Source organism: Pseudomonas sp. CVAP#3, assembly GCF_018986375.1.
Lineage (GTDB): Bacteria > Pseudomonadota > Gammaproteobacteria > Pseudomonadales > Pseudomonadaceae > Aquipseudomonas > Aquipseudomonas helvetica.
Map to the genome: position 1 here is coordinate 57,672 of NZ_JAHMSC010000001.1, position 57,671 is coordinate 115,342.

The 57,671-nt window shown below is 58.7% G+C and carries 52 protein-coding genes and 3 pseudogenes (1 of these 55 only partly in view); 30 read left to right on the top strand and 25 right to left on the bottom strand.

The window, feature by feature from the left end:
* The 4 genes from tssF to KRR23_RS00265 form a co-directional block, all read left to right on the top strand.
* Positions 1 to 108: the 3' end of a type VI secretion system baseplate subunit TssF gene (gene tssF, locus KRR23_RS00250; protein WP_216740885.1), read on the top strand. Its footprint begins 1,752 nt before the window's first position; only the last 108 of its 1,860 coding nucleotides appear in the window; the start codon falls outside the window, past its left edge; the stop codon is at positions 106 to 108.
* A complete protein-coding gene (tssG, locus tag KRR23_RS00255) occupies positions 72 to 1,124 on the top strand; it encodes a type VI secretion system baseplate subunit TssG (protein WP_054594712.1) in 1,053 nt (350 codons plus the stop codon). The genes tssF and tssG overlap by 37 nt, the downstream gene beginning before the upstream one ends.
* Entirely contained in the window at positions 1,117 to 3,795 is a 2,679-nt protein-coding gene (gene tssH / locus KRR23_RS00260; protein WP_216740886.1) for a type VI secretion system ATPase TssH, read from the top strand. Before tssG ends, tssH begins: the two co-directional genes overlap by 8 nt.
* Positions 3,796 to 3,963: 168 nt before the next feature.
* Entirely contained in the window at positions 3,964 to 5,904 is a 1,941-nt protein-coding gene (locus KRR23_RS00265) for a type VI secretion system tip protein VgrG (RefSeq protein WP_216740887.1), read from the top strand.
* 48 nt (positions 5,905 to 5,952) lie between these two features.
* On the opposite strand, the gene KRR23_RS00270 is transcribed toward KRR23_RS00265, so the two are convergent.
* From KRR23_RS00270 to KRR23_RS00290, 5 genes are all read right to left on the bottom strand, one after another.
* Positions 5,953 to 6,216: a hypothetical protein gene (locus tag KRR23_RS00270; protein WP_216740888.1), complete on the bottom strand. Its 264-nt coding sequence runs from the start codon at positions 6,214 to 6,216 to the stop codon at positions 5,953 to 5,955.
* On the bottom strand, positions 6,213 to 6,545 hold the full coding sequence (locus KRR23_RS00275; protein WP_367880636.1) for a hypothetical protein: 333 nt from the start codon (positions 6,543 to 6,545) through the stop codon (positions 6,213 to 6,215). Before KRR23_RS00275 ends, KRR23_RS00270 begins: the two co-directional genes overlap by 4 nt.
* 196 nt (positions 6,546 to 6,741) lie before the next feature.
* Positions 6,742 to 7,275, bottom strand: coding sequence for a hypothetical protein (locus KRR23_RS00280; RefSeq protein ID WP_216740889.1), 534 nt, complete (start codon positions 7,273 to 7,275; stop codon positions 6,742 to 6,744).
* The gene (locus KRR23_RS00285; RefSeq protein ID WP_216740890.1) at positions 7,272 to 8,567 is read right to left on the bottom strand and encodes a PAAR domain-containing protein; all 1,296 of its coding nucleotides are present in this window, start codon (positions 8,565 to 8,567) and stop codon (positions 7,272 to 7,274) included. Before KRR23_RS00285 ends, KRR23_RS00280 begins: the two co-directional genes overlap by 4 nt.
* A gap of 54 nt (positions 8,568 to 8,621) precedes the next feature.
* Positions 8,622 to 9,056: a DcrB-related protein gene (locus KRR23_RS00290; RefSeq protein ID WP_054594718.1), complete on the bottom strand. Its 435-nt coding sequence runs from the start codon at positions 9,054 to 9,056 to the stop codon at positions 8,622 to 8,624.
* A gap of 250 nt (positions 9,057 to 9,306) precedes the next feature.
* On the opposite strand from KRR23_RS00290, the gene KRR23_RS00295 reads away from it, so the two are divergent.
* From KRR23_RS00295 to KRR23_RS00355, 13 genes and pseudogenes are all read left to right on the top strand, one after another.
* On the top strand, positions 9,307 to 11,244 hold the full coding sequence (locus KRR23_RS00295; RefSeq protein WP_216740891.1) for a type VI secretion system Vgr family protein: 1,938 nt from the start codon (positions 9,307 to 9,309) through the stop codon (positions 11,242 to 11,244).
* An 18-nt stretch (positions 11,245 to 11,262) separates the two neighbouring features.
* On the top strand, positions 11,263 to 11,697 hold the full coding sequence (locus KRR23_RS00300) for a DcrB-related protein (RefSeq protein WP_216740892.1): 435 nt from the start codon (positions 11,263 to 11,265) through the stop codon (positions 11,695 to 11,697).
* A 12-nt stretch (positions 11,698 to 11,709) separates the two neighbouring features.
* Positions 11,710 to 16,101 (top strand): RHS repeat-associated core domain-containing protein, encoded by a 4,392-nt coding sequence (locus KRR23_RS00305; protein WP_216740893.1) that lies wholly within the window; start codon positions 11,710 to 11,712, stop codon positions 16,099 to 16,101.
* 9 nt (positions 16,102 to 16,110) lie between these two features.
* Positions 16,111 to 16,416 carry a hypothetical protein gene (locus tag KRR23_RS00310; RefSeq protein ID WP_216740894.1) on the top strand — a complete coding sequence of 102 codons (306 nt, stop codon included), beginning with the start codon at positions 16,111 to 16,113 and terminating at the stop codon, positions 16,414 to 16,416.
* 431 nt (positions 16,417 to 16,847) lie between these two features.
* Complete coding sequence (locus KRR23_RS00315; protein ID WP_216740895.1) at positions 16,848 to 17,294, top strand: hypothetical protein; 447 nt, start codon at positions 16,848 to 16,850, stop codon at positions 17,292 to 17,294.
* Positions 17,295 to 17,500: 206 nt separating this feature from the next.
* Positions 17,501 to 17,980 (top strand): hypothetical protein, encoded by a 480-nt coding sequence (locus KRR23_RS00320; protein ID WP_216740896.1) that lies wholly within the window; start codon positions 17,501 to 17,503, stop codon positions 17,978 to 17,980.
* Positions 17,943 to 18,278: pseudogene (locus KRR23_RS28945) on the top strand (RHS repeat-associated core domain-containing protein); the annotation flags it as partial. The gene KRR23_RS00320 and the pseudogene KRR23_RS28945, both read left to right, overlap by 38 nt.
* 432 nt (positions 18,279 to 18,710) lie before the next feature.
* Complete coding sequence (locus tag KRR23_RS00330; protein ID WP_216740898.1) at positions 18,711 to 19,034, top strand: 3-hydroxydecyl-ACP dehydratase; 324 nt, start codon at positions 18,711 to 18,713, stop codon at positions 19,032 to 19,034.
* 32 nt (positions 19,035 to 19,066) lie between these two features.
* On the top strand, positions 19,067 to 20,077 hold the full coding sequence (locus KRR23_RS00335) for a hypothetical protein (protein WP_216740899.1): 1,011 nt from the start codon (positions 19,067 to 19,069) through the stop codon (positions 20,075 to 20,077).
* Positions 20,078 to 20,247: 170 nt separating this feature from the next.
* A pseudogene (locus tag KRR23_RS00340) lies at positions 20,248 to 21,357 on the top strand (RHS repeat-associated core domain-containing protein); the annotation flags it as partial.
* 345 nt (positions 21,358 to 21,702) lie between these two features.
* Entirely contained in the window at positions 21,703 to 22,017 is a 315-nt protein-coding gene (locus KRR23_RS00345; protein ID WP_216740900.1) for a hypothetical protein, read from the top strand.
* Positions 22,018 to 22,020: 3 nt separating this feature from the next.
* Positions 22,021 to 22,818: pseudogene (locus KRR23_RS28950) on the top strand (RHS repeat-associated core domain-containing protein); the annotation flags it as partial.
* Between the two features lie 11 nt (positions 22,819 to 22,829).
* Positions 22,830 to 23,441 carry a DUF1629 domain-containing protein gene (locus tag KRR23_RS00355; RefSeq protein ID WP_216740901.1) on the top strand — a complete coding sequence of 204 codons (612 nt, stop codon included), beginning with the start codon at positions 22,830 to 22,832 and terminating at the stop codon, positions 23,439 to 23,441.
* A gap of 120 nt (positions 23,442 to 23,561) precedes the next feature.
* On the opposite strand, the gene KRR23_RS00360 is transcribed toward KRR23_RS00355, so the two are convergent.
* From KRR23_RS00360 to KRR23_RS00370, 3 genes are all read right to left on the bottom strand, one after another.
* On the bottom strand, positions 23,562 to 23,837 hold the full coding sequence (locus tag KRR23_RS00360) for an HU family DNA-binding protein (RefSeq protein ID WP_216740902.1): 276 nt from the start codon (positions 23,835 to 23,837) through the stop codon (positions 23,562 to 23,564).
* Positions 23,838 to 24,025: 188 nt separating this feature from the next.
* Positions 24,026 to 25,174, bottom strand: coding sequence for an NAD(P)/FAD-dependent oxidoreductase (locus KRR23_RS00365; protein WP_216740903.1), 1,149 nt, complete (start codon positions 25,172 to 25,174; stop codon positions 24,026 to 24,028).
* 34 nt (positions 25,175 to 25,208) lie between these two features.
* Positions 25,209 to 25,379, bottom strand: coding sequence for a rubredoxin (locus KRR23_RS00370; protein ID WP_054594751.1), 171 nt, complete (start codon positions 25,377 to 25,379; stop codon positions 25,209 to 25,211).
* A gap of 201 nt (positions 25,380 to 25,580) precedes the next feature.
* Here KRR23_RS00370 and KRR23_RS00375 point away from each other — a divergent pair, with 201 nt between their 5' ends.
* Both KRR23_RS00375 and ubiA read left to right on the top strand, forming a co-directional pair.
* Complete coding sequence (locus KRR23_RS00375; RefSeq protein WP_216740904.1) at positions 25,581 to 26,144, top strand: chorismate lyase; 564 nt, start codon at positions 25,581 to 25,583, stop codon at positions 26,142 to 26,144.
* Positions 26,144 to 27,034 carry a 4-hydroxybenzoate octaprenyltransferase gene (gene ubiA, locus KRR23_RS00380; RefSeq protein ID WP_216740905.1) on the top strand — a complete coding sequence of 297 codons (891 nt, stop codon included), beginning with the start codon at positions 26,144 to 26,146 and terminating at the stop codon, positions 27,032 to 27,034. Before KRR23_RS00375 ends, ubiA begins: the two co-directional genes overlap by 1 nt.
* A 77-nt stretch (positions 27,035 to 27,111) precedes the next feature.
* Here ubiA and KRR23_RS00385 read toward each other — a convergent pair whose 3' ends face one another.
* Positions 27,112 to 27,495: a hypothetical protein gene (locus tag KRR23_RS00385; protein WP_216740906.1), complete on the bottom strand. Its 384-nt coding sequence runs from the start codon at positions 27,493 to 27,495 to the stop codon at positions 27,112 to 27,114.
* A 150-nt stretch (positions 27,496 to 27,645) separates the two neighbouring features.
* Between KRR23_RS00385 and phoB the strand changes: the two genes are divergently transcribed.
* From phoB to KRR23_RS00400, 3 genes are all read left to right on the top strand, one after another.
* The gene (phoB, locus tag KRR23_RS00390; RefSeq protein ID WP_007896474.1) at positions 27,646 to 28,335 is read left to right on the top strand and encodes a phosphate regulon transcriptional regulator PhoB; all 690 of its coding nucleotides are present in this window, start codon (positions 27,646 to 27,648) and stop codon (positions 28,333 to 28,335) included.
* A 45-nt stretch (positions 28,336 to 28,380) separates the two neighbouring features.
* Positions 28,381 to 29,703 (top strand): phosphate regulon sensor histidine kinase PhoR, encoded by a 1,323-nt coding sequence (phoR, locus tag KRR23_RS00395; protein WP_216740907.1) that lies wholly within the window; start codon positions 28,381 to 28,383, stop codon positions 29,701 to 29,703.
* Between the two features lie 124 nt (positions 29,704 to 29,827).
* Entirely contained in the window at positions 29,828 to 31,168 is a 1,341-nt protein-coding gene (locus KRR23_RS00400; protein ID WP_216740908.1) for a hemolysin family protein, read from the top strand.
* A gap of 173 nt (positions 31,169 to 31,341) precedes the next feature.
* On the opposite strand, the gene KRR23_RS00405 is transcribed toward KRR23_RS00400, so the two are convergent.
* From KRR23_RS00405 to KRR23_RS00455, 11 genes are all read right to left on the bottom strand, one after another.
* Positions 31,342 to 32,238, bottom strand: a complete 897-nt coding sequence (locus KRR23_RS00405) for a M23 family metallopeptidase (RefSeq protein ID WP_216740909.1) — start codon at positions 32,236 to 32,238, stop codon at positions 31,342 to 31,344.
* 120 nt (positions 32,239 to 32,358) lie between these two features.
* A complete protein-coding gene (locus KRR23_RS00410; protein WP_216740910.1) occupies positions 32,359 to 32,676 on the bottom strand; it encodes a helix-turn-helix domain-containing protein in 318 nt (105 codons plus the stop codon).
* Positions 32,677 to 32,681: 5 nt separating this feature from the next.
* Positions 32,682 to 33,005, bottom strand: a complete 324-nt coding sequence (locus KRR23_RS00415) for a type II toxin-antitoxin system RelE/ParE family toxin (protein WP_216740911.1) — start codon at positions 33,003 to 33,005, stop codon at positions 32,682 to 32,684.
* Positions 33,006 to 33,258: 253 nt separating this feature from the next.
* Complete coding sequence (locus tag KRR23_RS00420) at positions 33,259 to 33,648, bottom strand: DUF6124 family protein (RefSeq protein WP_216740912.1); 390 nt, start codon at positions 33,646 to 33,648, stop codon at positions 33,259 to 33,261.
* 442 nt (positions 33,649 to 34,090) lie between these two features.
* Positions 34,091 to 35,038 (bottom strand): response regulator, encoded by a 948-nt coding sequence (locus KRR23_RS00425; RefSeq protein ID WP_216740913.1) that lies wholly within the window; start codon positions 35,036 to 35,038, stop codon positions 34,091 to 34,093.
* A gap of 180 nt (positions 35,039 to 35,218) precedes the next feature.
* Positions 35,219 to 35,980, bottom strand: coding sequence for a phosphate signaling complex protein PhoU (phoU, locus tag KRR23_RS00430; protein WP_054594760.1), 762 nt, complete (start codon positions 35,978 to 35,980; stop codon positions 35,219 to 35,221).
* A 74-nt stretch (positions 35,981 to 36,054) separates the two neighbouring features.
* On the bottom strand, positions 36,055 to 36,888 hold the full coding sequence (gene pstB, locus KRR23_RS00435) for a phosphate ABC transporter ATP-binding protein PstB (protein ID WP_216740914.1): 834 nt from the start codon (positions 36,886 to 36,888) through the stop codon (positions 36,055 to 36,057).
* A gap of 83 nt (positions 36,889 to 36,971) precedes the next feature.
* Positions 36,972 to 38,642: a phosphate ABC transporter permease PstA gene (pstA, locus tag KRR23_RS00440; protein ID WP_216740915.1), complete on the bottom strand. Its 1,671-nt coding sequence runs from the start codon at positions 38,640 to 38,642 to the stop codon at positions 36,972 to 36,974.
* 15 nt (positions 38,643 to 38,657) lie between these two features.
* On the bottom strand, positions 38,658 to 40,940 hold the full coding sequence (locus tag KRR23_RS00445; RefSeq protein WP_216740916.1) for an ABC transporter permease subunit: 2,283 nt from the start codon (positions 40,938 to 40,940) through the stop codon (positions 38,658 to 38,660).
* A gap of 216 nt (positions 40,941 to 41,156) precedes the next feature.
* Entirely contained in the window at positions 41,157 to 42,161 is a 1,005-nt protein-coding gene (locus KRR23_RS00450) for a phosphate ABC transporter substrate-binding protein PstS (protein WP_054594764.1), read from the bottom strand.
* 250 nt (positions 42,162 to 42,411) lie between these two features.
* The gene (locus KRR23_RS00455; RefSeq protein WP_216740917.1) at positions 42,412 to 43,710 is read right to left on the bottom strand and encodes an MFS transporter; all 1,299 of its coding nucleotides are present in this window, start codon (positions 43,708 to 43,710) and stop codon (positions 42,412 to 42,414) included.
* Between the two features lie 366 nt (positions 43,711 to 44,076).
* On the opposite strand from KRR23_RS00455, the gene KRR23_RS00460 reads away from it, so the two are divergent.
* Complete coding sequence (locus KRR23_RS00460) at positions 44,077 to 44,481, top strand: acyl-CoA thioesterase (protein WP_019694314.1); 405 nt, start codon at positions 44,077 to 44,079, stop codon at positions 44,479 to 44,481.
* A gap of 57 nt (positions 44,482 to 44,538) precedes the next feature.
* On the top strand, positions 44,539 to 45,438 hold the full coding sequence (locus tag KRR23_RS00465) for a D-hexose-6-phosphate mutarotase (protein WP_216740918.1): 900 nt from the start codon (positions 44,539 to 44,541) through the stop codon (positions 45,436 to 45,438).
* A gap of 173 nt (positions 45,439 to 45,611) precedes the next feature.
* Here the strand turns inward: KRR23_RS00465 and KRR23_RS00470 are convergent, their stop codons facing one another.
* The 5 genes from KRR23_RS00470 to KRR23_RS00490 form a co-directional block, all read right to left on the bottom strand.
* Entirely contained in the window at positions 45,612 to 46,148 is a 537-nt protein-coding gene (locus tag KRR23_RS00470; RefSeq protein WP_216740919.1) for a DUF3299 domain-containing protein, read from the bottom strand.
* 88 nt (positions 46,149 to 46,236) lie between these two features.
* Positions 46,237 to 46,485, bottom strand: a complete 249-nt coding sequence (locus KRR23_RS00475) for a GlsB/YeaQ/YmgE family stress response membrane protein (protein ID WP_216740920.1) — start codon at positions 46,483 to 46,485, stop codon at positions 46,237 to 46,239.
* Between the two features lie 106 nt (positions 46,486 to 46,591).
* On the bottom strand, positions 46,592 to 47,674 hold the full coding sequence (locus KRR23_RS00480) for a 5-(carboxyamino)imidazole ribonucleotide synthase (RefSeq protein ID WP_216740921.1): 1,083 nt from the start codon (positions 47,672 to 47,674) through the stop codon (positions 46,592 to 46,594).
* Positions 47,675 to 47,685: 11 nt separating this feature from the next.
* Complete coding sequence (gene purE, locus KRR23_RS00485) at positions 47,686 to 48,177, bottom strand: 5-(carboxyamino)imidazole ribonucleotide mutase (RefSeq protein ID WP_019694319.1); 492 nt, start codon at positions 48,175 to 48,177, stop codon at positions 47,686 to 47,688.
* Between the two features lie 240 nt (positions 48,178 to 48,417).
* Positions 48,418 to 49,326: a LysR substrate-binding domain-containing protein gene (locus KRR23_RS00490; protein WP_054594768.1), complete on the bottom strand. Its 909-nt coding sequence runs from the start codon at positions 49,324 to 49,326 to the stop codon at positions 48,418 to 48,420.
* A 180-nt stretch (positions 49,327 to 49,506) separates the two neighbouring features.
* Here KRR23_RS00490 and KRR23_RS00495 point away from each other — a divergent pair, with 180 nt between their 5' ends.
* The 6 genes from KRR23_RS00495 (at position 49,507) to KRR23_RS00520 (ending at position 57,577) form a co-directional block, all read left to right on the top strand.
* Positions 49,507 to 50,931, top strand: coding sequence for an aspartate ammonia-lyase (locus KRR23_RS00495; RefSeq protein ID WP_123584417.1), 1,425 nt, complete (start codon positions 49,507 to 49,509; stop codon positions 50,929 to 50,931).
* 472 nt (positions 50,932 to 51,403) lie between these two features.
* On the top strand, positions 51,404 to 52,855 hold the full coding sequence (locus KRR23_RS00500) for a sodium:alanine symporter family protein (RefSeq protein ID WP_216740922.1): 1,452 nt from the start codon (positions 51,404 to 51,406) through the stop codon (positions 52,853 to 52,855).
* Positions 52,856 to 52,952: 97 nt separating this feature from the next.
* A complete protein-coding gene (locus KRR23_RS00505; protein ID WP_216740923.1) occupies positions 52,953 to 53,957 on the top strand; it encodes an asparaginase in 1,005 nt (334 codons plus the stop codon).
* A 191-nt stretch (positions 53,958 to 54,148) separates the two neighbouring features.
* Positions 54,149 to 55,141 (top strand): AraC family transcriptional regulator, encoded by a 993-nt coding sequence (locus KRR23_RS00510; protein ID WP_216740924.1) that lies wholly within the window; start codon positions 54,149 to 54,151, stop codon positions 55,139 to 55,141.
* 276 nt (positions 55,142 to 55,417) lie between these two features.
* Entirely contained in the window at positions 55,418 to 56,449 is a 1,032-nt protein-coding gene (locus KRR23_RS00515; RefSeq protein WP_216740925.1) for a histone deacetylase family protein, read from the top strand.
* Positions 56,450 to 56,461: 12 nt separating this feature from the next.
* Entirely contained in the window at positions 56,462 to 57,577 is a 1,116-nt protein-coding gene (locus tag KRR23_RS00520; protein WP_216740926.1) for a polyamine ABC transporter substrate-binding protein, read from the top strand.
* The last annotated feature ends 94 nt before the right edge of the window (positions 57,578 to 57,671 follow it).

The following is a 57,671-nucleotide window of genomic DNA, read 5'->3' on the forward strand; positions in this document are numbered from 1 at the left end:
GCACGCTACGTGTCGATCAACAGTTTTACCGAGACGGTGATCCGTACCACCGAACGCGGCGAGATCATGCGATGGAAAGCCAAGCCCGGACGCCGTCCGACCCTGTGAGTACCCTGGAGGCGATGCACCAGGAGCCCTGGGAATATGACTTCTTCCAGGCGTTGCGGCGCATCGAGTGCGAATCGCCTGAGCTGCCGCGCCTGGGCCATTCGTTGCGCCTGGCCGATGATCCGCTGCGCCTTGGGCAACAGGCCGATTGCACCTTCGCCCCGGCGACCCTGGCCTCGGTACAGCCGGGTATCGACGGTGCGCCGGCGCGACTGGAACAGTTCTTTTTCGGCCTCGGCGGCCCCAACGGCCCGTTGCCGCTGCACATCACTGAGTATGTGCGCGAACGCCAGCGCAACAACGCCGACAGCACCAGCAAACGCTTCCTGGATGTGTTCCACCATCGCCTGCTGAGCCTGTTTTACCGGGCCTGGGCCGAAGCGCGACCGACGGTCAGCCATGATCGCCCGGACGATGACTACTGGTCGGCACGCCTGGCGGCACTGAGCGGCCGGGGTATGCCGAGCCTGCTCAAACAAGGGCTGATCCCCGACACGGCGAAGCTGCATTACAGCGGTCATCTGTCGGCACAAACCCGCTACCCGGACGGCTTGAAGGCCATTATCAGCGAATACTTCGGCCTGCCGGTAGAGATCGAGGAGTACGTCGGCCAATGGCTGGAGCTGCCGGAACGCAGCCGCGTGGGCGTCAGCGCCCATCAATTGGGCATGGATTTTTGCCTGGGTCGTTACGTCTGGGATCGCCAGCACAAATTCCGCATTCGCCTGGGGCCGCTCAAGCTCGATGACTACATGGGCATGCTGCCCGGCAGCCAACCCTTCAATGAGCTGGTGGCCTGGGTGGCCGAATACCTGGGCCATGAACTGGACTGGGACTTGAACCTGATCCTGGAACAGCCCGAAGTACCGGCGCTGCAACTCAATGGCCGCTTCCGTCTGGGGTTCAATACCTGGCTGGGCCGGCCCGAAACAGATGCCAAGGATTTAATACTGGCCCGGCATTACGCCGAGCAGGCCAACACCTCACAGACCTCAAGGAGCCATGAGCATGGGTGAAATCAGTCGCGCCGCGTTGTTCGGCAAACTCAACAGCGTGGCCTACAAAGCCATCGAAGCCGCCACCGTGTTTTGCAAGTTGCGTGGCAACCCTTATGTGGAGCTGGCCCACTGGTTTCATCAGTTGCTGCAATTGCAGGACTCGGACCTGCACCGCATTATCCGCCAGTTCAATATCGAACCGGCGCGCCTGGCCCGAGATCTGACCGAAGCCCTGGATCGTTTGCCACGGGGCTCGACGTCAATCACTGACTTGTCCTCCCATGTGGAAGAAGCCGTGGAACGTGGCTGGGTCTATGGCAGCCTGATGTTCGGCGAAAGCCAGGTGCGTACCGGTTACCTGGTGCTGGGCATCCTCAAGACGCCGAGCCTGCGCCACGGGCTGCTCGGGCTGTCGGCAGAGTTTGACAAGATCAAGGTCGAGGCCCTGAGCGAGCGGTTCGACGAATACGTCGGCGACTCGCCGGAAAATGCGCTCAGCGCCAGCGATGGTTTCAACGCAGGCAGCGTGCCCGGTGAAGCCAGCGGCGCCATGGCCCCCAGCGCCATGGGCAAGCAGGAAGCGCTCAAGCGTTTTACCGTCGACCTCACCGAGCAGGCCCGCAGCGGCAAGCTTGACCCGATTGTCGGCCGTGACGAAGAGATCCGCCAGCTGGTGGACATCCTTATGCGTCGTCGGCAGAACAACCCGATTCTGACCGGTGAAGCCGGTGTCGGTAAAACCGCGGTGGTCGAAGGCTTTGCCCTGCGCATCGTCGCCGGTGACGTGCCGCCGGCGCTCAAAGACGTGGAATTGCGCAGCCTCGATGTCGGCCTGTTGCAGGCCGGCGCGAGCATGAAAGGTGAATTCGAACAGCGCCTGCGCCAGGTCATCGAAGACGTCCAGGCGTCGCCGAAACCGATCATCCTGTTTATCGACGAAGCCCACACGCTGGTGGGTGCCGGTGGCGCCGCCGGCACCGGGGATGCGGCCAACCTGCTGAAACCGGCGCTGGCCCGGGGCACGTTGCGCACCGTGGCCGCCACGACGTGGGCCGAGTACAAGAAGCACATTGAAAAAGACCCGGCTCTGACCCGTCGCTTCCAGGTGGTGCAAGTGGCCGAGCCGTCGGAAGACAAGGCGTTGCTGATGATGCGCGGCGTGGCCTCGACGATGGAAAAACACCATCAGGTGCAGATCCTCGACGAAGCCCTGGAAGCGTCGGTCAAGCTGTCTCACCGCTACATCCCGGCGCGCCAGTTGCCGGACAAATCCGTGAGCCTGCTGGACACCGCCTGCGCCCGGGTCGCCATCAGCCTGCATGCCGTGCCGGCCGAAGTGGACGACAGCCGTCGCCGCATCGAGGCGTTGGAAACCGAGCTGCAGATCATCGCCCGCGAGCACGCCATCGGCATCGTCATCGGCGCCCGCCAGAGCAACAGCGAAAACCTGCTGGCCGCCGAGCGCGAACGCCTGGTCGAACTCGAAAGCCGCTGGGCCGAAGAGAAGACCCTGGTGGACGAACTGCTCTCCACCCGCGCCATCCTGCGTGAAAGCGTCGGTATCGTGGACAACGATGTCGGGACCGAAGACAGCCACGCCCTGCGCGAGAAACTGGTGGACCTGCAACAGCGTCTCAGCGCCCTGCAAGGCGAAACCCCGTTGATCCTGCCGACTGTGGATTACCAGGCCGTGGCCTCGGTGGTCGCCGACTGGACCGGCATTCCGGTGGGCCGCATGGCCCGTAACGAACTGGAAACAGTGCTCAACCTCGACCAGCACTTGAAGAAACGCATCATCGGCCAGGACCACGCCTTGCAGATGATCGCCAAGCGCATCCAGACCTCCCGCGCCGGCCTCGACAACCCGAGCAAACCGATTGGCGTGTTCATGCTCGCCGGCACCTCCGGCGTGGGCAAGACCGAAACCGCCCTGGCCCTGGCCGAAGCCATGTACGGCGGCGAGCAGAACGTCATCACCATCAACATGAGCGAATTCCAGGAAGCCCACACGGTGTCCACGCTCAAGGGCGCGCCACCGGGCTACATCGGCTATGGCGAAGGCGGCGTGCTGACCGAAGCCGTGCGGCGCAAACCCTACAGCGTGGTGCTGCTGGACGAGGTGGAAAAAGCCCACCCGGACGTGCATGAGATCTTCTTCCAGGTCTTCGACAAAGGCGTGATGGAGGACGGCGAAGGCCGCGTGATCGACTTCAAGAACACCTTGATTCTGCTGACCACCAACGCTGGCACCGAGCTGATTGCCCGGGTCTGCAAAGACCCGCAAAACGTGCCCGAGCCCGAAGAAATCGCCAAGGCCCTGCGCCAGCCGCTGCTGGAGATTTTCCCGCCGGCCTTGCTGGGCCGCCTGGTGACCATTCCGTACTACCCGCTCAGCGACGAGATGCTCAAGGCCATTACCCGCCTGCAACTCAACCGCATCAAGAAGCGCGTGGAGAACACCCACAAAGTGGCGTTCGATTACGACGATGAGGTGATCAACCTGATCGTCTCCCGTTGCACCGAAACCGAAAGTGGTGGGCGGATGATCGACACCATCCTGACCAACAGCCTGCTACCGGACATGAGCCGCGAGTTCCTCACCCGCATGCTCGAAGGCAAGGCGCTGGCAGGGGTGCGGATCAGCGCCCGGGACAACGAATTGCACTACGACTTCAGCGACGCCGCCTGACCTGACCGAAACACGGTCAATGTGGGAGCGGGCTTGCTCGCGAATGCAATCTGTCAGCGACATTGATATTGGCTGACACACCGCCTTCGCGAGCAAGCCCGCTCCCACACTGGACCCGGTTCCGACAGGGATATGCAGCTCGGCTCTATAACGTTTACGGGATTACTGATGCTATTCGAGCAACTCTCACGCCTGGCAAAAATCACCAGCCCCCTGGGGCCAGAGGTGCTGTTGCTCAAAGACATGGGCGGCGGCGAAGAGCTGGGGCGGCTGTTCAACTATGAGTTGCAGCTGCACTCGCTGGACAATGCCATCGACCTCAACCAGTTGCTCGGCAAACCCATGTCCCTGAGCCTGCAACTGGACGGCGGTGGCGAACGTCATTTCCATGGCATCGTTGCCCGCTGCAGCCAGAACGTCGACCAGGGCCAGTTCGCCAGCTACCAGGTCACGCTCCGGCCTTGGCTTTGGCTGCTGACCCGCACCTCCGATTGCCGGATTTTCCAGAACCTGAGCATCCCGCAGATCATCAAGCAGGTGTTTCGCGACCTGGGCTTTTCCGATTTCGAAGACGCCCTGAGCCGGCCCTATCGCGAGTGGGAATACTGCGTGCAGTATCGCGAAACCAGTTTCGACTTTGTCAGCCGCCTGATGGAGCAGGAAGGGATCTACTACTTCTTCCGCCATGAACAGGGTCGTCATGTGTTGGTGTTGGCCGATGCCTACGGCGCTCACACCAGTGCGCCCGGCTACGCTTCGGTGCCCTACTACCCCAGGAATGAGCAGCAGCGCGAACGCGATCACATCCACGATTGGCACCTGGCCCAGGAAGTCCAGCCGGGTTCGCTGGAACTCAACGACTATGATTTCCAGCGCCCCAGCGCGCGTATCGACGTGCGCTCGGCCATGCCCCGTCCGCACACTGCCGGCGATTATCCGCTGTACGACTACCCCGGCACTTATGTGCAAAGCGAAGACGGCGAACATTACGCCCGCACCCGCATCGAAGCCTTGCAGACCCTGCACGAACAGGTCGAGCTGGCCGGCAACGCCCGAGGCCTGGGCTCGGGTCATTTGTTCAGCCTCACCGGCTTCAGCCGCCAGGACCAGAACCGTGAATACCTGATCGTCGGCACCCGCTATTACATTTCCCAGGAAAGCGGGGAAACCGGCGGCGGTGCGCCTTCGGCACAGTTCGAAAGCAGCCTGACCTGCATCGACGCCCAACAAAGCTACCGCCCGCTGCCCAACACCCACCGCCCAATCGTCAAGGGCCCGCAGACCGCGTTGGTGGTGGGCCCCAAAGGCGAGGAAATCTGGACCGATCAGTTTGGCCGGGTGAAGGTGCATTTCTATTGGGACCGGCATGATCAGTCCAACGAAAACAGCTCGTGCTGGATTCGCGTGTCGCAGTCCTGGGCCGGTAAAAACTGGGGCTCGATGCAGATCCCACGAATCGGCCAGGAAGTCATCGTCAGTTTCCTCGAAGGCGACCCGGACCGGCCGATCATCACCGGCCGCGTCTACAACGCCGAACAGACCGTGCCCTACGACTTGCCGGAAAACGCCACCCAGAGCGGCATGAAAAGCCGTTCGAGCAAGGGCGGCACACCGGCGAATTTCAACGAAATCCGCATGGAAGACAAAAAAGGCGCCGAGCAGCTGTACATCCATGCCGAGCGCAATCAGGACATCGTGGTCGAGGTCGATGAAAGCCACGCGGTGGGCCACGACCGCAACAAGAGCATCGGGCATAACGAGACGGTGCGTATCGGTGAAGACCGCCTCCGGGCGGTACAGCGCAACGATGCCTTGCATGTCGGAGGAACCAAGAGCGACAGCGTCAGCACCCAATACCTCATGGAGGCGGGATCGCAAATTCGACTGGTCTGTGGCAAAAGCGTGCTGGAATTCAATGCCAGTGGCGAGATCAACATCTCGGGTACAGCGTTCAATATCTACGCCAGCGGCAATGGCAACATCGACACCGGCGGCCGTTTGGACCTCAACTCCGGAGGCGCAAGCGAAGTGGACCCCAAAGGTAAAGGCCTCAAGGGTGTGATTGATGCGGCGGTAAAAGCATTATTCCCGACAAAAGCCAAACACTGAGTTCACGCAAGGAACAACGCCGACCTCACCGCCCTTGCCTTTCGACGCTCAGATGGCCGTGCCGCGGTTCGTTCCCGGCTGGACAATCAATAGCTCGTCCAGCTCGCGCTTTCTGCAACGCGCCACAAACAGCAGTGCGGCATCCGGATCACGCCTGAACAGTTCAAAGGTTGCACGGTCGATTTCATAGTATTCCTCGTAGTCGGCCATGCCATTGCTGACCGGTATGGAGACGTAGAATCGACCGGCGTCTTGTTCGATGCCCACGGAGAACATATGTTCGCGGTGGACCAGAGCATCTTGAAATTTCACGCGTTCGTCAGCAGGTATTGACCCGGCTGCGTCCACGCGACTCGCAAAAATTGACCGCTCAGCAGTTGCTCGTCACGAAGATATTCGAAAACTTCGGAGGGACACCATTCCTTACCCGCCGAAAAGGCCACCCCTAATGAACGTAGTTCATCGAATACCTTAGCCTTCTGCTTGTCGTCCGCGACGTTCAAAACATAGATATCTTTCTCTGTCGCATGCAAAAACCCGATAGCACGCAGGGGCGAGTCCAGCGCGTTATCAATGATTCGAACACGGATCAAGTCACCGTCCGCTTTTTCCACGAATGCCTTCAGCAGATCATTAATCACTGACAAATACCTCGGTTGACGTGGTAATACCGTCCGCATCCTTGGCAGGAATCGACTCGACAACCATTTCTGGAGCTCCATCCGGCAAGTGCTTGCCTGGCCCCAGGAAATACTGGTTCCCCTCCATCGGATTTCTGGGCACGCGCCCTACGACATCATCGACCTGCCTGATTTTGAATCCATCTTTAAGCGCTCCTCAGAGATTGGCAGGCACGTAGTCCGGTCCTCCAAGCTTGTCCCTGACGTTCAGGGCGGTACGCATCAACGGCTCCCATAAACCGTTCTCGCTGTTCCAAGTGCCACCAGCCCAACGTGTATCCAGGATCAGCGCTGCCTTATTGATCTCAAGCTGCCTTCGAAGGGCTAAGGCCACGGCCCCCATGTCGATTTCGAACAGCTCGGCATAGAGCCCCTCGGGCTGTGCGCGCTTTTTGCTCAGGCAAAATCGGTAATACCAAACCCAGACCGCTGCGACATAAATCGCCCGATTACGATCGGGGTAGGTCGCGAGAATCTTGAGCAAAGCCGCCACGAAGCGTGCGGGGAAGTTGGCGTCGCGGGTCTGCTGCCAGTAACGCAACACCAGTAAATCGAAAGCCACGACGATATTTTGCGGTTCATCGTAGTCGTTTTTGGCTTCTTGAAAGTAGAACGGCTCGCCTACAAGGAATTTATCCAATTCGTCATTGGCCAGGGCAAGCAGCAATACATTGTCTGGATGGGTACTCATTGAATTCTCACTACATCAGGGTTCGCGAGCAGAAAATTGATGTCGTTCTGGTGTGGAATGCCCACCTTATCCAATACCGCCTCGCGCATACCACCCGGATGGGTCAGGCCGCCAGGACGCCATAGCGGGTTCGCTCCCCGCTCGTTACCGCTTGGCATGACCACCTTGGGATTGTTCAGGTCCATCATGTAAATTTCCTTGCCGGTAAAAGAGCCCGGGTCATAGCCTAGGGCAGACTCCAAAAGTGAAAGATCGCCGGTCTTTTTAAATTCGCCGACCACACCGTGCAGGTCTGATTTGGCCATGACGTACTTGGTGTCGCTAAAGGTCGCGTACATGGGGTTGGCAATATCATCCGGGGTAAATAGAAACGCACCGCCTTCATCCTGGAAGACCTTAAGATGCTTGTCGATATAGGAAGCCTCAAGGTACTCAGAGGGATCCGGCCGGCTGGACTTGGGAATCGCAACGATATCGTCTGCCGTGTAACCCGGTTTGAAGCTCACCGAGCGTGGCTTGGGCGCAGCACCGATTTTTGCCATTTTCGGTCCCAGGCCCAAAAGCGCCAACCCAGCGACACCCTGCAGCAGATCCCGATAACCGGGCCCCAAGCGATCACCCAAATCCCCTAGCAACGCCATGCCAGCCATCATCGTGCCGCCAATCACCACGAAACCGGCTAACGCGGCAAGGCCCGCCATGGCCGCGAGTACTGCAGCCCCCGCCACAGCCAGCAATCCCAGTGCTTCCAACCCGGTATGCATCCACCCCTCGATATCCAGGACAAACGCCACCGACACCGTTGGCCCGCCGATAAACGTATTGGGGCTGCCGCTCTTGATATGAGCACCGCAAACCATTTTGCTGTGCAAGCGTGCGGCCGGTTTGCCGTTGATGAACACCGTGGCACTGCCTTCAGCGATCAATACCGGAAAGGGCCATATAGGATGATTCATCGGCAGCCCGGAGCAGCTGGAAGCGACGTCCTCTCCCGCTCTCATGGCATTGAAGCTGTTGATATAGACATTGAAACTGCCCATCTGCAACTTGCCCGTTGTGGGCTCGGGCAAATTGAAGATGGTAGAAAGTCCCTTGACGACCTGGAACATCGACAAGCCGCCGGCCGCAATCGAGCCGGCAAAAATGGCCACCGCCACACCGCCGGTGGCGACGGTCGCGGCGATGACCGCAGCGCCGATCAAGGCGCCCGCCACGGCACCGGCGACCATCGCGGCCATCCCGAACCCATGGGCTATTTCGTCACCCAGACGTGCTGCAGCCTGTGCATCCATTGCGCGCATCTACCTTGCTGATGTGTATGACTGCTCAGTGGGACGTATGGATGCTCAGATGATTGGAGGCTGTGGCTTGAACGAATGCATCGCCAGCTTCCAGGCCTGCTCGTGATAGGCGAAGTCATTCGGTGTCGTGGTCAAGGTGGTGATCAGCACGGACGGTTTACGCTCGATGAACACCTGGCGCAGCATCAGTTCGCGCCCCTCGCGTTGCCAGGTGTAATCCAGCAATGTGGCGGTATGCCCTTGCAGCACCGTGTCCCAGCGCTGAACCAGCTTGAAACCCGGCAGTTGCTGCTCCGCACTTTTGAGTTGGCGGTCCACGTATTCTGCAAATGGCGCGTCGCCCTGGGTAGCATCGCGACTGATGACAAAACTGGCTTCTTTAGCAGGGCCGACTGCTGGCAGCTTAAAAATATTGATGCTCTGGTCCTGCCAGGTATCGGGGATTTCGAGATCGGCTTCTTGCATGCGGTAAGAGGTCACAGTAATCGCTTTCCATAGACGTGAGGTGACGCGCAGGGGAGCAGATATTCAGGTAATGCCTGGCAACAATCAAGAGCCTGGTTCCTCTCCCCCAAGTAACGAACTACATTATGACTTCAGCGCCACCGCCCTTGGCGGTCGCGCGTCTCTGTACGAACTGCCGAAGGCCGCAATCTCTTGATCTTTAAAGTCAAAAGGCTGCAATCTTCGGCAGCGTCAAAAGGATTGCGACAGCGAATAAGGACAGCCCATGTTATTCAACCAAGCCTCACGCCTGGCAAAAGTCACCAGCCCCCTGGGGCCGGAGGTGCTGTTGCTCAAAGACATGGGCGGCGGCGAAGAGCTGGGGCGGCTGTTCAACTATGAGTTGCAGTTGCACTCGCTGGACAATGCCATCGACCTCAACCAGTTGCTCGGCAAACCCATGTCCCTGAGCCTGCAACTGGACGGCGGCGGCGAACGTCATTTCCATGGCATCGTTGCCCGCTGCAGCCAGAACGTCGACCAGGGCCAGTTCGCCAGCTACCAGGTCACGCTCCGGCCTTGGCTTTGGCTGCTGACCCGCACCTCCGATTGCCGGATTTTCCAGAACCTGAGCATCCCGCAGATCATCAAGCAGGTGTTTCGCGACCTCGGCTTTTCCGATTTCGAAGACGCCCTGAGCCGGCCCTATCGCGAGTGGGAATACTGCGTGCAGTATCGCGAAACCAGTTTCGATTTCGTCAGCCGCCTGATGGAGCAGGAAGGAATCTACTACTTCTTCCGCCATGAACAGGGTCGTCATGTGTTGGTGTTGGCCGATGCCTACGGCGCTCACACCAGTGCGCCCGGCTACGCTTCAGTGCCCTACTACCCCAAAAATGAGCAGCAGCGCGAACGCGATCACCTCCACGATTGGCACCTGGCCCAGGAAGTCCAGCCGGGTTCGCTGGAACTCAACGACTATGATTTCCAGCGCCCCAGCGCGCGTATCGACGTGCGCTCGGCCATGCCCCGTCCGCACACCGCCGGCGATTATCCGCTGTACGACTACCCCGGCACTTATGTGCAAAGCGAAGACGGCGAACATTACGCCCGCACCCGCATCGAAGCCTTGCAGACCCTGCACGAACAGGTCGAGCTGGCCGGCAACGCCCGAGGCTTGGGCTCGGGTCATTTGTTCAGCCTCACCGGCTTCAGCCGCCAGGACCAGAACCGTGAATACCTGATCGTCGGCACCCGCTATTACATTTCCCAGGAAAGCGGGGAAACCGGCGGCGGCGCGCCTTCGGCACAGTTCGAAAGCAGCCTGACCTGCATCGGCGCCCAACAAAGCTACCGCCCGCTGCCCAACACCCACCGCCCAATCGTCAAAGGCCCGCAGACCGCGTTGGTGGTGGGCCCCAAAGGCGAGGAAATCTGGACCGATCAGTTTGGCCGGGTGAAGGTGCATTTCTATTGGGACCGGCATGATCAGTCCAACGAAAACAGCTCGTGCTGGATTCGCGTGTCACAGTCCTGGGCCGGTAAAAACTGGGGCTCGATGCAGATCCCGCGGATCGGCCAGGAAGTCATCGTCAGCTTCCTCGAAGGCGACCCGGACCGGCCGATCATCACCGGCCGCGTCTACAACGCCGAACAGACCGTGCCCTACGACCTGCCGGAAAACGCCACCCAGAGCGGCATGAAAAGCCGTTCGAGCAAGGGTGGCACACCGGCGAATTTCAACGAAATCCGCATGGAAGACAAAAAAGGCGCCGAGCAGCTGTACATCCATGCCGAGCGCAATCAGGACATCGTGGTCGAGGTCGATGAAAGCCACGCGGTGGGCCACGACCGCAACAAGAGCATCGGGCATGACGAGACGGTGACCATCGGCAACAACCGTCTGCGCATCGTCAAGCAGGAAGACATTCTGTCGGTGGGCCAGCGCAAGACCGACAGCATCAGCCAGAGCTACGTCATTGAAGTGGGCGAGAACCTGCGGCTGGTCTGTGGTGAAAGCATCCTGGAGCTTAATGCCAGCGGCCAGATCAACCTGACCGGCGTGCAAATCAGCTTCTATGCCAGCGGTGATGCCGAGTTCAACACCGGCGGCGTGCTGCACCTGAACAACGGCGGCGGCGCTGGCGCCACGCCTGATGGCCAGGGCGTCAAGGCGAGCATCGACGCCAACATCAATGCCGCGTTTCCCAAGTCCAAGAGCTAATCACGAGAGCTGTGTTCCATGACCTACCGAATCAATGAATTCCAGTTCCAGTTGCCGGCAAGCGAGTTACTGGACGCGACGATCAACATCCTCAAGTTCGCCGAACTGGGCACTTCGCTGATCGTCAGCCGCAGCTTGCTGGCCGAGGGCGAAACCCTGCAAAGCAACTTCGACGACCAGCTCAAACGTCTGGAAAAACAAGTGCAAGACTTGCGTTTTCAACCGGGCGTCGCCGTGCGCCTGGGTGCCAACCAGGAAGTCGAAGGCATCGAGTTGCGCAGCCAGTTCAACAAGGGCAACGACAAAGTCTTCCAGTACCAATTGGCGCTGGTGTTGCCCGGTACCCGAAAAATGCTCGCCCTGAGCTACGTGAAGGCCGAAAAACTCGGCGATGCCGAAGCCGCGCATTGGGCGACCATCAAGAATTCGCTGTTGTTCGACGTTCCGGCCTGATGAGCACCCTGCATGTCTGACGCACTCTGGGCCGCCCGGCTGGGCGATGCACTCGACCACACCTCGATGATGGCCGACATTCTTGGCGGTGTGCTGGAGGTGGCGGCCAACATTGCGATTACCGCGCTGGCCACCGCCGCCGTGGTCGCGGCCACCGGCATCACCGTCGCCACTGGCGGCCTCGGTTGCTTTCTGCTCGGCGCGGTGGTGGGCACCATCGTCGGCCTCGCCATGAGCAAGACCGGGGCCGACAAGGGTTTAAGCAACCTGTGCGAGAGCTTCAGCAATTCGCTGTTCCCACCCACGGTGCAGGCGAACATCCTCACCGGTTCCACCAACACCCTGATCAACAGCATTCCCGCCGCCCGCGCCGCCGGGGCGATCCCGTCCCATGTCGCGCCGGCAGGCACCGCGCTGGAGGCACCCGAGCCCGAAGCCGAGCCCAGCTATCTGGACATGGCCGAGAGCTTCTTCTCCCAGATGTGGCGCCCCACTGTCGCCACCCCGGCGCCCGGCGCGGTGCCCAAGCCGCTGGACCTGGTCACCTGCATGAAGCATCCGCCGATGCCGCCGCAGTTTCTGGCCGAGGGCTCGGACAAAGTCACCATCAACGGCCAACCGGCCGTGCGCAGCGGCGACCGCACCACCTGCGACGCCAAGGTGGTGGGTTCCGGGCTGATCTCACCCAACGTCACTATCGGTGGCGGCTCGGTGGTGGTGCGCGAGATCCGCAGCGGCAAGACCCCGGGCGTGGGGCTGGCGGTCACCGCGTTGCTGATGCTCAAGGGCAGCAAGGGCAAGTTCTTCAGCAAACTGCCGTGCATGCTGATCGGTGGCGCGACGTCGATGGCCGTCAGCAGCGCCATGGGCGCGATGGCCAACGCGGCCATGGGTTCGGCGAACCCGGTGCACGCCGCCACCGGGGCCAAGGTGCTGGGGGGCGACGATGAGCTGGACTTCGTGCTGCCCGGTGTCTTGCCGATGGATTGGCAGCGCTTCTACAACAGCCGCGACGAACGGCGCGACGGGTTGTTCGGCGCCGGTTGGAGTGTGTCCTACGAAGTGTGCGTGGAAATCCTGCCTCACCCGGAGGGCGGGGAAACGCTGGTCTACACCGATGAACAGGCCCGGCGCATCGACATGGGTTCGATCCCCTTGGGCGGCGCGGTGTTCAGTGCCGGTGAAGGGCTCAGTGTTCGGCGGCACGTTAATGGGCAGTTGTTGATTGAAAGCGATGACGGCGTATACCGTTTGTTCAATCCGACGCCGGGCAATACAGCGCTGCTGCGCCTTGATCAATTGGGCGACCGCAACGACAACCGCATCTACCTCGACTATGACGACGGCGGGCAGCTTGTTCGGCTGCGGGACACCTTTGACTTGGTTCAGGTGGAGTTGATCTACCTTCAGACCCGTGTCAGTCAGGTGGAACGGGTCTACCCGGACCAGCACCGTGAAGTATTGGTGAGTTATGGCTACGATCCGTCAGGCAACCTGGTAGAAGCGCGCGATACCGCAGGCCAGGTACAGCGCCGTTTCGTATACGACAGTGAGCGGCGGATGACTGAGCATCAGTTGCCCACAGGTCTTCGCTGTTTTTATCAGTGGGCTTGCATTGAGGAAAAGGAATGGCGCGTGGTCCGCCACTGGACCGACGAGGGCGATACTTACCAGTTCGACTATGACCTCGTCGCCGGTGTCACGCGCATCACCGATGGCTCGCAGCGCATCAGTACACGGCACTGGAACACCCAGCACCAGATCACCGAATACACCGACAACCTCGGCCAGACCTGGCAGTTCGAGTGGAACGACGAACGCCAATTGCTCAGCGCCACCGACCCACTGGGCGGGCGCTACGAATACAGCTACGACGACGCCGGCAACCTGATCGGTGAAACCGACCCGCTGGGCCGCAGTGACTCGACCCTATGGCTTGAACACTGGGCCTTGCCGCTGGTGGAAACCGATGCAGCGGGCAACAGCTGGCAATATCGCTACGATCAACGCGGCAACTGCATCGCCGAAACCGATCCGCTGGGCCACATCACCCGCTACCGCTACGACACCCACGGCCAGGTCGTCGAGATCATCGACGCCGCCGGCAAAAGCAAAAAACTGCGCTGGAACCCGTTCGGCCAACTGGTCGAACACATCGATTGCTCGGGTTATCCGACGCGGTTCAGCTATGACAACCGGGGCTATCTGCAAACCATCACCGACGCCCTCGGCGAACGCACCCAGTTCAGCTACGACGCCCAGGGGCGGTTACTCAGCAGCCTGTTGCCGGACGGCCGCACCGAGCAATATCAGCGCGACGTCAGCGGCCAGTTGACCGGTTACACCGACCCGGCCGGGCACACCACCCTGTATCAACATAACCGTCGCGGCCAGGTGCGCCAGCGCACCGACGCCCATGGCCGGCAGGTGCAGTTCGGGTACGACCGCTACGGGCGACTGCAAGCGCTGACCAATGAGAACGGTGAAAGTTATCGGTTTGCCTGGGATGCTGGAGACCGGCTGACCGAACAACAAGACCTCGACGGCAGCGCCAAGCGCTACACCTATGATCTGCTGGATAACGTCGCGGCGGTCACGGCGATTCCGGCGCCTTACGGTAACGGCCTGGCCGTCGTCCCCGAAGCACCGCCGGCCCCCATCGTTCATCAACTGGAACGCGACGCCGTCGGCCGGCTGATCGCCAAAGTCACCGACGATGGCCGCACCGACTACAGCTACGACCCGCTGGACCAGCTCACCGCCGTCACCTTCACCGACCACCACGGCAACGCACAAACCCTGAGCTTCGCCTACGACGCCCTCGGCCAGTTGCTCACAGAACAAAGCGCGTCCGGCAGCCTGCACCACCACTACGACGAACTCGGCAACCTGATCCAGACCCAACTGCCCGACGGGCGCTGGCTCAATCGCCTGTACTACGGCAGCGGCCACCTGCACCAGATCAACCTCGACGGCCAGGTCATCAGCGACTTCGAACGCGACCGCCTGCACCGCGAAGTGCTTCGCACCCAAGGCCAGATCAACACCCGCAGCGAATACGACCGCAGCGGGCGTTTACGCTCACGCCAACGCCGACACACCAGCCAGCCCTCGCTGATGCCGGCCGCCGTGCAGAAACATTTCGAGTACGACCCCGCCGACAACCTGATCGGCAAACTCGACCAGCAACCCACCGCCCAACACCGCCAACTGCTGCACTACGACGCCACCGGCCGCATCATCGCCAGCCAGGACAGCCTGCACGGCCAGCGCGAAACCTTCGCCTACGACGCCGCCGCCAACCTGCAAGACGGCCCGCCACCCGGTGCCGGGCTGGTGGTGCACAACAAACTGCTGACCTATCAGGACAAGCGTTACCGCTATGACGCGTTTGGCCGGATGATCGAAAAGCGCAGCGCTAAACGGGGCCTGCAACGCTTTGCCTACGACGCCGAAAGCCGGTTGATTGAAGTGCGCAACGAAAACGGCAGCGTGGTCAGGATGACCTACGACCCGCTGGGCCGACGCATTGAAAAAACCGAGCACGACACCCACGGCTACCCGCTGGGCGAAACCCGCTTCACCTGGGACGGCCTGCGCCTGTTGCAGGAACATCGCCATCAGCAGACCAGCCTCTACCTCTACGAAGACGAAGGTTACGAACCCCTGGCCCGCGTCGACGGCACCGGCCCGCTGCAAAAAATCCGCTACTACCACAACGATCTCAATGGCCTGCCGGAACAGCTCACCGAGGTGGACGGCCACAATGTCTGGCAGGCGACTTATCGGGTGTGGGGCAACACGTTAGAAGAGGTGCGCGAGCCGTACTACATTGAAGAGCAGAACCTGCGATTCCAGGGGCAGTACCTGGACCGGGAGACGGGGCTGCATTTCAATACGTTCAGGTTTTATGATCCGGATGTGGGGCGGTTTACGACGCCGGATCCGATTGGATTGGCGGGGGGGCTGAATTTTTACAGTTATGCCCCAAACCCCCTGACCTGGATAGATCCGCTTGGCCTATACAACGGTGAAGGATCTCGCGACCTAGGGAAATATCATGTGTTCCATGAGCACTCACTGAACGCGTCCGAATACAAAATGACTGACGCAGAGCACTTTAGCCGCGCAAACGAATCTGTTTACAAACGAATGCAAACAGATCCGGACTTTAAACGTCAAATGCAGACTAAATACCCTGGTGCTGTAGAGCATGTGCAGCCACGGCCGAATGGGACGTTCAGAGGAACATCCCCAGCCAATATGACTTGGCATCATGGAAACAAACCAGGTTCATTACAGCTAGCCGACTTCAATGATCATAAAACGTATCATAAAATCTACCACCCTGATGGTAAAGGCGGTCGAAATAAATGGGGCGGCGGTACGAAATGTCGAAAATAAGGAGTACTTATGATAACCATTAATGGCTTTGACGAACTTCTGCAGAAATGTAATGACCTACCCAATGTCGGCTGGTTATATGTGGATACTGATTTTGATTTGGAGTCAAAAAACGACATCCTAAATAAAAAATATTACCTTGCAGAGAATGACGACGAAGAAATGGAGTTCGATGAAAAATACGGAACATTCCTTGAGTCTCCAACACTCAAAGCGATCATTGAAAATAAAATAGAACATCATCCGAACTCCAGCAAAGAAGAACTACTGAAAGCAGTTACTTATTATTTGGAAAACGATGACTTTCTAGACTAGATTAGAAAAAGAGCCGGAAGAGCGAAACAACTTCCGGCTCTATTTTTTAGCGAAAACCATAACATGCATGTTTGGATAAAAAACGGGAATAAGTTTTTCCACCGAGAGACCGGCTGCACTACAACACGTTCCGGCTTTATGATCCGGAAAAGCACCTAGAATGAGGGTCGAGGTCCGCTACCGTGACAGTGCAAGGAACCGACGGCTCGGGCGTGTCGGCAAGACAGCTCGAATAGATGTATCGATGGAACTAAACCACCAGTACATTCCCCAACGCGCCGGATCGAAAGTCGCTCACGAGGATTGGAACCTGACCAAAGCAACACCTTGGGGGCATGAGTCAATGGACAAATACCGCCATACAGGATGGGATTTGGTAAAAGTTATAAAAACCACCGGACAATGGTAAAGCAAGCTTTACAGGAGAGAACATGAGCGGGTTGACCGATTTTCACATTTTCTGGGGCGCTGCGATGGAGATTGCAGAGAAGCAATCCGCGTCGATGGAAGCCGAAGGTGCAGAAGATTTTGCAAGGAACCTTTACAACGAATACGTCGAGCAAGGCGCCCCAAAAAATAAAAAGAAATGGCTAACAGAACGTCTAGAAAATGAGTTCCTGTGTTTGAATGAAAAACCTGTATGGGTGGGCGAACCAGCCTGGTTGTATCATCAGGGCCTACCCATGGTCTTTTTACATCAATTTTTAGTCTCGCCCTCAGCACAGCATATAAAAGAAAAAATCTCACTTGGCGACACCATATACGTGTTTGGTTCAAAACATATTCTTAAAAGATCGTCAGAGGATAGTTGGACGGTCATTTATCGAACGGCCGTCCAAACCTTTGAAGGAGAGACTGCAGTGGAAACCTTAGAGTAGGCTGTTATAAATCTGACGCCGCAATCTTCAAACTCTTAATCTACAAGTGAACATAATGGGCATAGCAATTCGTAAGGGCTTGGAGGTGGAATTACTGGCGGAGCTAAAAAAAGATAACGTCGTCCCACCTGGACCTGAAAGCAAGCAAAAACAAACTTGGCCTACTTATCTCCAAGGAAAAGCTCGGGGAGATTTACATACAACACTTGACCAAGGCCGACGGCTACTATGCGGGCCTGGAGATTTATACATGCGAGGCATTTAGCTTCTGCATAAACAAATCACCGCCCTATCAGAGCCGACTGCTGAACTCATCTTTTTTGTCGAAAAGCTCATTATCGGAAGAAACAAAACAGTTTGGTGACGAGCTGGGCGGCATCATTAGAACCCCATCGCCTGATGAAACAAGCGCAACAGTCAAAAAAATAAACGAACGGCTGATAAAATTTTACTTATCAAAGACAGAGAACGGCATCCTTGGTACGCCTTCATTAATTGATGACGTATTAGCGGAACCTGACAACTATGCGTATCCCTTTCTAACCGCATTATTTGCAGCGCAAAAAAATGACCTGAGCCTGGACTCAGACGTTTTCAGAAAAGTCCTCGCAACCAAATCAATATTTGGAAACAAACAATTTGATCTGGCTTTGGCAAATAAAATTCTGGGGGTAGGTAACAAGTAGCCCCCCCAAAGAACTATTCACCGAGGTCTATGGTACCTGGCAGGCGACTTATCGGGTGTGGGGCAACACGTTAGGAGAGGTGCGCGAGCCGTACTACATTGAAGAGCAGAACCTGCGATTCCAGGGGCAGTACCTGGACCGGGAGACGGGGCTGCATTTCAATACGTTCAGGTTTTATGATCCGGATGTGGGGAGGTTTACCACTCCAGATCCGATTGGGTTGGCGGGAGGATTTAATCTCTATGTTTACGCACCTAACCCCTTTACTTGGATAGACCCGTTGGGGCTAGCCTGTGGTCCAGCCACCAGGCAGAACTCAAAAGGGAGATGGATCGATGTCAAGGGCAAATTTGCGAATAAACCTAATGTCTCCAAACTTCTGTCGCTGAAAGGGAAATCCGTGCAACAGGTGGAGAAAATCCTCCGGCAAAACGGCTATACCAGAACGAATCCAGCAAATACCAGGAACCAGCGTTGGGTACACTCTGATGGTTCAGAAGTCCAGATTCATGCCTATGGGAATACGAACCCCACACCGTTCAAAGGATCGAACAATGCTCACAGTCACAAATCATTAGGTAGACATGGAAACCCAGGCACCACTGAATTAGCTAATGACGGAAAAACAGCCGTCAGCACTCATTCCTCAGAAGCGCACATCGGAATGAAAAACCCGCCAGATTACCCAACGGTTTCGGGCAGACCTCACGGAAGTTAGAAGGTAACCATAATGTCGGCAGAGTTTATATTGTCTTTTAAGGATACAATCTGGTACACGACCAATCTCAAAGAGATAGTGCGAAAAATCACCAGCCTTAGAACTTTTTCCAAGAGCTTGCAGAAAAAAGAATTCCGATTGATGGGCATCGAGCCCAGAAGTCCGGGAGATTGGAACTACGACGTCCGTCTCTTCCTAGAAAAAGAACGTATTTTTTTGGAGATTAGCGCTCACCCCTCCAGCATCGAAAATGACCTGTCTGCTTTTTTCGAGTGGATCAGGTCTCATACCGAAATTGCTATTGATGATGAGGATGGAGTGCCCTCAAACTGGTAGTAGATCAGGAGGAATAACAGGCAAAAACCAACATGAATATATTCGAACTCCTTTCATACAAGCTTGAGAATTTCCTGAACATCCGTCCATATCCGAAAGCGCTGGGCGCTGTTTTTTACCAAGAAGACGAGCCTTCACTGCTGTCTGTCGCCGCTAGAAAACACAACGGTTCGACCTTCTACATCAGCCGCTGGCACGATTTGTTTTCCATAAGCGCCTTCGAAAAATCCATGTCAAAAAACGGTTTCACGGAGCCGGACTGCTATGCCCTTCTCTTGGTCCTGTCCCGCTTTGGCTATCTGCTTGAAATCGACAACCGTCAACGCACCAACAAAGACTATTTTATTTTCTTCTTTCTGATTCAGTTAATCAGTTTGAAGAACAGTTCTCTCGACGCGGATGCCCAACTCAGGAACTATATGCTCAGGTTCCTGCTTTTCGAATTGAGTATTGACGACGAAGCGTATCGTCGGTTCAGCATCAAGGATAATCAGCTGGTAATGGCTACCGACACCCGGGGGCCCGTAGCTTTTTTGGATGTCATCGACCTGGTTTACAAAGCGATCAAATTTGATAGCAGAAAAGAACATGTACTGCTGAGCACGTTAAAAAATTATCAAACAAGCCTCGTCACATTATTGACCGAACCCGACGACACAAATTACCGTTTTAGGCTAAATGATCGTCATAGCGAATTCATGTATCCCGATGTATTTTTGCAGGCATACGCTAAAAACAAGAGACAGATATTTCATATTTTGATTGACACGATCAACCCCCTTCAATCAACGGGAAATCTGTTTGTCTCCAATATCATTTTAATGAACTATTCCTTTTACATTCTGAAAAACAAGCATCACGAAATTCTAAAGTTGAAAAAATACGTCAATAATGAGGTACTGTTCAGAAAACTTCTGGAAGCAATAATTACTCGTCGAATGGCAATAAATAAATCGTCATTCGAAAAAACATCCATAGACCAGGACCTTTCCTTGATAAAAGACAATTCGACCTCGTTCTACAATATTTTGTACAGCCTATAGATGCTCTCACAAACGAGAGAACTGCGCTGATGTGCATGCCATAACCGACAAAGAGCAAGGTGCAATGGAAGGCATACAATTGCGCAACAAGCGCAACGATTGCGCGGCGCGCCAGACGCTTGCGTCGGATAAATAACCCGCATGTCTGACGCGCTTTGGGCCGCCCGGCTGGGCGCTGGCTCAATCGCCTGTACTACGGCAGCGGCCACCTGCACCAGATCAACCTCGACGGCCAGGTCATCAGCGACTTCGAACGCGACCGCCTGCACCGCGAAGTGCTGCGCACCCAGGGCCAGATCAGCACTCGCAGCGAATACGACCGTAGCGGCCGCTTGCGCTCACGCCAACGCCGCCACAGCAGCCAGCCATCACTGATGCCGGCAGCGGTGCAAAAACACTTCGAGTACGACCCCGCCGACAACCTGATCGGCAAACTCGACCAGCAACCCGCCGCACAACACCGCCAACTGCTGCACTACGACGCCACCGGCCGCATCATCGCCAGCCAGGACAGCCTGCACGGCCAGCGCGAAACCTTCGCCTACGACGCCGCCGCCAACCTGCAAGACGGCCCGCCACCCGGTGCCGGGCTGGTGGTGCACAACAAACTGCTGACCTACCAGGACAAGCGTTACCGCTACGACGCCTTTGGCCGGCTGATCGAAAAACGCAGCGCTAAACGGGGCCTGCAACGCTTTGCCTACGACGCCGAAAGCCGGTTGATTGAAGTGCGCAACGAAAACGGCAGCGTGGTCAGGATGACCTACGACCCGCTGGGCCGACGCATCGAAAAAACCGAGCACGACACCCACGGCTACCCGCTGGGCGAAACCCGCTTCACCTGGGACGGCCTGCGCCTGTTGCAGGAACATCGCCATCAGCAGACCAGCCTCTACCTCTACGAAGACGAAGGTTACGAACCCCTGGCCCGCGTCGACGGCACCGGCCCGCTGCAAAAAATCCGCTACTACCACAACGACCTCAACGGCCTGCCGGAACAGCTCACCGAGGCAGACGGCCACAACGTCTGGCAGGCGACTTATCGGGTGTGGGGCAATACGTTAGAAGAGGTGCGCGAGCCGTACTACATCGAAGAGCAGAACCTGCGGTTTCAGGGGCAGTACCTGGACCGGGAGACGGGGCTGCATTTCAATACGTTCAGGTTCTATGATCCGGATGTGGGGCGGTTTACGACGCCGGATCCGATTGGGTTGGCGGGGGGAACCAATCTATATCAATATGTATTCAATCCATTTGGGTGGATAGATCCGCTTGGACTCAAGTCTTGTGGCAGCGGACAAAAATGGACAAAAAAAGGTTGGAAACATGTTTACGAGCGTCACTTTAGAACTCCGGGCTCACGCTGGTCGCATAAGAGTAAGTTCACTGTTGGCAACGAGCAGAAATTGAAACGCATGGTGAATAAAACAGTTAAACGAGGCACCGCGACTTATCAGAAAGATAAGCAGGGCAATACAAAATACGAATATGATTTCGGACAACCCGTTGGATCTCGCACCAACAAGCAAACCGGCATCGTTGAGCACCAAAATAAAATGACTGTTATCCTCAATAAACACGGCGAAGTGGTTACAGCCTTCCCGTCCTAAAAATTAGGTCCCCTTATGCCACTCGATTTTATGGCTTCAGAAAGTCAAAAAAACATTAATGAAAAAACTCCGGTATTTTCTCTGAGTGAAAACGCACACGATGTTCTGCTGAGCATCGCAAAACCCAAAAAAGACTTCCCGAAAATACATAAATTTTCCGATTACTACTCCGACACCAGCATACTTTTTGGCGAAATAAAATCTCTAATAATTGAAATTGAAAAAGCAATGAAAACCGGAAAACCAAATTCAGGCGAGCTGAACAACTTAATCAAGTTCCTAAATAAAACCTACGATGAAAATTTGAACTTATACATTTATTGCGATTAAATCAGCCTTTTTCTATACGAGGACGAGTGCTACGAACCCCTGGCCCGCGTCGACGGCACCGGCCCGCTGCAAAAAATCCGCTACTACCACAACGACCTCAACGGCCTGCCGGAACAGCTCACCGAAGCGGACGGCCACAACGTCTGGCAGGCAACTTATCGGGTGTGGGACAACACGTTAGAAGAGGTGCGCGAGCCGTACTACATTGAAGAGCAGAACCTGCGATTCCAGGGGCAGTACCTGGACCGGGAGACGGGGCTGCATTTCAATACGTTCAGGTTTTATGATCCGGATGTGGGGCGGTTTACGACGCCGGATCCGATTGGGTTGGCGGGGGGGATCAATCTCTACTTGTATGCGGCCAACCCACTCGGCTGGGTGGACCCGTTGGGATGGAGTTGCTCGTCATCCATTAACAAACGAATCAACAAGCTGAAGAAGCAGGGCTATCAGGACCATCACATACTGAGCGACAAACACAACAGCACGAAAAATCACCCGTTGCTCAAATTGGCAGGGTTCGACCTGCAAAACCGGCAGAACAAAATATTCCTGCCCAATAAAACCAAAACTTTGACTGATGGGCGTCGATCGATCCACCAAGGACGCCATGCGGCTAGAGTCAACCGAAACCTTGGAAGAAAAATGGACCAGGTGGAAATAATCGGCAAGCGAGACAACTGGAATCAGGCCCAATACCGCAAAGCGTTGGATAAAATAGTGTCCAACGAGCGCAAATTACTCCGTTCAGGCGAAAGGCAATTGAATAAAAATGCACGCCCTGGCGCTCATTACAATTAGGAGATCCAGAAATGATCTTAAGCTGGCAAGCCCCTATCTATTACAACGATAAATTGACCGGTTCATACGATGCGGAGGACGGCTCCTATGAAACGGCAGGATCGAACTTTGACTATCTGTCACTCCTGAAAGGTGAGCCTTACCCTGCCGACATGGATAAACCCAAAATATTTTTCCCATGCAAAAAGAAAAAATTGCTGACTTACGACTGCTTATGGTTATTAGCCGACATCCCTTTGGTGAGCCAGCGGTTAGCGGACTTCCTCGTACAGAACGCCGGTCACTCTATTGAGCTCTTGCGACCCACAAGTATTGCTGCGGACGGGGAGCAAGTGAGCGAAGTCTATTACATTGTCAATGCTGCCCAGGCGATTAGCGCGGTTGATCACAGTAAGTCGGTAGCAGAACTCTCTGACGATGGCTCAATACTCTACTTCAATGAAATTTGGCTTCATGATGACGCCGCAGAAATGGGCGCAATTGCGCGCGAGCGTGATTCGGGAGATCTTTTGATTTCCCAAGAGTTGGCTGACGCCATGATCGAACAGAAATTCAAAAGCGACAAAGGGCTAGGCTTCTACACCGCTGAGCGCTCATTCACCCCCTATAAAAACCAAGCGTAATCTACTAGTAGAAGGCACTCGTTAAAAGCGTCAATCAACGCCCACAAAAAATGGGCACCCGACCCAGTCGGCGTGCCCATTTTTTTACCGCCCCGCCTTCCTTCGAGACGGTACTACCTGTTACGGATTGACGCTGTCTTTCAACGACTTGCCCGGCTTGAACGCAACAGTGTTGCTGGCCTTGATTTTCACTGGCTCACCGGTTTGCGGGTTCTTGCCGGTGCGCGCGCCACGGTGACGCTGCAGGAAAGTACCGAAGCCCACCAGGGTGACGCTGTCTTTACGGTGCAGAGCGCCGGTGATTTCTTCGAGGACGGCGTTGAGGACGCGGTTAGCCTGTTCTTTGGTGAGGTCAGCCTTTTCAGCGATTGCTGCGGCGATATCTGGTTTACGCATGAGTGAAGCCTCTTTGACGGTTTTTTGTTGTTATGTCCGTGCTGTTCTTCCGGAACAGCGCCCAAGGCGCCGCAGGCTCTACTCTGCGGCAGACGGAGTGAGGATGGCATGCGGTTACGAGCGGCGCCAGTCTCGGGGCGACCTTTGTAGAGGCAAAAGCGGGGTGATTCCGACAGAACGACCGGTATTTACGCCAAAAGCGCCGGAAGCTCCTTGTTTAGAGCCAGTTTCTCCATCACTGCCGCCCCGGTGAGCGCGTAACCCAGCAGTTTTCCGCTGGCATCACGGCACAGCGCCTTGATGTCGGCGCCCTGCCCTTCGACGGTCCAGGCACCTTCAAAACCCCGTGGTGGCGGGGAAACCACCAATGGGCAGACCGGTGTTTTCACGGTAATCGGCATCGCACCGTAGCTGACCGCCGTCGGGTTGCCGGCCAGGGTTTGCGCCAGCGCACGCGCACAACTCATCAGGGGCATCACGTACAGCAAATTCAGCCCATCGACCTCGGCGCAGTCGCCCAAGGCATAAATATTGGCGTGAGAGGTCTTGAGGTGACGGTCAACGACCACACCGCGATTGATCTGCAAACCGGCAGCGGCCGCCAGATCGATGCGCGGGCGCAGGCCAATGGCGGAAACCACGACATCGCAGGGGATCACCTGGCCATCGGACAAATGTCCTTCGAGCCCGTCATCGGTACGTAGCAAGCTATTGAGTACCGGGCCGAGGTGGAACTGCGCGCCCAGGCTTTCCAGCCCGGCCTGCACGGCTGCGGCGGCCGCCGGGTGAAGCAGCGTCGGCATGACTTGTTCGCACGGCGCGACCAGTTGCACCTCGTAACCACCGAGGATCAGGTCGTTGGCGAACTCACAGCCGATCAGGCCAGCGCCGAGCAACAACACCCGACGCTTGCCGGCTGCCGCCGCCCGAAAGCGTGCGTAGTCTTCGAGGTCGTTGATCGGGAAGATCGCCTCGGGCGCATCGCCCTGCACCGGCACGCGCACGGTTTCCGCGCCCCAGGCGAGGATCAGGTCGCGATAGGCCACGGCTTCTTCGCCGATCCACAGGCGTTTGTGGCCCGGGTCGATGCCGCTGATGCGCGTGTGGGTCCGCACTTCAGCTTTCAGTTGTTCGGCCATGGCGCCGGGTTCGGCCATGCTCAGGCCATCGGCGTCCTTGTTCTTGCCAAAACCGGTGGAGAGCATCGGTTTGGAGTAAGAGCGTCCATCATCTGCGGTAATCAACAGCAGCGGTGTTTCGCCATCGAGTTTGCGAAACTCCCGGGCCAGGTTGTAGCCAGCCAGCCCAGTGCCGACGATCACGACAGGTGCGTTCATTCCTTACTCCTCTTCAATTCATCAAAATCTGTGATCAGGCAGCGATTTCGATCATTTCGAAATCCATTTTGCCGACGCCACAGTCTGGACACAGCCAGTCTTCCGGTACGTCCTGCCACGGGGTTCCGGCCGCGATGCCGTCATCCGGCCAGCCGTCGGCTTCGTTGTAGATCAGCCCACAGACCACGCATTGCCACTTTTTCATTACTTGTTTCCTCAGGTTCTCAGGCTTTTACCGGCGCGAACGATCACCCGATAAGGGCTTGCCGTCCGGCTCAAGGCGTTTTGTACTGATCGGGCGCAGCAGATGCAAGCCTGTTCGCGGCCACTACCCGGTCTGATCAGTCAATATCACCGACCGACATGGTAAGCTCGCCGCCTCATTTGCTGCCAATACTGACTCACTGTGCCGCACTCAAAACCCCTCGCCCCTGCTCTGTTCTGGCTGCCACAACGCCAGCTAACCCCGCTACCTGACGCGCAAACCCTCGACTGGCTATTCGATGAGGGCTCGCTCACCCGTCGCCTGACCCGTTTGTCGGATGACGGCTTCAGCGTTACGCCATTGTTCGAAGGCTGGCAGCCTTTGCGTTCAGACGAATGCGCCGCGCTGGAGTTGCCCGAAGGCAGTGAAGGCTGGGTTCGCGAGGTGTATTTGCGCGGTCATGGCGAAGCCTGGGTATTTGCCCGCAGTGTGGCGGCCCGCAGTGCGTTGCAAGACGGCGGGTTGAATATGGATGAGTTGGGCAGCCGCTCCCTGGGCGAATTGCTGTTTTGCGATCAGGCGTTCCAGCGCCGCGCCATCGAGGTTTGTCACTATCCTGTCGAATGGTTGCCAAGTGAGTCTCAAGCACCGGAACTGTGGGGCCGGCGCTCGCGTTTCGACCGGGGGGACCTGAGCGTGCTGGTTGCGGAAATATTCCTGCCAGCCCTGTGGCGCGCCGCCGGCGCGAATACGGAGAACTGCTGATGTACCAAAGCCTGCTCAAGTCATTGAATCGCGTGAACCCGCGCGCCTGGGACTTCATCCAGTTGACGCGCATGGATAAGCCGATCGGCATTTACCTGCTGCTGTGGCCAACGTTGTGGGCGCTGTGGATTGCCGGTAAAGGTTCACCGTCATTGGCCAATATCGTGATTTTCGTCCTTGGCGTGGTGCTGACCCGCGCGGGCGGCTGCGTGATCAATGACTGGGCCGACCGAAAAGTCGACGGTCATGTGAAACGTACCGAACAGCGACCCTTGGTCAGCGGCAAGATCAGCTCCAAAGAAGCGCTGGTGTTCTTCGCATTGCTGATGGGCGTGAGCTTCCTGCTGGTACTGTGCACCAACGCGGCCACGGTCTGGCTGTCGTTTGGCGGTCTGGCGCTGGCCGCCACTTACCCGTTCATGAAGCGCTACACCTATTACCCGCAAGTGGTACTGGGCGCGGCGTTCTCGTGGGGCATGCCGATGGCGTTCACCGCCGAAACCGGTGAACTGCCGGCCATCGCCTGGTTGCTGTGGATTGCCAACCTGCTGTGGACCGTAGGCTACGACACCTATTACGCCATGACCGACCGCGACGACGATTTGAAGATTGGGGTGAAATCCACAGCGATTCTGTTTGGCGATGCCGATCGGGTGATCATTCTCACCCTGCAAGGCCTGGCCCTCGGGTGCTTGCTGCTGGCCGGATCGAAATTCGAGCTGGGCGGCTGGTTCCATCTCGGGCTGCTGGCTGCGGCCGCGTGCTTTGCCTGGGAATTCTGGTACACCCGCGACAAGGACCGACTGAAGTGTTTCCGGGCCTTCCTGCATAACCATTGGGCCGGGTTGGCGATTTTCGTCGGGATCGTGCTGGATTACGCGTTGCGCTGAATGTTTGAAAAGATCGCAGCCCCCGAACTGCCGAAGGCTGCGATCTTTTAATGCGAACGGCTAGCTATTCGCCAAGGTTACATAGGCTTGGCGACGTGCCACGCACCATCCATCATCCCTTCACCGGTCATGTCACCGGCCTTCTTGTCCTTCACAAAGGTGTACAGCGGCTTGCCGTAGTAAGCCCATTGCATCTTGCCGTCATCACGTTTGATCACTGTCCAGTCGCCCTTGGACTTGTCCATGGCGGTAGCCGCCAGCGGTGGCCAGTTGGCAGCGCACTTGTCATTGCACATGGACTTGCCAGCAGCATCCTTGGCAAAGGTATACAAGGTCATACCCTTGCTATCGACCAGCATGCCACCCTTCTCCATCGCTGGATCAGCGGCGAAGGCCATTGCCGGTAATGCCAGGGCAGCGGCCAACATCAGGGCTTTGAACGATTGAGCGTAGTGAGTCATAGAAACCTTCCTTTGTGGTTGTCAGGATCCGAATTTAAAGCGTAGTTCAGGATTGCGCTGCTTGCCGACGACTAAAATACTGTCACACGACTGCAATAATTCCGTTATCTAATGCGGCGCAAGACAGTTAAATGACAAGAGGATTAAGGCATGGTTGGCAGGAGTATTCTGATCGTCGACGACGAAGCGCCCATTCGCGAAATGATCGCCGTTGCGTTGGAAATGGCCGGCTATGACTGCCTGGAAGCCGAAAACTCCCAGCAGGCCCACGCCATTATCGTCGACCGTAAACCGGACCTGATCCTGCTCGACTGGATGCTTCCCGGCACTTCAGGCATCGAGCTGGCCCGCCGTCTCAAGCGTGATGAGCTGACCGGGGACATCCCGATCATCATGCTCACCGCCAAGGGCGAAGAGGACAACAAGATCCAGGGCCTGGAAGTCGGCGCCGATGACTACATCACCAAGCCGTTTTCGCCACGCGAGCTGGTTGCGCGCCTGAAGGCGGTGCTGCGTCGTGCCGGCCCTACCGATGGCGAAGCACCGATCGAAGTTGGCGGCCTGCTGCTGGACCCGATCAGCCACCGCGTGACCATCGACGGCAAACCCGCCGAGATGGGCCCGACCGAATACCGCTTGCTGCAATTTTTCATGACCCACCAGGAACGCGCCTACACCCGCGGGCAATTGCTCGATCAGGTCTGGGGCGGCAATGTGTATGTCGAAGAGCGCACCGTCGACGTGCATATTCGTCGTTTGCGCAAAGCACTCGGCGATGCCTACGAGAATCTGGTACAAACCGTGCGTGGCACCGGCTACCGGTTTTCTACCAAGGCCTGAGCCGGCCCTTACCTGCTCGACACGCTGACAAGGACGCAAGTTTAAGTGAACCAAAACTGGCATGGCACTCTGATCCGCCACTTGCTGTTACTGGTCACCGGCTGCCTGGTGATCGGTCTGATTACAGGCGCATACGGCTGGAGCCTGGCCGCAGGCCTGGGCATTTACCTGGCCTGGACCCTCAAGCAATTGCTGCGCCTGCACGAGTGGCTACGCCTGCAAAAGCCCGACGAACCACCACCCGATGGCTATGGCCTGTGGGGCGAAGTGTTCGACAGTATCTACCACCTGCAACGGCGCGATCAGCGCGTGCGCGGACGCCTGCAAGCGGTAATTGACCGGGTTCAGGAGTCCACTGCGGCGTTGAAAGACGCCGTAATCATGCTCGACAGCGACGGCAACCTGGAATGGTGGAACCGTGCCGCCGAAACCCTGCTGGGCCTCAAGACCCCGCAGGACAGTGGTCAGCCAGTGACCAACCTGGTGCGTCACCCGCGCTTCAAGGAATACTTCGAGCAGGACAACTACGCCGAGCCGCTGGAAATCCCTTCGCCGATCAACGACCGGATGCGGATCCAGTTGTATATCACCCGTTACGGCAACAACGAACACCTGATGCTGGTGCGCGACGTCACCCGCATTCATCAGCTTGAACAAATGCGCAAAGACTTCATCGCCAACGTCTCCCACGAACTGCGCACGCCATTGACGGTGATCTGCGGCTACCTGGAAACCCTGCTCGATAACGTCGAAGAGGTGAATCCACGCTGGAGCCGTGCGTTGCAGCAAATGCAGCAACAGGGCGGACGCATGCAGACACTGCTCAACGATTTGCTGCTGTTGGCCAAGCTCGAAGCCACCGATTACCCGTCGGACAACCAGCCGGTGCCGATCGACAGTCTGCTGCAATCAATCAAGAGTGACGCCCAGGCGCTGTCCGGGCAGCGCAACCAGCACATCACCCTGGAAGCCGATCCGTCGATCATGCTCAAGGGCAGTGAAGCCGAGTTGCGCAGCGCGTTCTCGAACCTGGTGTTCAACGCCGTCAAATACACTCCGGATGGCGGCAATATCCGCATCCGCTGGTGGGGTGACGAACAAGGCGCACACCTTAGCGTGCAGGACTCGGGAATCGGCATCGACAACAAACACCTGCCGCGCCTGACCGAGCGCTTTTACCGCGTCGACTCCAGCCGCAACTCCAATACCGGCGGCACCGGGCTGGGCCTGGCCATCGTCAAACACGTTTTGTTACGTCATCGTGCGCGAATGGAGATCAGCAGTGTGCTCGGCCACGGCAGCACGTTCACCTGCCATTTCGCGCCGGCACAGGTCACAAAATCGCGGGTCAGCTCGCTGACCGACTAGCGCGAACGTTGACTGAGCACTAGGCAATCACCCTGTCAGCCGCTACATTGGCTGACTTGGGCCTGCCTTTCAGGCTCGGCAATCCCCCTTCTTTTCGAATATACGGAACCCGCAAAACTCCATCATGGACCCTTCCCCTGGCGTGACCCTCGCTTCACTCTTCGCCGATTTCGGCATGATTCTTTTTGCACTGATCCTGGTTTTGCTCAACGGCTTCTTCGTTGCGGCGGAGTTTGCCATGGTCAAACTGCGCTCGACCCGGGTCGAGGCCATTGCTGAGAAAAACGGCTGGCGCGGGCACATCCTGCGCACCGTACACAGCCAGCTCGATGCTTACCTGTCGGCGTGTCAACTGGGTATCACCCTCGCCTCCCTGGGCCTTGGCTGGGTCGGTGAACCGGCGTTCGCGCACATTCTCGAACCGTTGCTGGACGCGGTCGGCGTCAACTCGCCGGAAGTGGTCAAGGGTGTGTCGTTCTTCACCGCCTTCTTTATCATTTCCTACCTGCATATCGTGGTCGGCGAACTGGCCCCCAAATCCTGGGCCATCCGCAAACCCGAGCTGCTGTCGCTGTGGACGGCGGTGCCGCTGTACCTGTTCTACTGGGCCATGTACCCGGCGATCTATCTGCTCAACGCCAGCGCCAACACGATTCTGCGGATTGCTGGCCAAGGTGAACCCGGCCCTCATCACGAGCACCATTACAGCCGTGAAGAACTGAAACTGATCCTGCACTCCAGCCGTGGCCAGGACCCGAGCGACCAAGGCATGCGCGTACTCGCCTCGGCCGTGGAAATGGGCGAGCTGGAAGTGGTCGACTGGGCCAACTCCCGGGAAGACCTCGTGACGCTGGAGTTCAACGCGCCGCTCAAGGAAATCCTCGCGCTGTTCCGTCGTCACAAATTCAGCCGCTACCCGGTGTACGACAGCGAACGCCAGGAGTTCGTCGGCCTGCTGCACATCAAGGACCTGCTGCTGGAGCTGGCAGCGCTGGACCACATTCCCGAGTCGTTCAACCTGGCCGAGCTGACCCGCCCGCTGGAACGCGTATCGCGGCACATGCCGCTGTCGCAGCTGCTGGAGCAGTTCCGCAAGGGTGGTTCGCACTTCGCCGTGGTTGAAGAGGCTGACGGCAACATCATCGGCTACCTGACCATGGAAGACGTACTGGAAGTGCTGGTCGGCGATATCCAGGACGAGCACCGCAAGGCCGAACGCGGGATCCTCGCCTACCAGCCGGGTAAATTGCTGGTACGCGGTGACACACCGCTGTTCAAGGTCGAACGCCTGCTGGGCATCGATCTGGACCACGTCGAAGCGGAAACCCTCGCCGGGCTGGTCTATGAAACCCTGAAACGGGTGCCGGAAGAGGAAGAAGTGCTGGAAGTCGAAGGTTTGCGGATCATCATCAAAAAGATGAAAGGCCCGAAGATCATTTTGGCCAAGGTGCTGATGCTCGATTGAACCCTGCGCGAGCCCGCTGTTGTGGCGAGGGAGCTTGCTCCCGCTGGGTCGCGTAGCGGCCCCAAACCCTGCAATAGCACTCGTCCTGACACACCGAGCGGATCTGTTTGGGGACGGCTTCGCCGTCCAGCGGGAGCAAGCTCCCTCGCCACAATTGATCGCAGTGACCTGGATTATTGTTTGCCGAGCGCAAAGTTCGGCAAGCTGCCCACCGGTTGATTGAACTGGTACGGAATCGACACCAGCCCCAACCCGCTATTGCGCTGCACCACGAAGTGCAGGTGCGGCCCGCTGCTGTTGCCGGTATTGCCCGACAACCCCAGCGCACTGCCAACTGCCACTCGTTGCCCCTCCCGCACACACACCGAGCCGCGCTTGAGGTGCAGGTACACGCCCATGGTCCCGTCATCGTGCAGCACTCGCACGAAATTGCCCGACGGGTCGGTGCCGCGTCCGCTCTGGTTGTTTTCGGTCTTCACCACCATCCCGCCACGCGCCGCGATGATCGGCGTGCCTTCAGGCATCGCGATGTCCATGGCATAGCGGTTCTTGACCCCAAAATGGCTGTATCGGCCATTAGGGCCCTGAGTCAGGTGGAACGGTCCGCCACGCCACGGCAGCGGATACCGATAGGCCAGCGTGGTATCTGTGGGGTTGCCCAGGGAATAGTTGAACGTCGGGGTATAGGCCAGCGGCTTGCCGGGCGTAATCGCCGTGAGCAACGCCAGACGCATACTGCTGCGCGCCGGCAACACTCGGCGGATCGGTTGTGCCGGTGCACCACTGACATTCTTCAGCCCGGTGAAACTCAGCTCGACCTCTACCGGCGCATACAGGTCGTTGCGCACAAACACACTGTGCGTATCCCTCTGCTTCTTGATATCCAGAAGTACCTGGCGCTCAAGGTGCTCCTCCATGCGGTCGCGGAACACAAAGATCCGTGCGCCACGCGATGGGCGATCACTGTAGGAGACCACACCCGTCACGCTCGTGGATTTGTAAATAGTGATGGCCACAGCCGAGGTGGAGGCCATGAACAGACCACAGAAAAACAGCAATCGCGCGAACATGGGCAAGGTTCTGTAGAGGAAGGCCTGAAAACAGCCTAGCAGCCAGAATTGACCTGTGTAGTCGGCAGTTGTTTCAAATGATCGTTCCCAAACCTTTCGTAAAACAATCAACTGACTGCATCAGACCATCTGAAGTGGCCCGAACGGTTGTGGGTCGAAACAGATATCAACGCCCAATCGAGCGGCCGCGGACAAGTTCACCAAGGCATCCAGCGAGAATTTGTCGATCTTGCCGTTGAGCACATCATTGAGCCGGGGTTGAGTGATGCCCAGGCGTTTGGCCGCGTCCTTTTGCGGCAACTCCCAGGCGCGAATGGTTTTGCACAGTTCCTGCATCAGCCTGGAACGCAGGCGCATGTTGGCCGCTTGTTGTGGAGTGTCTTCCAGCGCATCCCAGACACTGGTGAAACGCTCGGTTTGAATCTGACGTTCGGTCATGGTGTTCAACCTATTTCCTGCAATCTGGCACGTGCCAGTTCGATATCCCGCATTTCGGTTTTTTGTGTGGTTTTACGCAGCGCGTGCAGTACATAAATCGCATCCGGCCGGTTGACCACGTAAAACACTCGAAACGCCCCTGATTCTTCGGTAATCCTGATCTCGTTGACGCCCCGCCCTATGGTCTTCATAGGCCTCCAGTCAAAGGGCTCTTCGCCCTGTTGCAAAAGATCCAGTTGAAAACCCGCAGCCCGTCGCGCATCAAGCGCAAAGGCTTTGAGGTCCTTGAGCGCACTCCCTACAAACACCACATCCTTGTGTCTAGGCATCGACGCCTCCTGTTGCTGACAGGAAAAGCGTAATCACGATTGCCCAAGACTGCGGCTTCGGGTTGTTTCAAAGCGTGGCAGACCAACCTGACGGTGCAAGATCGCTATCAATCAGGCTATATCGAAACAGATATAAATCAAGAAACGAATCGTGAACCCGATGCACGGACACTAATCAAAAACCACCACCTTATCGAACTGGACGCGGAGCGTCCGGGGAGGCATTCCCACGCCGGAGCGTGGGAATGATCAACTACATCTTGACCCGGTACTCCGTTGGGTTCGGTGGGTCGAGGTTGTCCATGGCGCGGTCGATCAGCAGTTGGGCGCCTTCGGCCATGCGGTAGATGGCGAGGGCGACGTTGCGGCGGGAGCCTTCGATTTCGAAGGCGAGGTCGCCGGCGATGGCTTTGATGGAGGCGATGTCTTCAGAGGCGTTGGCCAGGAGGCTGTCGGTGTCGACGCCGGGGGCGACGATGAAGAGTTGGCCTTTGCGGGTGTCGGCCAGGTGGATTTTGGGTGGGGGCGTGCCGAGGTGGTGGTCTAGGGCGCGTTCGGCAGCTTCGTGGAGTTTTTTCGAATCGGGGGATTCGTAGGGGGATGTTGCTGGGTCTTCTGGTGGATTTGGTGTGGCCTTGAACATTGGTGTATCTCCCTGGAACTAAGGAGCTGACACCGTTTCGCTTGCGCTTCGAAAGAGGTGGCAGCTGTGCGTTGGTGTGCAAGACCGGTCCAGGAACCCGGCAGACCCGAAGGTCTCCGACGCACAGCCGCCATAACGATTCGCGAGCATAAAAAAACGCTCGATGAATAGCCATCTACGATTGTGCACCTGGACCGGACTTGCACGTCCGAGTCACCGTTTTTTGGTGACAGGGTGAGACTAGCCGCGAACCACTGGCCGGACTAGTTACCGAACACCGCTACAACTTGAAGGAAATGTCCGAGGAAGTGGGGCTGTGATGATCGTTCCCACGCTCTGCGTGGGAATGCATCCTGTGACGCTCTGCGTCACCTCATGAAGCGGACGCGGAGCGTCCATGGCGGCATTCCTTTGCTGCGCGTGGGAACGATCAGCGTGACGCTTACGCGCCCGGTACGAAATGCTTCTGCGCCGTGCCGCGGGCAATCAGGCGGGAGATGTAGTCGAGCTTTTGCGCATCCTGGTCGACGAAACGGAAGGTCAGTTGCAGCCAGTCGCTGTCGGGTTTCGGCTCGTGAGCGACGATGGCGTGCAAGTAGCCATTCAGACGTGCGACTTCGGCGTTGTCGCCCTGCTCCAGGTCGAGCACGGCGCTGTCGAGCACTTGCGGCAGGGTGTCGGTGCGCTTAACCACCAACAAGGCTTCCTTGATGCTCAACGCTTTGATTACGCATGGCTGAGTACCACTGGGCAGGCGCAGTTGACCTTGACCACGACCACCGGCCGGGGCCGCGGACGCCGCTGGTGCCTTGACCGGCGGGCTGTTGAGCAGACCGCGAGAAGGCGCTGCAGCAGGGGCCGGCGCGGCGGCGGGCTTGGCGAACGGATTGACCGCAGCCGCTGCAGGGGCGACGACAGCAGCCTTGCCGCCCGTGAGCGCGCTGAGGGAGTCGTTGCCGAACGCCGAATTCATCTTGGTGGGTGCGCTGTTCATCAAGGTGTCGAGTTTGCCGACCTTGTTCAACGCCTGCTTGACCTTGGTCAACAGCTGCTCGTTGGTGAACGGTTTGCTGACATAGCCAGAAACGCCGGCCTGAATCGCCTGAACCACGTTTTCCTTGTCGCCACGGCTGGTGACCATGACAAACGGCATGCTCTTGAGATTGTCCTGCTCACGGCACCAGGTGAGCAGTTCGAGGCCAGACATTTCCGGCATTTCCCAGTCGCACAGGACCAGGTCGAATGCTTCCTTGGCCAGCATGGCCTGGGCCTTTTTGCCGTTGACGGCATCTTCGGTCCGGATACCCGGGAAGTAGTTGCGCAGGCACTTCTTTACCAGGTCGCGAATAAACGACGCATCGTCCACGACCAACACACTGATCTTGCTCATCCAACACCCCTATAGAAATCCCGGCAAGCATAACGCTGGCTGATGGCACTTTGCCAAAACTCTTCAGTCACGCCGGGACTTTTCGTTCGCGGGTGCTGCTTTTTCATTCGGCGTTTCAATTCGAAAGCCACACAAACAAAAACGCCCGACCACAAGGCCGGGCGCTTTACTTGGGCAATCTTACTTATCGTCAGCTTTGCCCGGAACATTAGCGCTTTCGGCACTTGTGCCTTCAACTTCTTCCTTCATGCGCTTGAGGCCCAGGTGACGGACATCGGTACCGCGCACCAGGTAAATCACCAACTCGGAAATATTGCGGGCGTGGTCGCCAATCCGCTCCAGCGAACGCAGCACCCAAATAATGCTCAAGACCCGCGTGATAGAACGCGGATCTTCCATCATGTAGGTCGCCAGTTCGCGCAGGGCGGTCTTGTATTCACGGTCGATGACCTTGTCGTACTGGGCCACCGACAGCGCCAGCTCGGCGTCGAAACGAGCGAAGGCATCCAGTGCGTCGCGAACCATGTTGCGCACCTGGTCGCCGATGTGCCGAACTTCGACATAACCCCGCGGGGCCTCGCCTTCTTCGCACAGCTGGATGGCACGACGGGCGATTTTGGTCGCTTCATCGCCGATGCGTTCCAGATCGATCACTGACTTGGAGATGCTGATGATCAAACGCAAGTCGGACGCGGCCGGCTGACGACGGGCCAGAATGCGCAGGCATTCTTCGTCGATATTGCGTTCCATCTGGTTGATCTGGTCGTCGATCTCGCGCACTTGCTGGGCCAGGCCCGAGTCCGCTTCGATCAGTGCAGTGACCGCGTCATTGACCTGTTTCTCGACCAGCCCGCCCATGGCCAGGAGGTGGCTGCGCACTTCCTCGAGCTCAGCGTTGAACTGCTGGGAGATGTGGTGGGTAAGGCCTTCTTTACTAATCATGTTGGCGTCCTTGGAGCGTCCGGTAAGGTGCGGTCTACCGCAGCGATGGTTAAGCGAGCAACGCTAGCGGCATCCTAGCCATAACGACCGGTGATGTAGTCTTCGGTCTGCTTCTTCGCCGGATTGGTGAACAGGGTATCGGTGTCGCCGAATTCCACCAGTTTGCCCATGTACATGAACGCCGTGTAGTCGGAAACCCGAGCGGCCTGTTGCATGTTGTGGGTCACGATGACGATGGTGAACTTGGATTTCAGTTCGTAGATCAGCTCTTCGACTTTCAGCGTCGAGATCGGGTCGAGTGCCGAGCACGGTTCGTCAAGCAGCAGCACTTCCGGCTCGACCGCGATGGTACGAGCGATCACCAGACGTTGCTGCTGACCACCGGACAAGCCGAGTGCCGACTCGTGCAGACGGTCTTTCACTTCATCCCAGAGTGCCGCGCCTTTCAACGCCCATTCGACGGCTTCGTCGAGCACGCGCTTTTTGTTGATGCCTTGAATACGCAGGCCGTAGACCACGTTTTCATAAATGGTTTTCGGGAACGGGTTCGGCTTCTGGAACACCATGCCGACGCGACGACGCAGTTCGGCCACGTCTTCGCCCTTGCGGTAGATGTTGTTGCCGTAGAGGTTGATCTCGCCTTCGACACGGCAGCCATCGACCAGATCGTTCATCCGGTTGAAGGTGCGCAGCAGCGTTGACTTGCCGCAGCCGGACGGGCCGATGAAAGCGGTCACGCGCTGCTTGGGAATGTTCATGCTGACGTCGTACAGCGCTTGTTTGTCGCCGTAGAACAGGCTCAGGCCCGGCACTTCGATGGCCACGGTTTCCTGTGCCAGGTTCAGGCTCTGTTTGTCGCGACCCAGGGCCGACATGTTGATGCCGTGGGTGTGTGTTTCGTGCTGCATGGGAAACTCCCTGTGCTAACAAATTCGGTTCAGTGAACTGCTGGCGTCAGAGCCAGCAGCACATTCAATTTTGGGGACAGCTATCAGCTATCCAGCGCTTTGTATTTCTCGCGCAGGTGGTTACGGATCCACACTGCCGACAGGTTGAGCGTGGCGATCACCAGCACCAGCAACAGCGCCGTGGCGTACACCAGCGGCCGTGCGGCTTCGACGTTCGGGCTCTGGAAGCCGACGTCATAAATATGAAAGCCCAGGTGCATGATTTTCTGGTCAAGGTGCAAGTACGGGTAGTTGCCGTCCACCGGCAGCGACGGCGCCAGTTTCACCACACCCACCAGCATCAGCGGCGCCACTTCACCCGCTGCGCGAGCCACGGCGAGGATCATCCCGGTCATCATCGCCGGGCTGGCCATTGGCAGCACGATCTTCCACAAGGTTTCAGCCTTGGTCGCGCCGAGGGCCAGCGAGCCTTCACGCACGGTGCGAGGAATCCGCGCCAGGCCTTCTTCGGTAGCCACGATCACCACCGGCACCGCCAGCAGCGCCAGGGTCAGCGAGGCCCAGAGCAGGCCCGGCGTACCGAACGTCGGCGCCGGCAGGGCTTCAGGGAAGAACAAACGGTCAACCGAGCCACCGAGTACGTAAACGAAGAAGCCCAGACCGAACACGCCGTAAACGATCGCCGGAACGCCCGCCAGGTTGTTCACCGCAATACGGATCAACCGGGTCATCGGCCCCTGGCGTGCATATTCACGCAGGTAGACCGCTGCCAGTACGCCGAATGGAGTAACGATCATCGCCATGATCAGGGTCATCATCACGGTGCCGAAGATCGCCGGGAAGATCCCGCCTTCGGTGTTGGCTTCACGCGGGTCGTCGCTGAGGAACTCCCAGACCTTCTTGAAGTAGAAGCCCATTTTGGTCAGGTAGCTCATCGCGTTCGGCTGATAGGCGTGAACCACTTTGCCGATGCCGATTTCGATTTCTTTGCCGTTGGCATCGCGAGCCGTCAGGCTGTCACGGTTGAACTGCGTGTGCAGGTCGCTCAAGCGCGCTTCGACATCCTTATAACGGGCGTTCAGTTCAGCGCGTTCGGCGTCCATGTCGGCCTGCGCGGCCGCATCAAGCTTGCCTTCCAACTCCAGTTTGCGACCGTGCAGGCGAACACGCTCAAGCCCGGCGTTGATCGCACCGATGTCGGTTTTTTCCAGGCTCTTGAGCTGCGCTGCAAGCCCGTTGACGCGGTCCACTCGCGCTTGCAGTTCCGGCCAGGCCGCTTCGCCTTCAGCGATGACCTTGCCGTCCTGTTTGACGTTGAGCAGGTAGCCGTAGAAGTTACCCCACTCGCGGCGCTCGATGGTCATCAGTTCGCGCGGCGTGCTCTGGTCGGTCAGCCACTCGCCGACGATCCAGGTGAAGTCATTGCCGTTGATGTCACGGTTACCGACCTTGATCAGCTCGCGGGTCATGAATTCCGGACCTTGATCCGGCACTGGCAAACCCGCGGTTTTCAGACGCTCACGCGGCACTTCTTCCTTCTGCACCACTTCGCCGATGACAACATGGTTGGCCTGGCCCGGCACGTTGTAACTGGCGTGCATCAGGTCTGCCGGCCAGAAGTGGCCCAGACCGCGCACGGCAATCACCGCCAGCAAACCAATGGTCATGATGACCGCGATGGACACCGCGCCACCGCTGATCCAGACGCCGGGGGCGCCGCTCTTGAACCATCCTTTCAAGGAGTTCTGTTTCACAGACTTCTACCTTTCTTAAAGCGACGAGTATTTCTTGCGCAGACGCTGACGGATCAGCTCCGCGAGGGTGTTCATGATGAAGGTGAACAACAGCAGCACCAGCGCCGACAGGAACAACACGCGGTAGTGACTGCCGCCGACTTCCGATTCGGGCATCTCTACCGCCACGTTGGCGGCCAGGGTGCGCAGACCTTCGAACAGGTTCATTTCCATGACCGGGGTGTTACCGGTGGCCATCAGCACGATCATGGTTTCCCCGACCGCACGGCCCATGCCGATCATCAGTGCCGAGAAAATGCCCGGGCTGGCGGTCAGGATCACTACGCGGGTCATGGTCTGCCATGGCGTGGCGCCGAGGGCCAGGGAGCCCAGCGTCAGGCCGCGCGGCACGCTGAACACGGCGTCTTCGGCGATCGAGTAGATGTTCGGGATCACCGCAAAGCCCATGGCCAGACCGACGACCAGAGCGTTGCGCTGGTCGTAGGTAATGCCCAGGTCGTGGGAGATCCACATGCGCATGTCGCCGCCGAAGAACCAGGTTTCCATGTACGGGCTCATGTACAGCGACAACCAGCCCACAAACAGAATCACCGGGATCAGGATCGCGCTTTCCCAGCCGTCCGGCACTTTCAGGCGAATCGACTCGGGCAGGCGACTGAAGATGAAGCCGGCTACCAGAATGCCGATCGGCAAGAGCATCAGCAGGCTGAAGATGCCCGGCAAGTGCCCTTCCACATACGGTGCGAGGAACAGGCCGGCGAAGAAACCGAGGATCACCGTCGGCATCGCTTCCATCAACTCGATCACCGGTTTGACCTTGCGGCGCATGCCCGGTGCCATGAAGTAAGCGGTGTAGATCGCCGCCGCTACCGCCAGCGGTGCAGCCAGCAGCATCGCGTAGAACGCGGCTTTCAGCGTACCGAAGGTCAGTGGCGAAAGGCTCATCTTGGGTTCGAAGTCGGTGTTGGCCGCGGTCGATTGCCAGACGTATTTAGGCTCGTCGTAGTTTTCGTACCAGACCTTGCTCCACAGCGCGCTCCACGAAACTTCCGGGTGCGGGTTGTCGAGCAGCAGCGGTTGCAGCTTGCCGCCCTGTTCCACAATGATCCGGTTGGCACGCGGCGACAGGCCGAAGAGGCCCGCGCCATCCACCACCTGGTTCACCAGCAAGGTGCGGTGGGCAGTGCTGTGGAACACCCCGAGCTTGCCGGCAGTGTCGAGGGCGACGAAGCCTTTGCGACGCTCTTCAGCGGTGATTTCAACGATCGGCGTGGTGCCCATCTGGAAGGTGCGGATCTGTTTCAGTCGTTGCTCGCCATCGGTATCGCGAGCCATGAACCACTGGGCCAGACCACCCTTGGAGTCGCCGATGATCAGCGAGATACCGCCGACCAGTTGAGTACTGGCGGTCACTTGCGCTTCGCCGTCATCCAGCAGTTTGTAGCGACCGTTGAGGCTCTTGTCGCTCAGGCTGAAGACGTCGGCCTGGGCGCGACCATTGACCACGTACAGCCACTGCTGACGCGGGTCGACGAAGATGTTCTTCACCGGTTCGGTCATTTGCGGCAGTTCAATGCGCTTCTGCTCGTTGGTGACCTCACCGGTCATCATGTTTTCTTCGCTGCTCAGCGACAGCACGTGCAATTGCGAACCGGTAGAGCCGGCGAGCAGCAGGGTCGAATCAGTCGCATTGAGGCTGACGTGCTCCAGGGCACCGCCCTGCTCGTTCAGTGCGATCGGCGTTTCGCCGTACGGGAATTCGATGGCTGGCGAGATGGTTTTCTTGCCTTCCGGGTAACTGACTTTATAGGTGTGGCGGAACACCAGTGCCTGACCGTTGGACAAGCCCACGACGACCAGCGGATGGCCGGGCTGGTCTTTACCAATGGCGGTTACGCTGGTGCCGGCCGGGATCGGCAGGTCAATGCGGCTTAGCTCGGCGCCACTGTCGACGTCGAAAAACAGCGCCTGGCCCTTGTCGGAAACCCGCATGGCGACCTGGTTCTGTTCTTCGAGAGAGATCATCAGCGGTTTGCCGGCATCTTGCATCCAGGCCGGGGTGATCGCGTCTTTGGCGGTCAGGCTGGCGCCCTGAAACAGTGGCGCAACGACGTAGCCAAGGAAGAAGAAGATCAGCGTGATCGCACCGAGCACGGCGAGGCCGCCGACGAGGACGTACCAGCGGGTCAGGCGGTCTTTAAGCGCGCGGATGCGACGTTTGCGTTGTAACTCAGGCGTATTGAAGTCAATTCGCTTGGGGGGATTGGTAGTCATTGTGGAATTGGCCAGATCATTCATGCGCACACCCTAGCGATCCTGTATGACAGAAAGATGACAATGCAGTGACGCAACAAATCCGCCGCCCGTATGAACTGGCAGCGGACAGAAATTTGGGGGTGTAGGAGCCGGCTCGCCGGCAGTGCAATCGACCTGGTCGACTGGCTCACCGCGGTGAGGCCATTCACCGCCGAGCCGGCTCCTACTGAGTCAGGACTTCAGCCCTGGCTCAGGGTGTTACTTTTTTGCGACTTCAGCGCCGCCTTCTTGCAGACCCAGGTCAGCCAGTGCCTTGGCGGCAACTTTGGCTGGCAGTGGGATGTAGCCGTCTTTCACGACAACTTCCTGACCCTGCTTGGACAGAACCAGTTTCACGAACTCGGCTTCCAGCGGGGCCAGAGGCTTGTTCGGGGCTTTGTTGACGTAAACGTAGAGGAAACGCGACAGCGGGTATTTGCCGTTCAGGGCGTTTTCTTCGCTGTCTGCGATGTAGTCGGTGCTGCCTTTCTTGGCCAGAGCCACAGTCTTCACGCTAGCAGTTTTGTAGCCGATGCCCGAGTAACCGATACCGTTCAGCGAAGAGCTGATCGATTGCACGACCGAAGCCGAGCCTGGTTGTTCGTTGACGTTTGGCTTGTAGTCGCCTTTGCACAGGGCTTCTTCTTTGAAGTAGCCATATGTGCCGGATACCGAGTTACGACCGAACAGTTGAACCGGCTTGTTCGCCAGGTCGCCTGTCACGCCCAGGTCACCCCAGGTTTTGACTTCTGCTTTAGCGCCGCACAGACGAGTCGAGGAGAAGATCGCGTCGACTTGTTCCATGGTCAGGTGCTGGATCGGGTTGTCCTTGTGCACGAACACGGCCAGGGCATCCACGGCAACCGGGATAGCGGTTGGCTTGTAGCCGTACTTCTGCTCGAAGGCCGCCAGTTCGGTGTCCTTCATCTTGCGGCTCATCGGGCCCAGGTTAGAGGTGCCTTCAGTCAACGCAGGTGGCGCGGTGGCGGAGCCAGCGGCCTGAATCTGGATGTTTACGTTCGGGTATTCTTTTTTGTAGTTCTCAGCCCACAGGGTCATGAGGTTGGCCAGGGTATCGGAACCGACGCTGGACAGGTTGCCCGAAACACCAGTGGCTTTGGTATAAGCCGGGATGGCTGGGTCTACACCAGCGGCTACCGCGTTGGCAGTTGCAACGCCAGCAGCGACAAACGTCATTGCCGCCATCAAACGCTTCAGTTTCATGCCTTACTCCTAGCAAATAGGGTGTGTTAAGTCGGGGCCAAGTATCGGCAGGCCGTGTGAACACTCTATGACCTGAATATGACAATTAGATGAAAGGCCAGCATTCGATGAGAACGCTGGCCTGATGATCGTTCCCACGCTCTGCGTGGGAATGCCGCCATGGACGCTCTGCGTCCGCCTCGAGATGTGACGCGGAGCGTCACGGGATGCATTCCCACGCGGTAGCGTGGGAACGATCATCCAGGCAGATTTAGCGGTTGTTCTTCCAGAGATAACCACCCACCAGAATCCCGATGCTGCAGATGATTGCCACATAGTAGGCAGGCCCCATCGGGCTTTCCTTAAGCAGCAGGGTGACGACCATCGGGGTCAGGCCGCCGAAGATCGCGTAGGCCAGGTTGTAGGAGAACGACAGGCCGCTGAAGCGCACCACGGCCGGGAACGCCTTGACCATCACGAACGGCACCGCGCCGATAGTGCCGACGAACAGACCGGTCAGCGCGTACAGCGGGAACAGCCAGTCGGGGTGATTGAACAGGCTGTGGTAGAAGGTCCAGGACGTCGCCAGCAGCGCCGCGCTGCCAAACACGAACACTCGGCCAGCGCCGAAGCGATCCGCCAGCGCACCGGAGATCACACAGCCCAGACTCAGGCACACGATGGCCACGCTATTGGCTTGCAGCGCAGTCGCGGCCGAGAAGTGATAAATGGTTTGCAGCACGGTCGGGGTCATCAGAATCACCACGATGATCCCGGCCGACAACAACCAGGTCAGCAGCATCGAGAGGGCGATGGCGCCGCGATGGTCACGCAGTACCGCACGCAGCGGCACCTCTTCGGCCAGCGCCTTGCGCAGTTGCAGTTCGGCGAACACCGGGGTTTCGTGCAGCCAACGGCGCAGGTAGACCGAGAACAGGCCGAACACACCGCCGAGCAGGAACGGGATACGCCAGGCGTAATCAGCCACTTGCTCAGTGGTGTAGAGGCTGTTGATTGCGGTGGCGACCAGCGAGCCGAGCAGGATGCCGGCGGTCAGGCCGCACGTCAGCGTGCCGCAAGCGTAGCCGATATGCCGCTGCGGCACGTGTTCGGAAACGAATACCCAGGCCCCCGGCACCTCACCGCCAATCGCCGCGCCCTGGATCACCCGCATCAGCAGCAACAGGATCGGCGCCCACATACCGATCTGCGCGTACGTCGGCAGCAAACCCATGATCAGTGTCGGTACGGCCATCATGAAAATGCTCAGGGTGAACATTTTCTTGCGCCCCAGCAGGTCGCCGAAGTGCGCCATGACGATGCCGCCCAGTGGCCGCGCCAGGTAACCGGCGGCAAAGATGCCGAAGGTCTGCATCAGCCGCAGCCACTCGGGCATGTCCGCCGGGAAGAACAACTTGCCAACCACCGTGGCGAAGAACACGAAGATGATGAAGTCGTAAAACTCCAGCGCGCCGCCCAAGGCGGAAAGCGACAGTGTCTTGTAGTCGTTACCGGTCAAGGGGCGCGCAGGTTGCGCGGGTGTCGCGATGCTCGATGGCGCTGTGGTCATGGCAAGGGCTTCTCTTATAGTCAGATCCGCAACCCCAACAACGCTGGCAGGGGTTTGGGCAGGTTCGGCACGATAGCAAATTGTTCGAAAAAGCACAGGAAAGTGCGTATTTGGCAGTCAAAATGAGAACCCGATGGTCGTCTCGGAGTCTACCGACCGATATACTCGCAACCGTGCAACACTTTGTAAGGGGTTGCTGTGCGAAAACGTCGTTGGCCTTTGTCAGCCGGTTTCGCAGAGTTTCCCTTTAGCGCGCCTTATGGAAAACGTGACGAACGTAGTATGTTCGGGGCTGAATCGTTTTTCCCAAGACGGCTATTCACCCGCTACATATTCCAAGAGTCACGGCTCAGAGGCACCCTCGGCATGATAGAGCTCGAACAAGAAGATCCTATTCCGCAAGGCGATCTGGCCCTGCAAATCACCGCGCTTCCCCGCGAAACCAACGGCTTTGGCGATATTTTCGGCGGCTGGCTGGTGTCTCAGATGGATTTGGCCGGTACGGCGATGGCCAGCAAGGTCGCGGGCGGACGCGTCGCCACCGTGGCGATCGATCGCATGGCCTTCCTGGTGCCGGTCGCCGTGGGCGCGCAGCTGTCCTTCTATACTCAGGCAACGGAAATCGGCCGCAGCTCGATCAAGATGATGGTCGAGGTCTGGAGCGACGATCCGCTGTCCAGCGAATGGCGTAAAGTCACTGAGGCGGTGTTCGTGTTCGTCGCCATCGATGGCAGCGGCCGCACCCGCTCGGTTCCGCCCAGAGCTCGTTAAACCGGGCGGCCGTTTTACGGTCCATTGACGTCATTGATCCTGAACGAGATGTGCAACATGCCGACTCCCAACGTTGAAGCCGTGAAACTGGATGAACTGAACTGCTGGCGCATCCGCCACGGTCAGGCCGAATTGCTGGTGGCCCAGCAAGGCGCGCACATCCTCAGTTATCAACTGGCCGGGCAACCGCCGCTGATCTGGCTCAACGATGAGGCGGTGTTCAAAACCGGCAAAAGCATCCGCGCCGGTGTTCCGGTGTGCTGGCCGTGGTTTGGCAACCTGGACCGCAACCCGCCGAGCGTTCAGGCGATGCGCATCAGCGATCAACCCGCTACCGCCCATGGGCTGGTACGGGCGATGGACTGGGGGCTGGGCGCGATTGAAGCCGAAGGCGAAAGCCTGAAGGTCGAATTTGTCCTGCCGCTACCGGAAGGCGGCCTGCCTGGCTGGCCGCATCAGGTCGATTTGACGCTGAGCATTCATCTCGATGAGCAGCTGCACATCAGCCTGACCAGCCACAATCGCGGCGCCGGCAGTGTGAGCATCAGCCAGGCGCTGCACAGCTACTACGCAGTCAGCGATGTACGCAACGTGCACGTCGAAGGCCTGGACCGGCTGAACTACATAGAAACCCTGGATAACTGGAAAACCGTCACTCAGACCGGCGACCTGCGTTTTGCCGGGGAAACCGACCGGATCTACCTGAATACACCGGCGCAATTGAGCATCGTCGATCCTGCCTGGGAACGACGCATCGAGCTGACCAGCAGCGGCTCGCGCTCGGCGGTGATCTGGAACCCGTGGATTGCGCGCGCGGCACAGTTCAGTGACATGGCCGACGATGGCTGGCAGCGCATGCTGTGCATCGAAACGGCGAACGTGATGGATGACATCGTGACCCTGGCGCCAGGAGCGAGTCATACGCTGGGCGTCAGCATCGCCAGCAAAACCCTTTAAGCAACACTGCGATCAACTGTGGCGAGGGAGCTTGCTCCCGCTCGGCCGCGAAGCGGTCGTAAAACCAGGCAATGGGTTCTGCCTGTCAGAACTCGATTGCTGGTGTTGGGACTGCTGCGCAGTCCAGCGGGAGCAAGCTCCCTCGCCACAGGTCTTGTGCAGAACTCCAGACCTTACAAATCCGACTCTTTGACCACCCGTACTTTCGCCGCATCCAGTGCATACGCTGCATCGGCCAGGTCGTTGTTGACCTTCTCGATCTTCAGCGTACCGGTGACCCACAGCGGTGTGTAGATATCGTCCAGCTTCAAGCCTTTCGGATAGCGCACCAGCACCAACTGGTTAGGCGGCGGTGGTGGCACGTGGATGCAGGCGCCCGGGTACGGCACCAGGAAGAACAGCGTGCTGCGACCCTTGGCATCGGTTTCCAAAGGCACGGGATACCCGCCGATGCGGATGTTCTTGTCGTTCATCGACGCCACGGTCTTGGTCGAATACATCACCGCCGGCAAACCCTTGCTCTGCTTCAAGCCACCCTTGTCAGTAAAGGTGCCATTGGCTTCGGGCGAGTTGTGGTCGATTTCAGGCATGGCCTCAAGGGCTTTCTGATCCGACTTGGGCATCAGTTCGAGCCAGTCGGTTTCCGGCAGTTCGCCGGCATGAGCCAGGCCAGTGCCCAGCAATAGGAGAGTCAGCAGAAGACGGCGCATGAAATGTGCTCGGCAAAGGGGAGTCAGTAAATCGTCGAGCATTCTAGTCCTCTCTGCCCGTGCGGCAGAGAGGGCTTTGTCGCTTGAATCAGGTGTTTTTCTTGATGAAACCGTAGATCACCAACAGGATAATCGCGCCCACCAGTGCACCGATGAAGCCCGCACCTTGGCCAGCCTGATAGATACCCAGTGCCTGGCCGCCGTACGTGGCCGCCAGCGAACCGCCGATGCCAAGCAGGATGGTCATGATCCAGCCCATGCTGTCGTCACCTGGTTTCAGGAAACGAGCCAGCAGGCCAACGATCAATCCGATGAAGATGGTTCCAATAATGTGCATGGCGTTTCCCTCTGAATGATGTGGGTATGCCAAAGCCTAGCCAGACTTTGGCATCCTGCCATCAGAGATCGGCGGCGACCGAAGGTTCCGTCGCTGCCAGATGAAACTATTCGGCAATCAGCGCTTCGACCTTGAGGATCTGCTGCGCAAGCGTGGCTTTGTCGGCGCAACGCAGGTTGGCGTGACCGACCTTGCGGCCGACCTTGAACGCCTTGCCGTAGTGGTGCAGATGGCAATCGGCGATGGCGATGACCTTCTCAACCGGCGGTACCACACCGATGAAGTTGAGCATCGCGCTCTCGCCGACCTTGGCGGTCGAACCCAGCGGCAGGCCGGCAACGGCGCGCAGGTGGTTTTCGAACTGACTGCACTCGGCGCCTTCAGTGGTCCAATGCCCGGAGTTGTGTACGCGCGGGGCGATTTCGTTGGCCTTGAGGCCGCCGTCGACTTCGAAGAACTCGAACGCCATCACGCCGACATAGTCCAGCTGCTTGAGCACGCGGCTGGAGTAATCCTCGGCCAAGGCTTGCAGCGGGTGGTCGGTGCTGGCCACGGACAACTTGAGAATGCCGCTGTCGTGGGTGTTGTGGACCAGCGGGTAGAACTTCGTTTCACCATCGCGAGCGCGCACGGCGATCAGAGACACTTCACCGGTGAACGGCACAAAGCCTTCCAGCAAGCAGGCCACGCTGCCCAGCTCGGCGAACGTACCGACCACATCGGCCGGCGTGCGCAGGACTTTCTGGCCCTTGCCGTCGTAACCCAGGGTGCGGGTTTTCAGTACGGCGGGCAGGCCGATGGTGGCTACCGCAGCCTCCAGGTCGGCTTGCGAGTGGATATCGGCGAAGGCCGGCGTCGGAATGCCCAGGTCCTTGAACAGGCTCTTTTCGAACCAGCGATCACGGGCAATGCGCAGCGCTTCGGCACTCGGGTAAACCGGAACGAATTGCGACAGGAAGGCCACGGTTTCGGCAGGGACGCTTTCGAACTCGAAGGTCACCAGGTCGACTTCATCGGCCAACTGGCGCAGGTGATCCTGATCGCCGTAATCGGCCCGCAGGTGCTCACCCAGCGCGGCTGCACAGGCATCCGGCGCGGGGTCCAGAAAAGCGAAGTTCATTCCCAGCGGCGTACCTGCCAGGGCCAACATGCGACCCAACTGGCCGCCACCGATTACACCGATCTTCATCGTCAACAACCTCAGGCGATGCGTGGGTCTGGATTGTCCAGGACGCTGTCTGTCTGCTCAGCACGGAAGGTTTTCAGCACCGCGTGGAATTGCGGGTGCTTGGCGCCCAGGATACTCGCCGAGAGCAGGGCTGCGTTGATCGCGCCGGCCTTGCCGATGGCCAGGGTAGCGACCGGGATGCCCGCAGGCATCTGCACGATCGACAGCAGCGAATCGACGCCCGAGAGCATCGACGACTGCACCGGCACGCCCAGCACCGGCAGGTGGGTCTTGGCCGCACACATGCCAGGCAAGTGGGCCGCGCCGCCGGCACCGGCGATAATCACCTCGATGCCACGGGCCTCGGCCTCTTCGGCATACTGGAACAGCAGGTCCGGGGTGCGGTGGGCAGAGACCACTTTCACCTCGTAAGGGATGCCGAGCTTTTCCAGCATATCGGCGGTGTGGCTAAGGGTGGACCAATCGGACTTGGAGCCCATGATCACGCCAACCAGTGCGCTCATCGTCGTGCCTCTTCTCTCTGGGCGCCCGCAGGCGCGTCAAAAAACAACAAGCCACGCAAATGCGTGGCTTGTTGTACGAATTATGGCCAGACGAACCGGCCGAAGGCCGCGCAGTATACCTCAATGAAGCAGATAAACAGCCCCCCGCGCGACCATCTGTCATACGGCGCAAAGTGCCGGTTTTATTGACCTGACGGTCAATCCAATACAACACGAATCCCACACTGGATCTTCAGAGTCTCAAGGGGTTTGCGCGGCACTGCCTTCCAGCTTGCGCCACAACAGCCTTACGTTGGCCTTGCGCACCAGCGCGCAGCGGTACAGGCGAATCTCCAGTGGCACGTGCCATTGCGGGCCACCGCAGACCACCAGCTCACCGCGCGCCAGTTCGGCACGCACGCTGAGCTGCGGCACCCAGGCAATGCCCAGCCCTTCCAGCGCCATGCTTTTCAGGCTGTCGGCCATGGCGGTTTCATAAATGGTGGTGAAACGCAGCGCGCGCTGGCGCAGCAGCATGTTCACCGAACGCCCGAGAAAAGCCCCGGCGCTGTAAGCCAACAGCGGCACGCTGGCCTCGCCTTCGAGGTCAAACAGCGGCTTGCCATCCGCATCGGCCGCACAGACCGGGAGCATTTCGGTGTCGCCCAGGTGCAGTGACGGGAAAATCTCCGGGTCCATTTGCATGGCCGCATCCGGGTCATAAAACGCCAGCATCAGATCGCAGCCGCCTTCGCGCAGGGCGTGCACGGCGTCACCGACGTTGGTCGCCACCAGCCGCGTGGCGATGTTCAACCCTTCGTTGCGCAGCTGCGCGATCCAGCGCGGGAAGAAACCCAGCGCCAGGGAGTGAGCCGCCGCGACTTGCATCACTTCGCCCTGCCCGCCTTCGAGGTGATGCAAATGCCGCAGCACTTCGCCGAGTTGCTCGACCACCGTACGCGCCGTGACCAGAAACAACTGCCCCGCCGCCGTCAGTTCGATAGGCGTGCGCGAGCGATTGACCAGGGTCAGCCCCAGCGCGGCTTCGAGGCTGCGGATCCGCCGGCTGAATGCCGGCTGAGTCACAAAGCGCCGTTCGGCGGCCTGCGAAAAGCTGCGGGTGGCGGCCAGGGCACTAAAGTCCTCGAGCCATTTGCTTTCCAGATTCATCACGCCCTCCCGGAGATGCACCATTTTAGGTCACACGCTTGCCGTACACACGGCGTCACACGGGCATTATGCCGAATATGCATAGGGCAGTGCTTAACAGCATTGGCCCAAAATTTTCCACAAGCCTAGCATTCGCAGCGTTCCGGCATAGACCGGGTCCATATCGAGATGATTTCTATCATGTCCTCCGCTGCATCTTTCCGCACAGAAAAAGACCTGCTTGGCGTACTCGAAGTACCAGCTCAAGCGTATTACGGCATCCAGACCCTGCGAGCGGTGAACAACTTCCGTCTCTCCGGCGTTCCGATTTCGCATTACCCGAAGCTGGTTGTGGGTCTGGCAATGGTCAAGCAGGCTGCTGCTGACGCCAACCGCGAGCTGGGTCACCTGAGCGAAGTCAAGCACGCTGCCATCAGCGAAGCGTGTGCCCGTCTGATCCGCGGCGATTTCCACGAAGAGTTCGTGGTGGACATGATTCAAGGCGGCGCTGGCACTTCAACCAACATGAATGCCAACGAAGTCATCGCCAACATCGCGCTGGAGGCCATGGGCCACAGCAAGGGCGAATACCAATACCTGCACCCGAACAACGACGTGAACATGGCCCAGTCGACCAACGACGCCTACCCGACGGCCATCCGTCTGGGTCTGCTGTTGGGTCACGACGCCCTGCTCGCCAGCCTCGACAGCCTGATCCAGTCGTTCGCTGCCAAAGGTGAAGAATTCAGCCACGTTCTGAAGATGGGTCGTACCCAGCTGCAAGACGCCGTGCCGATGACCCTTGGCCAGGAATTCCGCGCCTTCGCCACCACCCTGAGCGAAGACCTGGCACGCCTGAAGACACTGGCACCGGAACTGCTGACCGAAGTGAACCTGGGCGGCACCGCGATTGGTACCGGCATCAACGCCGACCCGCGTTACCAGCACTTGGCTGTTCAGCGCCTGGCACTGATCAGCGGTCAACCGCTGGTACCGGCCGCCGACCTGATCGAAGCGACTTCCGACATGGGCGCCTTCGTGCTGTTCTCCGGCATGCTCAAGCGCACCGCGGTCAAGCTGTCGAAGATCTGCAACGACTTGCGCCTGCTGTCCAGCGGCCCACGCACCGGCATCAACGAAATCAACCTGCCAGCGCGTCAGCCAGGCAGCTCGATCATGCCAGGCAAGGTCAACCCGGTTATTCCTGAAGCCGTTAACCAGGTGGCCTTCCAGATCATCGGTAACGACCTGGCACTGACCATCGCGGCCGAAGGCGGCCAGCTGCAACTGAACGTGATGGAGCCGTTGATCGCCTTCAAGATCTTCGACTCGATCCGCCTGCTGCAACGCGCCATGGACATGCTGCGCGAGCACTGCATCGTCGGCATCACCGCCAACGAAGCCCGCTGCCGTGAACTGGTCGAACACTCGATCGGCCTGGTCACCGCGCTGAACCCGTACATCGGCTATGAAAACGCCACCCGCATCGCCCGTATCGCCCTTGAAAGCGGCCGCGGCGTGCTGGAACTGGTGCGCGAAGAAGGCTTGCTCGACGACGCCATGCTCGCCGACATCCTGCGCCCGGAAAACATGATTGCTCCGCGTCTGGTACCACTGAAAGCCTAACGCTGTTGTAACTGCTCACCAGGTCGAGGGACTAGACACCTCTCACCTTTTGAGGGCCTGGAGTTCATTCTCCGGGCCCTTTTTTTTAAATCTTTTGCGGATTTTCCAAACATGTCATGTGTTTTCAATACCGCCAAGATCGCAGCCTTCGGCAGCTCCTACACCGGGATTGACGTGCACCCGTAGAAGCTGCCGAAGGCTGCGATTTTTTGATCTTGCAGCCCCTTGTTTTATCGTTCGCACCACAACCGTGCAGACGGACGCCGCACTGATAGGTATAGTGCCGCCCCTCTTCGCGTGAGCGGTCGTCGGTAACGAGACCCAAACCCATGCGAAACCCGAACTAATAACAAACCCGCGATATGGATCCGGAACGAACATCGCCCCATCCGTTGTGCCGTGCACAGACCGGTGTAACGCGATGTTTCGACCGCCAACAATCGCCTACACAAAAAACAGCGAGGAATACTCCATGCTCGAAGTCATCAACGACTTCCTCTCAGGGAAAGTACTGATCGTGCTCATTGTCGGGCTCGGTAGCTACTTCACGATCCGCTCGCGTTTCGTCCAATTGCGTCACTTCCTACACATGTTCTCGGTCTTCAAGGACAGCCTGCGTAGCAGCAGCGAGCAACTCAGCTCGTTCCAGGCCCTGATGCTCAGCCTCGCCGGCCGCGTCGGCGCAGGCAATATCGCGGGTGTCGGCATTGCCGTGACCCTCGGTGGCCCGGGCGCAGTGTTCTGGATGTGGGTGACCGCACTGGTCGGCATGTCCAGCAGCTTCTTCGAATGCTCCCTCGGCCAGCTCTATAAGCGCTGCGACTCCGAAGGTCAGTACCGTGGCGGCCCGTCCTACTACATCCAGCACGGCCTGCAGAAGCGCTGGTTGGGCATGATCATGGCATTCCTGTTGCTGGTGACCTTCGGGTTCGCCTTCAACGGCCTGCAATCCCATGCCGTGACCCACTCGCTCAATAACGCCTTCGGCCTGAACACCACCTACACCGGCCTGGGCCTGGCGGTGCTGTTGGGCCTGGTGTTTATCGGCGGGATCAAGCGGATCGCCAAAGTGGCCGACCTGCTGGTACCGGTGAAGACCCTGGTCTACATCGGCGTGACCATCTACGTGATCGTGCTGCAATTCGACCACGTGCCGGGCATGCTGGTGACCATCGTCAAGAGCGCATTCGGTCTGGACCAGGCCTTCGGCGGTCTGATCGGCAGCGCCATCGTCATGGGCGTGAAGCGCGGCGTGTTCGCCAACGAAGCCGGCCTGGGCAGTGCGCCTAACGTCGCAGCCGTGGCTTCGGTCGAGCACCCGGTCGCACAAGGCGTGGTTCAGGCGTTCAGCGTGTTCCTCGACACCTTCGTGATCTGCACCTGCACTGCATTGCTGATCTTGCTGTCGGGCTTCTACACACCAGGCTTCGAAGGCGACGGCATTGCCCTGACCCAGAACTCCCTGGCCGCCGTAGTCGGTGATTGGGGCCGGATGTTCATCAGCGTCGCGCTGGCGTTGTTCGTGTTCACCTCGATCCTCTACAACTACTACCTGGGCGAGAGCAACCTGCGCTTCCTGATCGGTGAAAACCGCAAGGTGCTGATCGGCTACCGCGCAATGGTACTGGCGTTGATCTTCTGGGGCGCCATCGAAAACCTGAGCACCGTGTTCGCCTTCGCCGACATCACCATGACAATGCTCGCGTTCGTGAACCTGATCGCCTTGTTCCTGCTGTTCAACGTTGGCATGCGCATCCTGAATGACTACGACGCTCAACGCCGCGCCGGGATCAAGACGCCAGTGTTTGACTCCAGCAAATTCCCGGACCTGGACCTGGACCTCAAAGCCTGGCCAGCCAACCCGCCAGCCGCTGCTCCGAAAGCCGAAGCCGAGCCGCAAGGCGTGACCTCAGCGCAACGCTGATCGGTTAAAACCGGGCGCATCCCCTGCGCCCGACGTGACACAGCGTGCGACCGGCGTCATGCTCGGTCGTACGCTGTCATCGTTCAGGAGACCCCACATGATTCCCGCAACTTATCCTGCTGCGCAGCACGTCATGGTGCTCTACACCGGTGGCACCATTGGCATGCAAGCCAGCGCCAACGGCCTGGCCCCGGCGTCCGGTTTCGAAGCCCGGATGCGCGACTACCTGCATAGCCAGCCTGACCTGGTGGTGCCGAACTGGCGCTTTCGCGAGATGACCCCGCTGATCGACAGCGCCAACATGACCCCGGCCTACTGGCAGCGCCTGCGCGACGCGGTCATCGAAGCGGTCGACGTCGACGGCTGCGACAGCGTGCTGATCCTGCACGGCACCGACACCCTCGCCTACAGCGCCGCCGCCATGAGTTTTCAATTGCTCGGCCTGCATGCACGGGTGCTGTTTACCGGTTCCATGCTGCCGGCCGGCGTGCCTGACAGCGATGCCTGGGAAAACCTCGGCGGTGCGCTGGTCGCCCTCGGCCAAGGCCTGGCGCCGGGCGTGCAGTTGTACTTCCACGGCGAGCTGCTGGACCCGACCCGTTGCGCGAAGATTCGCAGCTTCGGTCGGCACCCGTTTGCTCGCCTGCAACGCCAGGGCGGCGGCGTCAAAACGCCTGCCCTGCCGACAGCGCTCGAGTACCGTCAGAGCAAGCAACTGGCCAAGGTCGGCGTGCTGCCACTGTTTCCAGGAATCGGCGCGCAGCAGCTCGATGGCGTGCTGAACAGCGGCATTCAGGGTCTGGTGCTGGAATGCTTCGGCAGCGGCACCGGGCCGAGTGATAACCCCGAGTTTCTCGCCAGCCTTGCGCGTGCGCGGGATCAGGGGGTCGTGGTGGTCGCGATCACCCAGTGCCATGAAGGCGGGGTTGAGCTGGATGTCTACGAGGCCGGCAGTCGCTTGCGTGGCGTGGGCGCGTTGTCCGGCGGCGGCATGACCCGTGAAGCCGCGTTTGGCAAATTGCATGCGCTGTTGGGTGCAGATCTGGACACGGCAGAGGTTCGACGGCTTGTAGAACTCGACCTTTGCGGCGAACTTAGCTGACACCACACAAAACCCTGTCGCTTGATCGTTCCCACGCTCTACGTGGGAATGCCTCAAGGGACGCTCTGCGTCCAGTGACGCGGAGCGTCACGGGCTGCATTCCTTTGCTGCGCGTGGGAACGATCTTTACAGGGTCGTCATTGGGCATACAACTTGCTCCCCTTTCCGGCACTCCCACGCCGGAATCGCCCATGCTCCACTCCCACCTCACCACCCTCAACGCCGTTTCCCTGGTGCTCAACGCCTTCAAGGCCGATGGGCTTTCAAGTGAGGCGCTGCTGGCCGGCAGCGGCATCAGCGCCGCGGATCTGAGCCGGGCGGACACGCGAATCACCACCAATCAGGAAATGCAGGTCTGCGCCAACGCAGTCGCGCTCAAGCGTGACATCGGCCTGGAACTGGGCCGACGGATGCACGTTTCGTCCTACGGCATACTCGGTTATGCCCTGCTCACCAGTGCCACCTTCGGTGACGCCTTGCGCCTGGCACTGCGCTATCCGGCGCTGTTGGGAACACTTTTCGAGCTAAGCCTTGAGGACGATGGCGAGCGCATCTGGTTCGCCGCCGCCGATTACCGGGAAAGTCCGGCGCTGGCAGTGTTCAACGCCGAGTTCTGCCTGGTCTCGCTGAAAGTCATCTGCGACGACCTGCTCGGTCATCCCCTGCCGCTGCTGGGTGCTCGTTTCGAACATTCGGCACCGGATTATCGGGCCAGCTACGCGACGCACTTTGATTGCCCCCTGCGCTTTGACAGCACCGATAACGCCTTCGCCTTCGACAAACACTGGCTAGACCAGCCCTTGCCGCTGGCCGACAGCATCACCCATCAGGCCATGGCCGAACGCTGTCGCAAGCAGAACACCGAATTCACCGGACGCCAGGCGTGGCTGGGGCGGATCCGCCAACTGCTCACTGCCCAACTCGACGCCGCGCCAGGCCTTGAAGGGTTGGCCGAGCAGATGAACTGCTCGGCGCGAACTCTGCGTCGGCACCTGAAGGATCTGGGGTGCAGCTATCAGGAATTGCTCGACGAACTGCGCTTTGAGCGCGCCAAGCAGATGCTGTACGAAGACCAACTGCCGATTTACCGCATCGCCGAGGCGCTGGGCTTCAGCGAAACCGCGAGTTTCCGCCATGCCTTTGTGCGCTGGAGTGGTGTCGCGCCCAGCCAGTTCAGGCCTTGACGCTCTCCTGTGGCGAGGGAGCTTGCTCCCGCCGGCCGGTCCGCGCTCGGGCGCAGCAGTCGTAAATCCGGCAACCGTTATTTAACTGGAGAACGCAGTGTTCCGTTCGGGTCTGCTGCGCAGACCAGCGGGAGCAAGCTCCCTCGCCACAAAGGGGCGAATTTCGGTCAAATCTTTTGGCCATATTGATCCCCTTTTGGCCTTTCCTGCCGTTCTCTGAATCGCCGCACGCCGCAAGACTGTGTTCAACCGAATCAGCCTGCGGAGAACAAGAAAATGCTGACGATCTACTCGGACGATCACCACCTGCACCACGGACGCTGCGAATTGATGGACGGGCAACTGATGCCCTGCTTCGAAATGCCCTCGCGGGCCGACCACGTTCTGGCACGCGTTCAATCCCGCAGCCTGGGGCCGGTGGAAGCGCCGCAGGATTTTGGTCTGGGGCCGATCCTGCGCATCCACAGCGACGAGTATCTGACCTTCTTCAAAGGCGCATGGCAGCGCTGGACCGAGTTTGAACGCGACGGCGACTTGCTGCCGTACACCTGGCCGGCGCGCACCCTGCGCACGGTCATCCCGAAAAGCCTGCATGGCCAACTCGGCTATTACAGCTTCGACGGTGGTGCACCGATCACCGCCGGCACCTGGCAAGCCGCCTATAGCGCGGCGCAAGTCGCGCTGACCGCCCAGGCTGCGATCCAACGCGGTGCGCGCAGTGCGTTTGCCCTGTGCCGTCCACCGGGACATCACGCCGCCAGCGACTTGATGGGCGGTTATTGCTACCTCAACAACGCCGCCATCGCCGCCCAGGCATTCCTTGATCAGGGTCACCGGAAAGTCGCGATCCTCGACGTCGACTACCACCACGGCAACGGCACCCAATCGATTTTCTATCAGCGCAGCGATGTGCTGTTCGCCTCGATCCACGGCCACCCGGAAGCCGAATTTCCGTTCTTCCTCGGTTACGAAGACGAACGCGGCGAAGGTGCGGGTGAAGGTTTCAACTTCAACTACCCGCTGCCCGCAGGTTCCGGCTGGGACACCTGGAGCGCGGCACTGGAACAGGCCTGCAAAGAGATCGAAAACTACGGCGCCGACATCGTGGTCGTGTCCCTGGGCGTGGACACCTTCAAGGACGATCCGATCTCCCAGTTCAAGCTCGACAGTCCGGATTACCTGGCGATGGGCGAACGCATCGGTGCCCTCGGCAAGCCGACCCTGTTCGTGATGGAAGGCGGCTACGCGGTGGAAGAAATCGGCATCAATGCCGTGAACGTTCTCGAAGGTTTCAAAAGCGCCCAATGAGGAATTAGAACAATGAACCGACTCAAGCGTTTTATCGCGCCAGCACTCTTCACCACAGTGCTCTGCGCCACGGTCCTCAGCGGTGCCGTACACGCCGAAGAGCGCACCTTGCGGGTCTACAACTGGTTCGACTACATCACCCCCAAAGCCCTGGAAGACTTCAAGGCCGAGAACACCAAGGTCAAACTGGTCTACGACATTTTCGACACCAACGAAGCGCTGGAAGCCAAACTGCTCACCGGTAACTCCGGTTACGACGTGGTGGTGCCGTCCAACGTATTCCTCGCCAAGCAGATCGAAGCCGGGGTGTTCCAGCCGCTGGACCGCAGCAAACTGCCGAACTGGAACCACCTCGATCCCAAGCTGATGAAGCTGATCGAAGCCAACGACCCGGGCAACAAATTTGCCGTGCCGTACATGTACGGCACCATCCTGATCGGTTTCAACCCGGACAAGGTCAAGGCCGCGCTGGGTACCAGCGCACCGGTGGACAGCTGGGACCTGATATTCAAGGAAGAGAACATCAGCAAACTCAAGCAGTGCGGCGTGGCCCTGCTCGACTCGCCGTCGGAGATCCTGCCGCTGGCCCTGCAGCACCTGGGCCTGGACCCGAACAGCAAAAAGCCTGCGGACTACGACAAGGCTGAAGCGTTGCTGATGAAGATTCGCCCGTACATCACCTACTTCCACTCGTCCAAGTACATGGCCGACATCGCCAACGGTGATATCTGTGTCGCCGTCGGTTACTCCGGCAGCTTCTCCCAGGCCGCCAACCGCGCCAAGGAAGCCAAGAACGGAGTGATCGTCGACATGCGTCTGCCGAAAGAAGGCGCGCCGATCTGGTTCGACATGCTCGCGATCCCGAAAGGGGCGAAAGATCCGGAAGACGCCTACACCTTCATGAACTACCTGTTGCAACCGAAAGTCATTGCGCCGGTCAGCGACTTTGTCGGTTACCCGAACCCGAACAAGGACGCCACGGAAATGGTCGACCCGGCGATCCGCACCAACCCGAACCTGTACCCGACCGAAGCGGCCATGAGCACGCTCTACACCCTGCAACCGCTGCCGCGCGACGCGGAACGGGCGCGGACCCGGGCCTGGACCAAGATCAAATCGGGCACCTGAAACGCTCGCCCCACTGAAACCGAAGACCCGCACCGAAGCGCAATGCTGTTCACTTAAGGAAGTCTGGAGGCCTGAGAAGTATCTGTGGCGAGGG

What these genes read in the sequence shown, in the direction of transcription:
- tssG (WP_054594712.1), top strand. Translation starts at nt 72, where the DNA reads ATGGAAAGCCAAGCCCGGACGCCGTCCGACCCTGTGAGTACCCTGGAG.
- tssH (WP_216740886.1), top strand. Translation starts at nt 1,117, where the DNA reads ATGGGTGAAATCAGTCGCGCCGCGTTGTTCGGCAAACTCAACAGCGTG.
- KRR23_RS00265 (WP_216740887.1), top strand. Translation starts at nt 3,964, where the DNA reads ATGCTATTCGAGCAACTCTCACGCCTGGCAAAAATCACCAGCCCCCTG.
- KRR23_RS00280 (WP_216740889.1), bottom strand. Translation starts at nt 7,275, where the DNA reads ATGAGTACCCATCCAGACAATGTATTGCTGCTTGCCCTGGCCAATGAC.
- KRR23_RS00285 (WP_216740890.1), bottom strand. Translation starts at nt 8,567, where the DNA reads ATGGATGCACAGGCTGCAGCACGTCTGGGTGACGAAATAGCCCATGGG.
- KRR23_RS00295 (WP_216740891.1), top strand. Translation starts at nt 9,307, where the DNA reads ATGTTATTCAACCAAGCCTCACGCCTGGCAAAAGTCACCAGCCCCCTG.
- KRR23_RS00300 (WP_216740892.1), top strand. Translation starts at nt 11,263, where the DNA reads ATGACCTACCGAATCAATGAATTCCAGTTCCAGTTGCCGGCAAGCGAG.
- KRR23_RS00305 (WP_216740893.1), top strand. Translation starts at nt 11,710, where the DNA reads ATGTCTGACGCACTCTGGGCCGCCCGGCTGGGCGATGCACTCGACCAC.
- KRR23_RS00310 (WP_216740894.1), top strand. Translation starts at nt 16,111, where the DNA reads ATGATAACCATTAATGGCTTTGACGAACTTCTGCAGAAATGTAATGAC.
- KRR23_RS00315 (WP_216740895.1), top strand. Translation starts at nt 16,848, where the DNA reads ATGAGCGGGTTGACCGATTTTCACATTTTCTGGGGCGCTGCGATGGAG.
- KRR23_RS00330 (WP_216740898.1), top strand. Translation starts at nt 18,711, where the DNA reads ATGTCGGCAGAGTTTATATTGTCTTTTAAGGATACAATCTGGTACACG.
- KRR23_RS00335 (WP_216740899.1), top strand. Translation starts at nt 19,067, where the DNA reads ATGAATATATTCGAACTCCTTTCATACAAGCTTGAGAATTTCCTGAAC.
- KRR23_RS00345 (WP_216740900.1), top strand. Translation starts at nt 21,703, where the DNA reads ATGCCACTCGATTTTATGGCTTCAGAAAGTCAAAAAAACATTAATGAA.
- KRR23_RS00355 (WP_216740901.1), top strand. Translation starts at nt 22,830, where the DNA reads ATGATCTTAAGCTGGCAAGCCCCTATCTATTACAACGATAAATTGACC.
- KRR23_RS00360 (WP_216740902.1), bottom strand. Translation starts at nt 23,837, where the DNA reads ATGCGTAAACCAGATATCGCCGCAGCAATCGCTGAAAAGGCTGACCTC.
- KRR23_RS00365 (WP_216740903.1), bottom strand. Translation starts at nt 25,174, where the DNA reads ATGAACGCACCTGTCGTGATCGTCGGCACTGGGCTGGCTGGCTACAAC.
- KRR23_RS00370 (WP_054594751.1), bottom strand. Translation starts at nt 25,379, where the DNA reads ATGAAAAAGTGGCAATGCGTGGTCTGTGGGCTGATCTACAACGAAGCC.
- ubiA (WP_216740905.1), top strand. Translation starts at nt 26,144, where the DNA reads ATGTACCAAAGCCTGCTCAAGTCATTGAATCGCGTGAACCCGCGCGCC.
- KRR23_RS00385 (WP_216740906.1), bottom strand. Translation starts at nt 27,495, where the DNA reads ATGACTCACTACGCTCAATCGTTCAAAGCCCTGATGTTGGCCGCTGCC.
- phoB (WP_007896474.1), top strand. Translation starts at nt 27,646, where the DNA reads ATGGTTGGCAGGAGTATTCTGATCGTCGACGACGAAGCGCCCATTCGC.
- KRR23_RS00400 (WP_216740908.1), top strand. Translation starts at nt 29,828, where the DNA reads ATGGACCCTTCCCCTGGCGTGACCCTCGCTTCACTCTTCGCCGATTTC.
- KRR23_RS00405 (WP_216740909.1), bottom strand. Translation starts at nt 32,238, where the DNA reads ATGTTCGCGCGATTGCTGTTTTTCTGTGGTCTGTTCATGGCCTCCACC.
- KRR23_RS00410 (WP_216740910.1), bottom strand. Translation starts at nt 32,676, where the DNA reads ATGACCGAACGTCAGATTCAAACCGAGCGTTTCACCAGTGTCTGGGAT.
- KRR23_RS00415 (WP_216740911.1), bottom strand. Translation starts at nt 33,005, where the DNA reads ATGCCTAGACACAAGGATGTGGTGTTTGTAGGGAGTGCGCTCAAGGAC.
- KRR23_RS00420 (WP_216740912.1), bottom strand. Translation starts at nt 33,648, where the DNA reads ATGTTCAAGGCCACACCAAATCCACCAGAAGACCCAGCAACATCCCCC.
- KRR23_RS00425 (WP_216740913.1), bottom strand. Translation starts at nt 35,038, where the DNA reads ATGAGCAAGATCAGTGTGTTGGTCGTGGACGATGCGTCGTTTATTCGC.
- phoU (WP_054594760.1), bottom strand. Translation starts at nt 35,980, where the DNA reads ATGATTAGTAAAGAAGGCCTTACCCACCACATCTCCCAGCAGTTCAAC.
- pstB (WP_216740914.1), bottom strand. Translation starts at nt 36,888, where the DNA reads ATGCAGCACGAAACACACACCCACGGCATCAACATGTCGGCCCTGGGT.
- KRR23_RS00445 (WP_216740916.1), bottom strand. Translation starts at nt 40,940, where the DNA reads ATGAATGATCTGGCCAATTCCACAATGACTACCAATCCCCCCAAGCGA.
- KRR23_RS00450 (WP_054594764.1), bottom strand. Translation starts at nt 42,161, where the DNA reads ATGAAACTGAAGCGTTTGATGGCGGCAATGACGTTTGTCGCTGCTGGC.
- KRR23_RS00455 (WP_216740917.1), bottom strand. Translation starts at nt 43,710, where the DNA reads ATGACCACAGCGCCATCGAGCATCGCGACACCCGCGCAACCTGCGCGC.
- KRR23_RS00460 (WP_019694314.1), top strand. Translation starts at nt 44,077, where the DNA reads ATGATAGAGCTCGAACAAGAAGATCCTATTCCGCAAGGCGATCTGGCC.
- KRR23_RS00465 (WP_216740918.1), top strand. Translation starts at nt 44,539, where the DNA reads ATGCCGACTCCCAACGTTGAAGCCGTGAAACTGGATGAACTGAACTGC.
- KRR23_RS00470 (WP_216740919.1), bottom strand. Translation starts at nt 46,148, where the DNA reads ATGCGCCGTCTTCTGCTGACTCTCCTATTGCTGGGCACTGGCCTGGCT.
- KRR23_RS00475 (WP_216740920.1), bottom strand. Translation starts at nt 46,485, where the DNA reads ATGCACATTATTGGAACCATCTTCATCGGATTGATCGTTGGCCTGCTG.
- KRR23_RS00480 (WP_216740921.1), bottom strand. Translation starts at nt 47,674, where the DNA reads ATGAAGATCGGTGTAATCGGTGGCGGCCAGTTGGGTCGCATGTTGGCC.
- purE (WP_019694319.1), bottom strand. Translation starts at nt 48,177, where the DNA reads ATGAGCGCACTGGTTGGCGTGATCATGGGCTCCAAGTCCGATTGGTCC.
- KRR23_RS00490 (WP_054594768.1), bottom strand. Translation starts at nt 49,326, where the DNA reads ATGAATCTGGAAAGCAAATGGCTCGAGGACTTTAGTGCCCTGGCCGCC.
- KRR23_RS00495 (WP_123584417.1), top strand. Translation starts at nt 49,507, where the DNA reads ATGTCCTCCGCTGCATCTTTCCGCACAGAAAAAGACCTGCTTGGCGTA.
- KRR23_RS00500 (WP_216740922.1), top strand. Translation starts at nt 51,404, where the DNA reads ATGCTCGAAGTCATCAACGACTTCCTCTCAGGGAAAGTACTGATCGTG.
- KRR23_RS00505 (WP_216740923.1), top strand. Translation starts at nt 52,953, where the DNA reads ATGATTCCCGCAACTTATCCTGCTGCGCAGCACGTCATGGTGCTCTAC.
- KRR23_RS00510 (WP_216740924.1), top strand. Translation starts at nt 54,149, where the DNA reads ATGCTCCACTCCCACCTCACCACCCTCAACGCCGTTTCCCTGGTGCTC.
- KRR23_RS00515 (WP_216740925.1), top strand. Translation starts at nt 55,418, where the DNA reads ATGCTGACGATCTACTCGGACGATCACCACCTGCACCACGGACGCTGC.
- KRR23_RS00520 (WP_216740926.1), top strand. Translation starts at nt 56,462, where the DNA reads ATGAACCGACTCAAGCGTTTTATCGCGCCAGCACTCTTCACCACAGTG.